This is a genomic window from Parabacteroides sp. AF48-14, assembly GCF_003477465.1.
Classification (GTDB): domain Bacteria; phylum Bacteroidota; class Bacteroidia; order Bacteroidales; family Tannerellaceae; genus Parabacteroides; species Parabacteroides acidifaciens.
Map to the genome: position 1 here is coordinate 173014 of NZ_QUDI01000002.1, position 44167 is coordinate 217180.

31 protein-coding genes and 3 pseudogenes (1 of these 34 cut by a window edge) are annotated in these 44167 nt (G+C 46.9%); 11 read left to right on the forward strand and 23 right to left on the reverse strand.

Annotated elements, in window-relative coordinates; all coding sequences use genetic code 11:
• Together DW083_RS01965 and DW083_RS01970 are read right to left on the reverse strand one after the other, a co-directional pair.
• Positions 1-357, reverse strand: partial view of a DUF6377 domain-containing protein gene (locus tag DW083_RS01965; protein ID WP_122331249.1) — the 5' portion only. The gene continues 1287 nt to the left of window position 1, outside the view; the window shows 357 of its 1644 coding nt (coding positions 1-357); it begins with the start codon at positions 355-357; its stop codon lies beyond the left edge, outside the window.
• A gap of 59 nt (positions 358-416) precedes the next feature.
• A pseudogene (locus DW083_RS01970) lies at positions 417-2002 on the reverse strand (carboxylase).
• A gap of 209 nt (positions 2003-2211) precedes the next feature.
• On the opposite strand from DW083_RS01970, the gene DW083_RS01975 reads away from it, so the two are divergent.
• Genes DW083_RS01975 through DW083_RS01985 form a run of 3 tightly spaced genes read left to right on the forward strand, consistent with a single transcriptional unit; the run spans position 2212 to position 4419 of the window.
• Positions 2212-3282: a GNAT family N-acetyltransferase gene (locus tag DW083_RS01975; protein ID WP_122331250.1), complete on the forward strand. Its 1071-nt coding sequence runs from the start codon at positions 2212-2214 to the stop codon at positions 3280-3282.
• A 4-nt stretch (positions 3283-3286) separates the two neighbouring features.
• The gene (locus DW083_RS01980; RefSeq protein WP_122331251.1) at positions 3287-3952 is read left to right on the forward strand and encodes a DUF4919 domain-containing protein; all 666 of its coding nucleotides are present in this window, start codon (positions 3287-3289) and stop codon (positions 3950-3952) included.
• A gap of 2 nt (positions 3953-3954) precedes the next feature.
• Complete coding sequence (locus tag DW083_RS01985; RefSeq protein WP_122331252.1) at positions 3955-4419, forward strand: hypothetical protein; 465 nt, start codon at positions 3955-3957, stop codon at positions 4417-4419.
• A 77-nt stretch (positions 4420-4496) separates the two neighbouring features.
• On the opposite strand, the pseudogene DW083_RS01990 reads toward DW083_RS01985, so the two are convergent.
• The 9 genes and pseudogenes from DW083_RS01990 to DW083_RS02035 form a co-directional block, all read right to left on the reverse strand.
• Positions 4497-5452, reverse strand: a pseudogene (locus DW083_RS01990) (ABC transporter permease).
• Positions 5445-6185, reverse strand: a complete 741-nt coding sequence (locus DW083_RS01995) for an ABC transporter ATP-binding protein (protein WP_122331253.1) — start codon at positions 6183-6185, stop codon at positions 5445-5447. Before DW083_RS01995 ends, DW083_RS01990 begins: the two are co-directional and overlap by 8 nt.
• Before the next feature lie 3 nt (positions 6186-6188).
• Positions 6189-7334: an NEW3 domain-containing protein gene (locus DW083_RS02000; RefSeq protein WP_122331254.1), complete on the reverse strand. Its 1146-nt coding sequence runs from the start codon at positions 7332-7334 to the stop codon at positions 6189-6191.
• 970 nt (positions 7335-8304) lie between these two features.
• Positions 8305-8538, reverse strand: a complete 234-nt coding sequence (locus tag DW083_RS02010; protein WP_122331256.1) for a hypothetical protein — start codon at positions 8536-8538, stop codon at positions 8305-8307.
• A 1296-nt stretch (positions 8539-9834) separates the two neighbouring features.
• A complete protein-coding gene (locus DW083_RS02015) occupies positions 9835-10707 on the reverse strand; it encodes a PepSY-like domain-containing protein (RefSeq protein ID WP_122331257.1) in 873 nt (290 codons plus the stop codon).
• Between the two features lie 105 nt (positions 10708-10812).
• On the reverse strand, positions 10813-11811 hold the full coding sequence (locus DW083_RS02020; protein WP_122331278.1) for a DUF4249 domain-containing protein: 999 nt from the start codon (positions 11809-11811) through the stop codon (positions 10813-10815).
• Positions 11812-12226: 415 nt separating this feature from the next.
• Complete coding sequence (locus DW083_RS02025) at positions 12227-14527, reverse strand: carboxypeptidase-like regulatory domain-containing protein (RefSeq protein WP_370038569.1); 2301 nt, start codon at positions 14525-14527, stop codon at positions 12227-12229.
• A gap of 3 nt (positions 14528-14530) precedes the next feature.
• Positions 14531-15409, reverse strand: a complete 879-nt coding sequence (locus tag DW083_RS02030) for a FecR family protein (protein WP_122331258.1) — start codon at positions 15407-15409, stop codon at positions 14531-14533.
• A 102-nt stretch (positions 15410-15511) separates the two neighbouring features.
• On the reverse strand, positions 15512-16681 hold the full coding sequence (locus tag DW083_RS02035; RefSeq protein WP_115500108.1) for an ATP-binding protein: 1170 nt from the start codon (positions 16679-16681) through the stop codon (positions 15512-15514).
• Positions 16682-17122: 441 nt separating this feature from the next.
• Here DW083_RS02035 and trpB point away from each other — a divergent pair.
• The 7 genes and pseudogenes from trpB to trpA all read left to right on the forward strand — a co-directional run bounded on the left by trpB (position 17123) and on the right by trpA (position 23573).
• Positions 17123-18309 (forward strand): annotated as a pseudogene (trpB, locus tag DW083_RS02045) (tryptophan synthase subunit beta).
• Between the two features lie 8 nt (positions 18310-18317).
• Positions 18318-19721, forward strand: a complete 1404-nt coding sequence (locus DW083_RS02050) for an anthranilate synthase component I family protein (RefSeq protein ID WP_122331259.1) — start codon at positions 18318-18320, stop codon at positions 19719-19721.
• Positions 19722-19724: 3 nt separating this feature from the next.
• Complete coding sequence (locus DW083_RS02055) at positions 19725-20300, forward strand: aminodeoxychorismate/anthranilate synthase component II (protein ID WP_115500105.1); 576 nt, start codon at positions 19725-19727, stop codon at positions 20298-20300.
• A gap of 31 nt (positions 20301-20331) precedes the next feature.
• Entirely contained in the window at positions 20332-21327 is a 996-nt protein-coding gene (trpD, locus tag DW083_RS02060) for an anthranilate phosphoribosyltransferase (RefSeq protein ID WP_122331260.1), read from the forward strand.
• A 2-nt stretch (positions 21328-21329) separates the two neighbouring features.
• Positions 21330-22139 (forward strand): indole-3-glycerol phosphate synthase TrpC, encoded by an 810-nt coding sequence (gene trpC, locus DW083_RS02065; protein ID WP_122331261.1) that lies wholly within the window; start codon positions 21330-21332, stop codon positions 22137-22139.
• Positions 22136-22795 (forward strand): phosphoribosylanthranilate isomerase, encoded by a 660-nt coding sequence (locus DW083_RS02070; protein WP_122331262.1) that lies wholly within the window; start codon positions 22136-22138, stop codon positions 22793-22795. The genes trpC and DW083_RS02070 overlap by 4 nt, the downstream gene beginning before the upstream one ends.
• 4 nt (positions 22796-22799) lie before the next feature.
• Positions 22800-23573, forward strand: coding sequence for a tryptophan synthase subunit alpha (trpA, locus tag DW083_RS02075; RefSeq protein ID WP_122331279.1), 774 nt, complete (start codon positions 22800-22802; stop codon positions 23571-23573).
• Positions 23574-23648: 75 nt separating this feature from the next.
• Here the strand turns inward: trpA and DW083_RS02080 are convergent, their stop codons facing one another.
• The 11 genes from DW083_RS02080 to DW083_RS22380 all read right to left on the reverse strand — a co-directional run bounded on the left by DW083_RS02080 (position 23649) and on the right by DW083_RS22380 (position 40740).
• A complete protein-coding gene (locus tag DW083_RS02080) occupies positions 23649-25979 on the reverse strand; it encodes an FtsX-like permease family protein (protein WP_122331263.1) in 2331 nt (776 codons plus the stop codon).
• Between the two features lie 25 nt (positions 25980-26004).
• A complete protein-coding gene (locus DW083_RS02085; protein WP_122331264.1) occupies positions 26005-28347 on the reverse strand; it encodes an ABC transporter permease in 2343 nt (780 codons plus the stop codon).
• Positions 28348-28446: 99 nt separating this feature from the next.
• The gene (locus DW083_RS02090; protein WP_115500098.1) at positions 28447-29127 is read right to left on the reverse strand and encodes an ABC transporter ATP-binding protein; all 681 of its coding nucleotides are present in this window, start codon (positions 29125-29127) and stop codon (positions 28447-28449) included.
• Between the two features lie 179 nt (positions 29128-29306).
• Complete coding sequence (locus DW083_RS02095; protein ID WP_122331265.1) at positions 29307-29777, reverse strand: DUF5024 domain-containing protein; 471 nt, start codon at positions 29775-29777, stop codon at positions 29307-29309.
• Positions 29778-29807: 30 nt separating this feature from the next.
• Positions 29808-30371 carry a hypothetical protein gene (locus DW083_RS02100; protein WP_122331266.1) on the reverse strand — a complete coding sequence of 188 codons (564 nt, stop codon included), beginning with the start codon at positions 30369-30371 and terminating at the stop codon, positions 29808-29810.
• Between the two features lie 4 nt (positions 30372-30375).
• Positions 30376-30867: an RNA polymerase sigma factor gene (locus DW083_RS02105; RefSeq protein WP_115500095.1), complete on the reverse strand. Its 492-nt coding sequence runs from the start codon at positions 30865-30867 to the stop codon at positions 30376-30378.
• 175 nt (positions 30868-31042) lie between these two features.
• Entirely contained in the window at positions 31043-33382 is a 2340-nt protein-coding gene (locus DW083_RS02110) for an ABC transporter permease (protein ID WP_158582076.1), read from the reverse strand.
• Between the two features lie 64 nt (positions 33383-33446).
• Positions 33447-35813 carry an ABC transporter permease gene (locus tag DW083_RS02115; protein ID WP_122331268.1) on the reverse strand — a complete coding sequence of 789 codons (2367 nt, stop codon included), beginning with the start codon at positions 35811-35813 and terminating at the stop codon, positions 33447-33449.
• Positions 35814-35955: 142 nt separating this feature from the next.
• A complete protein-coding gene (locus tag DW083_RS02120; protein ID WP_122331269.1) occupies positions 35956-38331 on the reverse strand; it encodes an FtsX-like permease family protein in 2376 nt (791 codons plus the stop codon).
• A 22-nt stretch (positions 38332-38353) separates the two neighbouring features.
• Positions 38354-39676, reverse strand: a complete 1323-nt coding sequence (locus tag DW083_RS22375) for an ABC transporter permease (RefSeq protein WP_233551692.1) — start codon at positions 39674-39676, stop codon at positions 38354-38356.
• Positions 39658-40740 (reverse strand): ABC transporter permease, encoded by a 1083-nt coding sequence (locus DW083_RS22380; protein ID WP_233551693.1) that lies wholly within the window; start codon positions 40738-40740, stop codon positions 39658-39660. The genes DW083_RS22375 and DW083_RS22380 overlap by 19 nt, the downstream gene beginning before the upstream one ends.
• A gap of 859 nt (positions 40741-41599) precedes the next feature.
• On the opposite strand from DW083_RS22380, the gene DW083_RS02135 reads away from it, so the two are divergent.
• Positions 41600-42763, forward strand: a complete 1164-nt coding sequence (locus tag DW083_RS02135; protein WP_122331271.1) for an MFS transporter — start codon at positions 41600-41602, stop codon at positions 42761-42763.
• Between the two features lie 4 nt (positions 42764-42767).
• Here the strand turns inward: DW083_RS02135 and DW083_RS02140 are convergent, their stop codons facing one another.
• The gene (locus DW083_RS02140; RefSeq protein WP_122331272.1) at positions 42768-43883 is read right to left on the reverse strand and encodes a glycoside hydrolase family 105 protein; all 1116 of its coding nucleotides are present in this window, start codon (positions 43881-43883) and stop codon (positions 42768-42770) included.
• Between the last annotated feature and the right edge of the window lie 284 nt (positions 43884-44167).

Consider the following 44167-nt stretch of genomic DNA (forward strand, 5'->3'; position numbering starts at 1 on the left):
GGCAGTAGCAAGCAATGAAGATAAAAGAAATATACTTTTATATTCTCGTTCACGGTCATGAAGCTTACGGGCAATCTCGACGTTTTTATTCAGATAATGAACCGCAGAATCACACATATAGGATTTATACTCCCGGAAAATACTATCATTCAACTGATAAGCGGCAGGAGAGACAGGCGCGGCATTTACTGTTTTTTCCTTCAGGACACGGATACGGGCTTCCCTTGCGTTCTTATATATCTCATGCCGGAGGATTGTCTGATCCAGACGGATCAATATTGAGTCGAGGTTATTGTCCGCAAAAGCTATATTTGCAGTAAAAAGTAAAAACAAAATTATCCTCCACCTCTCTCTCATATCCTATCGGGCTTACATCCGGCAGACAAATGTAAGACAAAAAAAGTTTTCCCCGGTCATCAGACCGGAGGAAAAGTAGTATGCGCCCGTTTCTGTTTCTTTTTTGCCAGAAAGTGATGTGCCATCATCGGGAAAAGTTCCAAAAGCAAAACCTCTTTTTCATTTTCCGCCAACTGAACACCGATTTCTTCTATCACAGGATTCTCCTGCATCTCATAATCCGAAGGATCATAAGGAACCTCGTCTCTCGACCCTGTAATCATCAACCGGAACTCCGGATCGACAGGAACAGGCGTCTTTCCATATTCCCCTTTGACTAAGGCAATAAACTGATTGGAAGGGTGGCTATACAACGGACGTCCATTCAACAAGTCCTGTGCACATGAAACAGCTTGTGCCGCGATAATTTGGCTGGTCGGTGTCACCAAAGGCGGCAAACCGGCATCCATACGCACCTGGGGGATCAATGACATTGCTTTTTCCAATAAATCCAACTGACCCAGCTGTTTCAATTGGGCGATCATATTCGTGTACATCCCTCCCGGTATCTGGGCTTTCTTCACCAATTCATTCGGCTCGGGGAAACCGAAATATTCTTCTATCGCATGGCAGAATATAAGCAAATCGTCCTCTTTATCCTTCCGCGCCGCCTCGATCGCATCATTAAAGAAACGGTCTACTTCCGTCGGAATTTTATCCGTCAACGGATTAAACGGTTTCGGCAATTGTTTTGCCATATCGAAAGAAGACAGTTCCTTGCGGATATCCAGCAAATGGGCGTTAATTTTCGTAATCACTTCCATATTAATATCCAGTTCAATCCCCATTTTCTTACAGAACACATATACCAGTTCAACAGCCGGAGCTGCCGTCCCGCCGGCAAAATACCAGATATTGGTATCAACAATATCCACCCCATTGACGATAGCCGCCAGAACAGAGGCCAGGCCATAACCGGGCGTACAGTGAGTATGGAAATCAACCGGAACTTTCAGGTGTTTTTTAAATAGCCGCACAATCTCCGCACTTCTCTCAGGAGGAAGCAGACCGCTCATATCCTTGATCGTAATCATATCTGCCCCTAAAGCCTCCATCTGAAGTGCCTTGTCGAGGAAATATTCATTCGTGAAAACTGGCTTGTGCAGAGCATGTCCATGCAAAGCAGCTTGATCCTTTCTACAGCCGAATGATGCGGATCGATCGTGTAGCAGACAGCACAATCGGCTATCCCTCCAAAACGCTTTACATATTTTACTGTCGACTTGATGTTTTCCACATCATTCAGAGCATCAAATATACGCATAATATCCAATCCGGACTCAATGGAATTACGGCAAAATCCTTTGATTATCTTATCCGGATAAGGATCATAACCGAACAAGTTACGCCCACGTGAAAGAGCTGCCAACTTAGAGGCATTACCGACGGCCGCTTTTATTTTCTCCAACCGTTCCCAAGGATCTTCTCCCAAATAACGCATAACAGAATCAGGCACTGCGCCTCCCCACACTTCCATCGCATAAAAACCGGCTTTCCGATAAAAAGGAAGCACTCTGTCTATTTGCTCCTGTGACATCCGCGTCGCAAAAGCAGATTGCTGACCATCCCGAAGAGTCAGATCCCGAATCAATAGTTTTCGTATCATACCTAATAAATTGTTTAGACCGTTTCAGACTTAAATTTATCTTTATAACAAAAATTAAACTGTTTTGATTCCGATTACTGGGTTAAGAATAGCAAATGTTTATAAAAACTGAATTCTATTTCTCATTTTAACATATTGACAAAAGGTATTGAGAAAAAGAAAAATAAGAGTATCTTTGATGTTCATAAAGAACAAAAATCAGAGACTTAATGGAATATTCAGACAACCCCAACATCTTTCGTAAAGCAGAAGAAACAGATACAGAACGGATATGGCAAATCATCGAACAGGCGAAAGCGCAAATGCGCCGGCTCGGCAGCCAGCAATGGGATGAAAATTACCCGTCCATCGAAAATATCCGGCAAGATATCCGGGACGGAAACGGATATGTGATCTGCCGGGAAAACCGGGTTGTAGCTTATGGTGTCGTATCTTTTGACGGCGAACCTGTGTACGAGCAGATAAAAGATAAATGGTCGAACGATTTGCCGTATCTCATCGTTCACCGGCTTGCCATCGCCGACGAGATGAAACGGCAAGGCATGGCGAAACAGTTCATGTTGCAGGCCGAAGAAGTCAGCCGTCGGAAAGGGATCTACAATTTCCGTGTCGATACAAAATATGACAATGCTTATATGCTCCGGTTGATCGATTCACTGGGCTTCAACTATTGTGGCGAAGTGTATTACCGGAACAACAGTGCCCGAAAAGCTTTCGAGAAAACACTCCGTCCCCATTCCAATCCGATCGGAGTTCCCGGCTACACAATCCGGGAAGCGACTTATGAAGATGCCGGCATCATTTTCGAGGCGATCGACAAGAATCGGGATGATCTTCGCACTTGGCTCCCGTTTGTGGACAGTCTTCAGAGCGTAGCCGATGAACAGCAATTTCTGCATCCTATACTGGCGACCCCTTATGAAAAACGTGATCCGGTATTTATCTTGGAACATGATACAGATATCTGCGGATTAGCAGGTTTCCATTTCTCCGATCCATCTAATCACCGCACCGAAATCGGTTATTGGCTGCTCCCCGCCTATCGTGGTAAAGGAATTGTGACAAACGCAGTCCATTTCCTCTGCCAGTGGGCTTTTCATGAGCGAAATATTAATCGCATCCAAATCCGCTGTGCTGTCGACAACCATCCCAGCAACGCCATCCCCAAACGCTTAGGATTTACCCTTGAAGGAACGGAACGGGAAGGGGAATTGTTGCTGTCGGGAGAATATACGGATATCAATATATACAGTTTACTGAAAAACGATTTTAAACAATAAGGTCATGGCAAGAATTTTAACGGGAGTAATACTATTCTTTATTACCAACACTTTTACTGCTTTTGCTCAAAATGAATTTATGCAAATCGATTATGCTGAAATGGAGCGATTTGTCAAAGATGAACGTATCGAATACGATCTTTTACTCACACGCTTTGAACAAGGAGATCCCACTCTTTCCAAGGAAGAAGTAGCCCAAATCTATTATGGATTTCCTTTTACTAATGAATATAACAGTTTCGCACTTTACATGAATATAGATAAAGCCTACTCAAAAAATGATTTTGCAACGGCACTTCCTTTGATTAAGCAAGAACTCAAAAAGAATCCGCTTTCTTTAAGCCTGCTTATTAAAGCAATGACATGTAGCATAGCACTGAAAGATCCCGATTTGCAATCATATCTCGAGAACACTTCTCTGCGTTATCAACAAATCATCCAAGCGATTTTAGCAACAGGTAATGGCGCCAGTACAGAAACAGCATATAAAGTGATATGCGTATCGGATGAATATGAAATCATTTTTAAACCGCTTCAAGCAAAATCCATTCAACAACAAGCCATCCTCGAAAATAAATATGACGTATTCAACGTCAAACTTCCAACCGGAAAAACAAAAATATTTTTCGACATAAGCATATCTTTTCGTCATTTACAACAACTACAATAAATATGGAACCAGAAATCCAATTAAACGAACACAACAAAGCGGAGTATCCACCTATGCACACAGCCGAGCATATCTTGAATCAGACAATGGTGCGTATGTTTGGTTGTCCGCGCTCGAAGAATAGTCATATCGAGAGGAAAAAGAGTAAATGTGATTATGAGTTGGCGGAAGAACCGACTGCTGAAATGATGGCAGAGGTGGAACGCCGTATTAATGAAGTGATCGACCGGCATCTGCCTGTTACCATAGAGTTTATGCCCAAAGCAGAGGCAGGAGCCCTTGTCGATCTAAGTAAATTGCCGGAAGATGCAAGCGAAACATTGCGTATCGTCCGGATCGGCGATTACGACGTTTGTGCCTGTATCGGTACACATGTCGGCAACACATCCGAAATCGGGCATTTCAAGATGCTCACCTACGATTATGCTGACGGACGGTTACGCATGCGTTTCAAATTGACAGAATGAAATAATATGCCAATATGTTAATGTGCAATATGCCAATTGAGGGAAATTTCCTGTTCATTGGCATATTGGCACATTATTTACCTGGATCGTACCTCCTTTCTCATAAATGAGACATACGACAAGCCGAAGCAGACAACCGTTGCAGCAATCAGCCCCGTCAACTGAGGCCAGACAACCAAAAGGCTCTGTCCTAAAGGCAGCGGGCTGGGGATTGCACCATGTACCTGCTCCATCGTCAGCGGACCAAGGCTGCGCACCGAAGGCATCAGCAACGTCATGGTCGCCTCATTGAACAATTCGCTCGGGGCAAAACGCAGCAGATTCAGCATAAACCGCTGGTAGGCAATCACCTGATAGTCGGAAGCCCAAGCCGAAGGCTCAACGCCTTCCCTACCAGATTCACGATCATATTATAGAATACGCTGAAAAACAGCCATATCGCCACACATGCCAGCGCCGAGGTAGCCGCCTGCTTGAAACGGATTGAAAAGAAGATTGACAGGTTCAACCAGAACGCCACATAAAAAAGACTCACGATCAGGAAGAAGACAACCCGCATAAACTCTTCAGCCGTAGGCGGAATCCCGATCGCAATCAATCCGAAACCCATCACTAAAAAACCCAGTACAAACAGCATAATACCAATCACGATCAGAGCTGCCACAAACTTGGCGTTAATCAGGTAATCCCGGTGGATCGGCTGGGACAGGATACGGCTCAACGTCCCCTTGTTCTGTTCCGAGTTGATAGCATCGAATCCTAACGAGATTCCCAACAAAGGCCCTAAGAAGCTGATAAACACGACAAACGAAGGTAGCGTCCCATCCGATACCGTGAACAGTTTCAGGAACAGGAAAGCCCCGTCCGGATCATTCGGCTTTATCGCTTCGCGGATATTTGTAAGAGCCGTATATAAAGACCCCATGCAAGTCAGCGCAATGATAACAATCAGGATGATAAAGCGCCAACTTCTCACATAATCGGTTATTTCCTTATTGACAATAACCCAAAAAGGATGATTCGTATTACTCATGGCCGTGCCCTCCTCCGAAATACTGGTTATAGATATCGTCAAGCCCATGCTCGGTCTTGTGCAAATCGGTCAACTCGACTTCCGCCAATAACCGGCCACCACCAAACAACCCGACGCGGTCGCACACCTGCTGTACCTGGTTCAGATGATGGGAAGAAAACAGTACGGTCAATCCCTCTTCCCGGCTCAGTTGCAGGATCAGATCCATAAACTCCTGTACACCCGCCGGATCGATACCCGAAGTCGGTTCGTCCAAGATGATTACTTCCGGACTCTTGATCAGCACATCGGCCAGCCCGAGGCGTTGCCGCATCCCTTTGGAATATTTACCCGCCTTCTTGTCCGCCTCTTTTGCCAGACCAACCCGTTCGAGCAGTTGTTCCGCTTTGGCACGTCCCTCCTTCTTACCGATCCCGTTCAAAGCTGCGGTATAAAGAAGGTTCTCGATGCCTGTCATATCCTCATAAAAGCCAACGTCTTCAGGCAGGTAGCCGACTTTCCGCTTGACATCGACCGGATGAGTTGTCGAGCTGATGCCACACACATTGACCGAACCCGAAGTCGGCTCCGTCAGTCCTAACATCATCAGGATAGTCGTCGACTTTCCCGCCCCGTTAGGTCCCAGCAGCCCGAATATTTCACCTTTGCGGATATTCAGGTTCAAGTCGTTCACAGCAGTAAAGTTCCCGTATTTCTTCGTCAAACCGGTAAGTTCGATCACATACTGGCACATCGCTTACCTCCTTCCATATTTACGGAACAGATAATAAACGCCACCCAGTACGATCACAATAATCAGAACTCCTAACCATCCGTAAATCATCGGCGTACGGACAGAGATTCGGAATTCGGCAGTCGTATTCACTTCCGGCGTCTTCGCGGTCATCTTGGTTACATAATCGCCCGGGAGGGCTTTTTTAGAGGCTTTTATTGTCGCCGTCACATTAGTTGTACTGCCGGCAGTCATTTTCTCTATTTTAGAAGGTTCGAAAGTCACTTCCCAATCGACCGGCTTGCTGGCAGACAACTGTACATCCTTCAACTCGGCAGATCCGTTATTACGCACCACCAGATCGATGCGCTTCGTATCCCCCGCCGTAATATCCGTACTCAACAGGCCACGCGAAGTGGTCAGTTCTATATCATAGGAACCGGTGACAACGACCTCCAGCTCTATATCGGCTGAAGTCGAACTGGTTGTCGCATGAATCGGTATTTTATAACTGCCGGCCTGTACGGTCGCAGACGGAGTTATATCGATACTGATATTTTCCGTCGCATTGGCTTCCACCTGCGCAGAAGTGGCCTGCTTGCCACCTACCCGGAACGTCACGTTCCATCCTCGCGGAGCTTCCGCCATCAGCGCATAAAGTTGTTGGTCGGCTGTCTGGTTCTTCAGCGTGGCGCTGAAATTAAAGGTTGATTTTGAATTGCCCTGCATATTGGGCTGCTTTGTCGTAAAGTCCGTCTGGTAAGTACCCTGCTCGGAAACGGTCACCGTCAACGGAAGTTCGACCACTCCGGGAGCAGTCACGGTAAAATGATATGTTCCCTTATTGACCTTAAACGGAACATCGACTTTCAACGAGAAATTCTTTTTTTCACCTGGCAGAACAGATATCTGGCTCACCGTCCAGCCGCCGGCCTTCATCTCATATTTCCACCCTCGCGGCATTCCTTCCACAAGGATAGAAGCATTCTTCACTTCGTCACTGTTATTAATGACGTCAACACTGTAATTGATAGACTCTCCCGGCGGAACCGCAATCTGAGTGTAGGGAGTGTACAACATCACGTTTTTCTCTGCGCCATTTGCGCGTGTACTCATCACAAATAATACAAGTACGAGTACAAGTAGTAAATTAAGATGATTAGTTCGCATTTTTATAATAATTTTCTCACAAAATAATTATCAATAGGCGGTGACAAATATATAAGTCTTCCGTATTACTGACTATTAAAAGTTACAAAAAAAAATTATCACAATATCAAACAGAGAGGTATCAACTCTAAACTTTCAACTCCCCCCAAAGGGAAGCTTATTGTATAAAACGCATTTTTCAGGCTCGAAAGACATCCGAAACAAAACAAATGTTAATCCACTTTTTCAACCTCAAAAAGGGACTTTTTCCTCTTTTTTGAGCGTTTTTAGTCATTACGACCGTCCTCTTTGCCACCGCGACCGTGCTAATGTGTAGTGCACTCGGCACCTCGCGAAGATTAGGACGGTCGTAATGGCGATTTGGACGGTCGTAATTGAAAAGAGGACCGTCGTAAGGGCAAAAAAGCACCTGAATTTCCTTGGGATATTTGGGACGCCGTCCGTTTTATTTTCAAATATTCGATTCTCCGGGAGTTAAGGTTTATCACTTTGTCGGCATTTATGCTTCCGGCAATCAAAAAGAATGCATTTCAGAACGGGCTGCGCACCTCACCCCACCTATTGTCAGACAGGAAGGGATAAACAATGAAAAGAGTCAATCCAAAATCGATCAAGATTTCAGACGAAATAGAAAAACAGTCGAAAATGGGGGTTATTGTAATCTATCAGGTTTACAGGAGGTCCAAAACTTGACAAAAGTGAGCTATAAATGATGATTTATCGGTGCGTTTGCTCGTATTTACCGGACGCAGACGGGCGCAGATTACGCAGAGGAACGCAGACTTATTTTCTTTTAAAACAATAAATGATCTGCGTTCGTCTGCGTCGTCTGCGAAATCTGCGTCCGGTAATACAAACATAGCGACACCCCATTAAATCATCATTTACAGGTTCACAATTTCTTAGTTTTGGACCTCCTGCAAATCTAATGAATATTACAATAACCCCCTATTGGGGCGTTTTTTCTATTTCATCCGAAATCTTGATCGATTTTGGATTGACTCTTTTTGCGGTTTAAGCTCCTCTTTCTGACAATAGGAAAAACGAGGTGCGCAGCCTGTTCCGGAAAGCGTACAATTTGATTATCGAAAAGCGGAAACGCCGTCAAAGTGATAAACCTTAACTCTCGGAGAATCGCCTGTAGCAAAATAAAACGGACGGCGTTCCAAATATCCCAAGGAAATTCAGGTGCTTTTTTGCTCATAAGACGGTCCTCTTTCCAATTACGACCGTCCTAATCTCCATTGCGACCGTCCTAATCTTCGCGAGGTGCCGAGTGCACTACACATTAGCACGGTCGTGGTGGCAAAGAGGACGGTCGTAATTGCTGGAAATGCTCAAAAAAGGCGAAAAGGTACCTTTTTGAGGTCAAAAAAGTGGATTAACATTTGTTTGGTTTCGGATGTCTTTTGGAACTAAAAAATCCGTTTTATACAATAAGCCCCCCCTGCCGCAGGCTCTCTTTTGCCATTGATTTCAATCAACGGGTTGACAAATTCCCGGCTTTGCCGGATTCCTCTGTGGGTTTGAACCCCCTTTCAAATACCTACAAGTAATCCTATTAAAGGGACTCAAGTCCACAGAGGAAGAGGCTTCGCCTCTAAGCTCTAAAACCGTTCGTTGAAACGAAACGGCAAAAGAGAGCCTACGGCAGGGGGCTTATTGTATAAAACGTGTTTTTCAGGGTAAAAAGACATCCGAAATCGAACAAATGTCAACCCACTTTTCAACTGTCAAAAAGGAGCTTTTTTCTATGATCAGGCACCTTATCGCCATGAAGAGGGACTTTATCGCTCTAATCCGGAACTTTGTTGCTCTGAAATCGGACTTCATATAGCACGAAGTCAACCTTCAGAGCGATGAAGCGTTACTTCAAGGCAATTTTCTGCGCACCTCACAGCAATAAGCCTCCAAAATTTCCTTGGGATATTTGGAACGCTGTCCACCTTCGTTCGCAAATATTCGATTCTCCGGGAGTTAAGGTTTATCACTTTGACGGTATTTCCGGTTCTCGATAATCAAATTGTACGCTTTTTAGAATAGTCTGTGCACCTTGTTTCAGCTAATGTCAGCCGGAGAGAGCAAAACCGTGAAAAGAGTCAATCCAAAATCGATCAGGATTTCGGACGAAATAGAAAAACAGTCGAAACAGGGGGTTATTGTATATTTCTCAATTCGCAGAAGGTCCAAATATAAGAATATTTGAATCAAAAGAGCAGGCTTCGTAGGGGCAGTTCGCGAACTGCCCAGATAGCGACAGGATATATTTGTTGACACAAAGGGGGTGTGTCAAAAGTAAGTTCTAACGCTTTAGCGTGTCATTGCGGGCTTGACCCGCAACCTCATACTAAACTGATTTACAATGATTAGGATGAGATGGCGGGTCAAGCCCGCCAGGACACAGACGCTATAAATAGGACTTTTGACACACCTCCCTACGAGGCCTGTTTGTTATATATGCCAAGATGAAACGGCCAGAAAAACAGGAAGAAATATAAAACTAAGGCTTTATATCTTCACTAATCGTGTAGCCTAAGTCGCTGTCACTATTTTTATCCTGGAAAAAATAAGCATTTCCCCCGGGTGTTTCTACATAATAGAGATTTGTATAGACAAAACCCGGATCGTCACGTTTCAGAACTTCAGCTACATTATCCGGAATTTCCGTGTCCAAGCTGATTTCATATCTTGTTTCACTCCAGAAACCTCCATCCGTCATGGTTCCCCCTCTAAAGGAGACACATTTAAGAGTATCATTATGAAGTATATAATATTTATAAATACTGGCATCGTTTGCATATCCCCTAACTTCAGAACCGTTATATTTCCCGGCAATAAAATCAAAATGATCTTGAGGCAGGTTTACAAAGCAACGCGGATCATTCGGTGTCGACATAAACAGATCCAAATACATTCCATCATCATTGATAAATACATTATGTTCCATATCTTCGACCATCTTCCAGCGATACTTGAAGTGTAATGTGTAAAGGCTTTTACTCACTCCAGCACGTTCCGTTTTGTAAATATCCTCGATCTTAGCATCAGAATATCCGGCATTAAAAAAAGATTCCAACACTTCCAACGGGAGTTGTTGGATACCGGCAACTTTCGTATGAGTCATTTTCCAGACCTCACCTGTGTACCAGATAGATGCTTCATTTTTATCTTTGTCTACAAAATCTATTTGGCTTACACCTTCCGAATAGTCCTTGTAAGCCGAGATTTCAGCAGAAGGACATCTTTCCGCAAAATCACTCTTGATTCCCGCCGGTATTTCTTCTTCAGTTACCTGATTGTCCTTTTCACATGCAGTAATAGACAGGAACAGGATGCATGCCAAAGCATAGTAAAGACAGTATATTTGTTTCATGCGTTGATATATAAAAGGTTCTTACTCTAAGAATTATTACAAATGTACAAAAAAGGGGTTGTTTATCATACGGTTTTTGAAGATAAAGTTATTACAAATGCTATTTTACCATAAAGGCGGACGGTCGAGTATCCGCAATGTCACCTGCTGTTCGGAAGAGGCTCCGACAAAGCCCAGGCCGCCCGAAACGTTTTGGGGGACGATGACCGGCTCCATGAACGTCTCGTTATAATCATCCGAGTCCAGACAGTTCATGGCACGCATATAGCGATACTGCGCTTCGGTTATGCATTGGATACGGACAACGACATCAAACCGGATATGCTTTTTATAGTCTTCACTGCCCCAATCGTGAAAATAAGGATAAGAGGTATAAACATTTAATGTGTAGGGACCATTCGTAAAGCGGCTATCGGTAAATATATTCCGGACATTCCGTATCGTCATATCGAGAATGCCGAACTCATCGTCATCCGCTGTCGTAAGATGACCGTCGGTGAGTACGATATCTTCCTGGTTGATAATGCCCGGTTCGGAAACAGACGGGCCATACGTCACTCCATCTTCCAAAGAAGTCCGATAGGTATTCTCCTGGATAATCAGGCGATAATAATTCTTCTCCCCCGGGCGGTCGTGAATGGCAATCCGGTATCGCATACAATCCTGCATGCCGTACAAACCTTTAAGTTGCGTATGCAAAGTATCTACCCGGATCATTTCTTCGATCGGCAGAGGGAACTCCACTTCGGCATTAGCCTGATATTCCCCGTCTTCGGCTGTCGCTTCGAGACGCACACGGTCACCCGGGCGGAACTGACTTTTCAGCGTACAAAGACCCCAATTCGAATAGGAGGTTACTTCGACCGTTTCCGTCTTTTCACCGTTGACATATACAATGACAGAACCATTCGTGACAGATGTAGTCGCATCTATATTGGGTTTTATCATAAACAATTTAACTTCATTTTCTTCTTTTCCGACTTCCAGAAAGGCGTTCATCAACAGTTGCGGTTCTTGCGGCCGTTCCTGATAGGGTAGCTCGTTCTCACAGGCGGAGAATAAAACCGACAGTACAATGAATAATATAGATAGATATTTTCCCATAATATATTCTTTACTCAAAATCTGAATGTATAGGTAACCGAAGGAACGCAAGGTAACAAAGTTTGCTTAATCAACCTCGTTTTCCGCTTCCAGATTGTCTCGGGATTTCCGTCCGGCCCGATATGCTGTTGTCCGATATATTCTTCTTCCTTATAGACAAGATTCGGGGTCATGGCATTATAGGCGTTATAGATCGAGATGTTCCAGGTTTGCGTACCCCGGCGTAGTTTCTTATGAAAATTGATGCTCAGGTTCAGCCTGTGGCTGACGGGAAGGCGATAGTTGTTGCGATGGGAAATGTAATCGATCAAATTGCCCCACTCCGTCCCGGTCTGCTTTTCGGCTACCGTAGCCGTCCCGCCGGTATTGAAGATCCAAGTGATACCGACATCAGTCTTCTTGCTGAACGCATGATTCAGACAGAAATTGATATTATGGCGGCGGTCGTATTTATACGGAAAGCGTTCACCGTTGTTGACCGTCCCGTCCTTGAACAGGCGGTCACTTTTAGCGATCGTGTATCCCAGCCACCCGGTCGTTTTGCCGATGGTTTTCTGTGCCAGTATTTCCAGTCCGAAAGAGCGGCCGCGTCCCATCTCGACCTTTTCCTGCCATCCGCCGGATGTCCCGAAAAAGGAGGCGCCATCCTGGTATTCCAATACGTTGTGCATATCCTTATAATAACCTCGAGCGAGAACTCCCAGCCTTTCAAACCGGTATAATATCCGCCGGCGGCATACTGGTAAGAGCGCATCGGACGGATATTCTTGGTGACAGGCACCCACAGGTCGGTCGGCAGGGCAATAGGCGAAGATGACAGCAAATGCACATATTGTTCCATCTGCGTAAAAGAGGCCTTTGCCGCAAAACCATGTTCAAAACGATAACGGGCCGAGAAGCGGGGCTGTGCCGAAAGATAACCTTTTCCCTCCGTATAGAACAGCGAAAGATGAACGCCGGCGTTCAGGCTCAGACGGTCGGAGACGTCGATATTGTCTTCGGCATAAAGCGCACATTCATGGCCGTGCAGGAAACTGTTCGACGAGTCGTTGTAGACCGTATCCTGTGCCGCCTGTCCGTTTTCATTCTCCCGTACACGGGAAGTCGTGATTTCGGGACGGAACGTATGAAAGAGGTAAGAGCCTCCGAACTTGATATGGTGGTTGGGGGCCGGCGTGTAATCGAAATCCGTCTGGAAACTCCAATCGTGTATGCCTGAACGGTAATCGGAGTTATAGACATACGACTCATTATAGTCTGACGTCACGTTGCCGTCTTCGTCCGCACCGGTAATCTCTTTCCGGTAGCTGTCGGCCATCACCATTTGGTAATGGTTGTAGGCTACAGTGGTATTGCTGAACAGTTTATTATTAAACACATAATTCCAACGTCCGGCTGCAATCGTATTTCCCCAGTTGAAATCGATCCGGCTGTTGTAGAAATACATGCGCGGGGCGCCGTCGTAGCCGTCGTATTCCTTGTCTTGCTTGTAGTCGTAATGATCTTTCCCTTTATAGAAACTAAGGAACAGGCGGCTGCGGTCGGAGAATTTATGGTTCACCTTGGCATTGATATCATAGAAATAGTAATTGTACTTCTTATCATCCGGCAGGAAAGGCCTTGCCACCAGGTCAAGATAAGTGCGCCGTCCGGTCAGGCAGAACGAAGTTTTGTCTTTTATGATCGGTCCTTCCAGATGCAGTTTGCTGGTCAGCAGTCCGACACTGACCGTTCCGTGGTAATTCTGCATATCGCCGTCGTTCGTCCGGATATCCACGATAGAAGACAAGCGTCCGCCGTAACGCGCCGGGAAAGAGCCTTTGAAAAGCGTTACCTTTTTCATAGCTTCGGGCGTAAAGATAGAGAAAACACCCAGCATATGGTCGGCATTATAGATGGGAATGCCATCCAGCAGGATCAGGTTCTGGTCCGGCCCGCCTCCACGCACATACAGTCCGCTGAAACCTTCCGTCCCTGCCTGTACGCCAGGCATCAGCTGGATTGTTTTCAGAATATCGGCTTCTCCTAAGATTGCAGGTGTATTCCGGATCTGCGTCATCGGGATTTCCAGCGCACTCATGGCTGTAGCATGAATACCCGTCTCCTTCTTGTCGGACAAGACGACCACTTCTGCCAACTGGTTGTTTGTTGCCAGCCGTACATTCATCAATGTATCACTTCCGAGAAAGAAGTGTTCATGCCTCGTCTCATATCCCAAATAAGAGAAGAAAAGTTCCGTTTCCCCTTCCGGCAAGGTGATACTGTAATATCCGAACGGGTTGGTGGTCGTTCCCACGCGCCGGCTGGATTCCAGGATATTAGCCCCGATTAATGTCTCGGACGACACGGCATCGGTCACATATCCGCTGATCGTATATTTCCGGGATTCCGGACGTTCGTGGAGCAGAATATGAGTACCGGATATTTTAAAGGTGACCGGCTCGTGCTCGAATGCTTTCTGCAGGATTTCCCCGACTGTTTGCTGCCGGAGATCGAGCGTGACAGGCTGTTTCAGTTGTATCTTTTCGCCATAAATAAAAGAAAAACCGGTGGCTTTTTCCAATTGGCTGACAAAGGTTTCCAGCGTCGCTTGCCGGATATGGAAGTCCAGACGCGCCGCCTTGTCCTGTGCGGCAAGCGGCGCGATCCGGAAGACTATCCATAATAGAAGAATAAACCGGGTAAACCGGCGGAGACAATATAGGTAATAATGCATAACTTAGTTAAGTTTAGAACGGATCAAGATCGTATCGTTTGTTTTTGTATAACTGAAATTACCGGCGGACTGAAGCAGATCGAGCATCTGGTCCAGACTTTCGCCTTCCGTAAAATGAGCCCTGATACGGAAATTCTTTATTGCTTCATCTGTAATCCTGATTTTTACTTGAAAGGCATTCGAAAGCTCCCGCACAATCTCCTGCAAAGGAAGGTAATCGAACCGGAAATGGCCGTCGCGCCAGTCGACCGAGATATCATTTTCTTCCGGTTTCATCTCCTGCAACGTCCGGCTTTCGCGGTTATAGACCGCACTTTCTCCCGGCGACAACACAATCCTGCTCCCTGTTTCCGGCACACTGACGGCAACGGAACCTTCCAGCAAAGTCGTTTTCACATCTGCATCCCCGGGATAGGCTTCCACATTAAAATGTGTCCCCAACACCTGCACATCGACAGGTTCCGCCTTTACTATAAACGGATGCCGGGCATCTTTCTCCACTTCAAAATAGGCTTCGCCTTGCAATCGGACTTCCCTCTTTTCCCCTTTAAAGCGGTCGGGATAGGTCAAAGATGAATAGCGGTTCAATGTCACTTTCGTCCGGTCCGGCAGCGTTACGACCGATATTCCCGCACCAGCCGAAGCGGTCTGCATAGACACCGGCCGCAGATGATCGTACCCGAACCAACCGCCCAGGCAAAGAAGCACCGAAGCCGCAACAGCCCCCGCCAACCGATAAAACCTGAACTTCCTTGCCGGAGGAGAAATACGTTTTTCCAACACCTTCCAGCTCTCCGAAGCGGAATAACGTCCCCGTGGCGAACGTGTCGAGGCGACAAGTTTATCCAGTGTCTTATCTATATGATCGTGTTCAGCTGCCATGCTTTCCCTTTTTATGATTGATTTCAAAGATAAAGACAGGGAAAGTGAGGATACTCACTATTGGGTTTGGCTAAAAGAATGTTAATAGTTTTTCAATCCAGACTAATAATTCAGTCCAAAACTCCAAAGAGGAATCGTATTACCATATCCTGCTTCAATATTATCTTTCACAATAAATCCTTCCTTCGCATCGGCTATTTGTTTTTGCCCCTTTCCTTTTCCTCCCACTTCAAAGGTCTTATCTCCGATCAAGAAATCAGCCAGCGGGGAAGAGATAACATCTTGTCTCACCCGCATTTGATTATAAAAGAAGGTTTCGCGGATATTTCCGATATTCGATTCACTCCTTCCCAATGCATAAATAAGGTTCGGGTTGTCCAAATAAATTTTTTCTACTTTGCCAAGGCTCCGGATTCCTCCCGTATCATCCCGCAATTGGGCAATCATACCTGCTCGTTCGATATAGAGTAGATAATCAGCTACATAATTACGGCTAATCCCTACCAAATCAGCCAGTTTCTGCATGACAGGCTTAAAAGGAACACTCCGTGCCACCACCACCAATAATTGCTTCAGTTTTCGTCCTGTAGATGTATTCATATTGGCATACTGCGGAATGTCTACTTCCATTGTCTGGTTAATCACCTGTTCCAGTTCCATATAAAAATCTACATCCCGGCTAAAAGGATAATAACCTTTCTGCAAATACTCGGCAAACAAAGGTAAAGGATGGTTCACTCCGGGAATCTCTGCTTTCAAATCCAATATTTCTTCAAGCGAATATACAGGCACCGATATGCCATGAAACAAATATAGATATTCACGGAACGAAAGTCCTTGCATCTCATAGATAGGTGCACGACGGCTCAGGTCAGCTATTCCCCGGTAAATATCCAAGATAGATGAACCTGTGAAAAGTATCTGCATATCCGGATAAGAGTCGTACAGCTGTTTCAACTCCCTCGACCAGTTCTCATATTTATGAATTTCATCGATAAAAAGATGTTTCCCTCCTTGTTTACTGAATTGATCAGCAAGGTCTATCAACGAGTGATCCGTGAAATATATATTATCGGCCGACACGTACAAGGTATCTTTCAATGACAAATTTCTTTTAATATACTGCAAAAACAAAGTTGTCTTTCCCACGCCGCGTGGTCCTACCAGCCCCAACATACGGTTCTGCCATTTGATCTCATCATACTTGTAACGGATAAAATCCGTTTGTACGCCCTTCAAAAGCTTATTAAAAGTCTCATATAATCTATCCATAACATTCCGTTTCCACAAAGATACAACAATTGCACTACAAAAGTGCAGAAAAGTCATAATTTATGCACTTTCATAGTGCAATCACCATATTGAGTCATCTTTGCACTCCATACAAAGCATATTCCGGGGTAAATATGCTTTGTATGGAGTGCAAGAATCGTACATATATCACTATTTTAATAAAAAATCTTCCAAATCATTTGCAGTTTGTCAGAGAATATCTATATTTGCTGCCGTAATAACAAAAAAAGAAATGAGAACTATTTTAGTAAATACATATTGGTGGTGGCACTCCGTACAACTCACAAGGTCGTAAGGAACCAGTCCTCATGTATATACTACCGAGATATAATAAAAGGTCTGTCGCACTTGCGGCAGGCCTTTTTTAGTTTAAGGCAATAAAGAAATCAAGAATAGAAAAATAATAAGTATAGAAGAACAATGAAGACGTATCAAGTTGATGAAAACGGTTATTATGGTGAGTTCGGCGGGGCATACATCCCCGAAATACTTCACCAATGTGTGGAAGACCTGCAAAAGAAGTATCTGGAAGTGCTGGAAAGCGACAGCTTCAAGCAGGAGTTTAACCAATTGCTCCGCGATTATGTGGGCCGCCCCTCTCCTCTTTACCTGGCCAAACGGCTAAGTGAGAAGTACGACTGCAAGATTTACCTGAAACGGGAAGACCTGAACCATACCGGCGCCCATAAGATCAATAACACGATCGGCCAGATCCTGCTGGCACGCCGGATGGGAAAAACACGCATCATCGCCGAGACCGGAGCCGGGCAGCACGGCGTTGCGACGGCTACCGTTTGTGCGCTGATGAACATGGAATGTATCGTTTACATGGGCAAGACGGATGTGGAACGCCAGCATGCTAACGTGCAGAAGATGGAGATGCTGGGGGCAACGGTTGTACCTGTCACTTCGGGTAATATGACGCTGAAAGACGCGACCAACGAGGCGATCCGCGACTGGTGCTGCCACCCTTCCGACACGTATTACATCATCGGTTCCACCGTCGGACCGCATCCTTATCCGGATATGGTGGCACGTCTGCAATCCGTGATCAGCGAAGAGATCAAAAAACAACTGCTGGAACAGGAAGGACGCGACTATCCCGATTATCTGATCGCCTGTGTCGGCGGGGGAAGCAATGCTGCCGGAACAATCTACCATTTTATCGACGACGAACGGGTAAAGATCGTCCTCGCCGAAGCCGGCGGCTTAGGAATCACGACCGGACAGAGTGCCGCCACGATCCAACTGGGTAAAAAGGGAATCATACACGGTGCCCGCACGCTGGTGATGCAGAGCGAAGACGGACAGATCGAAGAACCTTATTCCATTTCCGCCGGGCTGGATTATCCGGGTATCGGACCGATCCACGCAAACCTGTCGGAGACACACCGCGCAACGATCCTTGCCGTCAACGACGACGAAGCCTTGGAGGCAGCATTCGAACTGACAAGCATCGAAGGCATCATCCCGGCGTTGGAAAGCGCACATGCGCTGGGAGCACTCTCGAGGTCAACTTCAAACCGGAAGACGTCGTCGTACTGACCGTTTCGGGACGTGGGGACAAGGATATGGAAACATACATCAACTATAAGAACAAAAAGTAACTGGATATATGAATTATACATTCAAGACAATAAGCAAAAAGGTTCTCGGCGACCTTCACACGCCCGTCAGCATCTATCTGAAGGTGCGGGACATCTATCCGGAATCGGCCCTGCTGGAAAGCTCCGACTTCCACGGAAATGAAAACAGCCTTTCATACATCGCCCTCTGCCCGCTGGCAAGTATCGGTATCAATAATGGAGAATGCACGGCAACCTTCCCCGACGGAAAAAGCGAGGTCACACCGCTAACGGAACAGTTCAATGTGGCAGACGCCATGAACGCCTTCCTCGCCCGCTTCTCGATCAAAGGACAGGACAGGAAAGTATGCGGGCTGTTCGGATACACGGCTTTCGACGCGGTCCGCTACTTCGAGAACATCCCGGTGCTCGAAGCACACCACGAAGAGAACGACGCGCCCGATATGCTATACATACTATATAAGTATATCCTCGTGTTCAACCACTTCAAAAACGAACTGACGCTTGTCGAGCTGCTGCAACCGGGCGAAAACTCCAACCTGCAGGAGATCGAGACACTGATCGAAAACCGCAACTACGCTTCCTATAACTTCCAGGCTGCCGGTCCTGAAACATCGCCCATCACGGGAGAGGAATACAAGGCTATGGTTCGCGAAGGCATCCGCCACTGCCTCCGGGGAGACGTCTTTCAGATTGTCCTGAGCCGCCGCTTCGAACAACCGTTCAAGGGTGACGACTTCAAGGTTTACCGGGCGCTCCGCAGTGTGAATCCTTCCCCTTACCTCTTTTACTTCGACTTCGGAGGCTTCCGCATCTTCGGTTCCTCGCCCGAAACACACTGTAAAGTGGCAGACGGCCACGCCAGCATCGACCCGATCGCAGGGACTGCTTTCCGTACTGGCGACGTCGCATTAGACAAACAGCGCACCGAGGCCCTCCTTGCCGACCCGAAAGAGAATGCCGAGCACGTCATGCTGGTCGACTTGGCACGCAACGACCTGTCGCGCAACGCACATAACGTACAGGTGGACTTCTACAAAGAAGTACAGTACTACAGCCATGTGATTCACTTAGTCTCACGCGTCAGCGGGGAGATCGACCGAGACAGTAACCCGGTAAAGACCTATATCGACACCTTCCCCGCCGGCACACTGAGCGGAGCGCCGAAGGTACGCGCCATGCAGCTCATCACGGAGATAGAAAAGCACAACCGCGGAGCCTACGGCGGCTGCATCGGCTTTATCGGCTTCGACGGAGATTTGAACCAGGCGATCACGATCCGTACATTCGTCAGCCGCGGCAACGTCCTCTACTACCAGGCCGGAGCCGGCATTGTCGCCAAGAGCAACGACGAGAGGGAACTGCAAGAAGTGAACAACAAACTGGGCGCCTTGAAGAAGGCGATCGATCTGGCAACGAAATTAATTAATTGAAAGATGAAAGTATTACTATTTGATAATTATGATTCCTTTACCTACAACCTGTTACATATATTAAAGGAATTGGGAGCAGATGTAGAAGTACATCGCAACGATAAAATAACACTGGACGAAGTAGACCGTTTCGACAAGATCCTCCTGTCGCCCGGTCCGGGCATCCCGGAGGAGGCAGGCATCCTTCTGCCGCTTATCCGCCGCTACGCGCCGACCAAGAGTATATTAGGAGTATGTCTCGGAGAGCAAGCCATCGGCCAAGCCTTCGGAGCGACACTTATCAACCTGACGGATGTGCACCACGGGGTTTGTTCCGACATCCGTATCAAGGCGAAAGATCCGCTGTTTGCCGGACTGGAGCCCGGTTTCCGTGCCGGACGCTACCATTCGTGGGCTGTCTCCAAAGAGAACTTCCCCGACTGCTTGGAGATTACGGCGGAAGATATGGAGGAAGGGCAGATCATGGCACTCCGCCACCGCGAATACGATGTCCGCGGCATCCAGTTCCACCCGGAATCGGTGCTGACGCCGAAGGGGAAGACGATTATCCGGAACTGGGTCTTGGGAATTGAGAATTGAAAATTGAAAATTAAAAGTTAGACTATAAAAGATGAAAGATATATTATACAGGTTGTTCGAGCACCAGTATCTGGGACGGGACGAGGCGCGGACGATTCTTCAGAATATGGCGGAAGGCAAATATAACGACTCCCAGATTGCCAGCCTGATAACGGTCTATTTGATGCGTAACATCTCGGTGGAGGAACTGACGGGTTTCCGCGAAGCCCTGCTCGAGATGCGTGTCCCGGTCGACTTGTCGGAGTTCAAGCCGATCGATATCGTCGGGACGGGGGGCGACGGGAAGAATACGTTCAACATCAGTACGACCTCCTGCTTCGTCGTGGCCGGTGCCGGATACAATGTCGTGAAGCACGGAAACTACGGGGCGACTTCGGTCAGTGGCGCCAGCAATGTGATGGAACAGCATGGCGTGAAGTTCACCAACGACGTCGACCGGTTGCGCCGCTCGATGGAGGCCTGCCACATCGCCTACCTTCATGCGCCGCTGTTCAATCCGGCACTGAAGGCTGTTGCTCCTGTTCGGAAAAGCCTCGGCGTACGCAGTTTCTTCAATATGCTCGGTCCATTAGTCAATCCGGTGATGCCGGCCTACCAGTTGCTTGGGGTGTACAACTTGCCTTTGCTGAGGCTCTACAGCTACACCTATCAGGAAAGCGGAACACGTTTCGCTGTGGTGCACAGCCTCGACGGATACGATGAAATCTCGCTGACATCGGAGTTCAAGGTCGCTATGCCGGAAAAAGAAAAGCTCTACACACCGGAGATGTTAGGTTTCCAACGTGCCACGGAAGCCGAACTGGACGGCGGGGAAACAGTTGCCGATGCCGCCCGTATCTTCGATGACGTCCTGAATAACCGGGCAACTCCGGCACAAACCAACTGCGTGATCGCCAACTCGGCCTTCGCCATCCAAGTGATCTGCCCGGAGAAGAGAATCGCAGAATGCATTTCCGAAGCAAGGGAATCGCTGGAGAGCGGCAAGGCGTTGGATGTGTTCAACAGGTTTATCGAATTGAATAAATAATTATGAAAGATATATTACAAGATATCGTAGCCAATAAGCGTATCGAAGTAGAGCGGCAAAAACAGGCCGTCAAGCTGCAAACTCTGTTGGGACTGGGCGGCGAACGCCTTGAACGTCCTACCCGCTCCATGCGGGCAGCCCTTGCCGCTTCGCCGTCCGGTATTATTGCCGAGTTTAAGCGCAAAAGCCCTTCCAAAGGCTGGTTGCACCCCGATGCTGCTGTTGCCAGTGTGCTGCCCGCCTACGAAAAGGGAGGCGCCTCGGCCTGCTCCGTCCTGACCGATTCGAACTTCTTCGGAGGTTCGCTTGGTGACCTTTGTAAGGCTCGCAGCCTGGTAAACCTGCCTTTGCTCAGGAAAGACTTCATCATAGATGAATACCAGCTGTACCAGGCACGTGTGATGGGTGCCGACGCTGTCCTGCTGATCGCCGCCTGCCTCAGTCCGGAGCAATGCCTTGCTTTTGCGGAACTGGCCCATACCCTCAATATGGAGGTGCTGCTCGAGATACACAGCGAAGCGGAACTGGAGCACCTCAACGCCTCTGTCGATATGTTAGGAGTCAACAATCGTAACCTCGGGACTTTCCATACCGATGTCGAAAACTCCTTTCGCCTGGCAGAAGCGATGCAGACGGTTACGCGGGAGAAAAACCTCTCACCTCTGCTGGTTTCGGAAAGCGGCATTTCTGCGACAGACACCGTCGCAAATCTTCGCAAAGCCGGATTCCGGGGCTTCCTGATCGGCGAAACGTTTATGAAGACAGAACAACCGGGCGAAACCCTCGCCCAATTCATAGGAGGGCTGTCATGATCATCAAAGTATGCGGTATGCGCAATCCGGAAAACATCCGGGAGGTCGAAGGGCTGGGGATTGACTGGATGGGACTGATATTTTTCGCGGGAAGCCCGCGAAAAATAATGGACAATGGACAATGGATAATGGACAATTGCGACAAGCGGTATTCTAATTGTCAATTGTCAATTGTCAATTGTCAATTAAAAAGGGTCGGTGTTTTTGTCAACGCTTCTTTTGAAGAGTTGACAGAAACAGCGGCACTTTTCAAGCTCGATTATCTGCAATTGCATGGGAACGAGACGCCGGAGGACTGCCATACCCTCCAAAAGCGCGGCTATTCGCTGATCAAAGCGTTCTCCGTTGCTACGGCGGACGACTTGGAACGGACTTCAGCCTACGAAAGGCGTGTCGATTATTTCCTCTTCGATACCAAATGCGACAACTATGGCGGTTCCGGTAAACAGTTCGACTGGTCTGTCCTCGAAGCCTACCACGGAGAAACGCCTTTTCTGCTGAGCGGCGGGCTCCGTCCGGAAAGCGCCGAAACGATCCGCCATTTTCATCATCCCCGCCTGGCCGGAATCGACCTGAACAGCGGATTCGAGATCGAACCGGGGCTGAAGGACGTAGAAAAATTAAAACGATTTATCCATGATATTAAACAAGCATAAAGATATGAACCGTATCACAAACTTATTCAACACAAAAAAGGACGGAATCCTTTCCGTCTACTTCACGGCCGGTTATCCTGCACTGGACGACACGACGAAGATATTAAAAGAGTTACAAGCAAAAGGTATCGATATGGTTGAAGTAGGCATCCCCTTCTCCGACCCGATGGCGGACGGACCTGTCATCCAGGAGGCTGCTACGCAAGCGCTCCATAACGGGATGTCGCTGCGCCTTTTGTTCGACCAGCTAAAAGATATCCGCAGGGATGTACATATTCCGATCATCCTGATGGGTTATCTGAATCCGATCATGCAATTCGGTTTCGAAGCATTTTGCCGGAAATGTGTGGAAACCGGCGTAGACGGGATGATTATCCCCGATCTGCCTTTCGCAGATTATATGGCGGACTACAAAGCCATCGCAGAACGTTATGAACTAAAAATGATCATGCTGATCACCCCGGAAACTTCCGAAGAACGCATCCGTCTGATCGACGAACATACCGATGGTTTCATCTATATGGTATCGAGTGCCGCCACCACCGGAGCACAACAGAGCTTCAACGAACAGAAGCAGGCCTATTTCCGCCGTATCAATGGAATGGACTTGCAAAACCCGCGCCTCGTCGGTTTCGGTATTTCGAACAAAGCTACCTTCGATGCAGCCGCTGCAAACTCATCCGGTGCCATTATCGGCAGCAAATTCATCCAATTATTAAAGAGTGAACCGACACCTGCCGAAGCAGTCGACAAATTGTTGGAGGCATTAAAAAAATAACAAGACGACAATCGGGAAGCAAACGTCGCATATCGGGAATTATCCCCTACAGACGTTTGCTTCCTTCTATCTATATCAATTATCCTTCACACTCTCGATCGGATTCGCATTTGCCGCACGCCAACTCTGGAAAAAGACCGAGAAGAAAGAAATCAGCAGACAGAACAGACCTGCCGCAATGAATATAAGCGGGTTCAGAGAGATGCGGTAGGAATAGTCTGCCAACCAATGATTCATAAAGTACCAACTGACCGGTGTGGCAATCACAAACGCAATCCCGACATACATCAGGAACGTACCCACCAGGCGGTTTAAAATCGACCGGTTGTCCGAACCGAACACCTTGCGTATTGCCACCTCTTGTGCACGCTGCTGAATAAAATAGGTCGACATCGCCAACAACCCCAACAACGAAATCAGGATCGCGATACAGGCAAAGATCACCACGATCTTAGTCAGACGAATCTGCGTCTCAAAATGGCTCTGTATGTCCTGGTCGATGAACTCGCCCTCGAAGCTGACACCCGAAACCTCCTCGAAGACCTTGCGGACCTCGGCAAAAGCCTTCACCGGATCGCCCTGCACTTCGATCACGTAGCTCCACGGCCACCAATCGGAATGATGCCGGTTGAAGCGCAACATCAACGGAGAGTTCTCCCGCGAGATGTCCCACAAATGGAAGTCCTTGATTACACCCAGGATCGGTGTCTCCCGATCATACATCTTGAACGTGGCGGCATCTTCCGGCAGGTCCATCTGTTTAAACGCCAGTTCGTTCAGGAACCAGCCCCCGTCGGAATTTGCCACATGGTTGTCTGTTTTAATCTCCAAACCGAAGATCCGGAAAGCGGCGCTGTCGACTTGCATCTGCTGGAAACTAAGCGATTTACCCTCGTAATCGCCGCTCATGTTGTTCGTCCCGCCGGAAGGCGTCCCGTTCGTGTAGCCGACGGCCTTGACGTAGGGGATCTGGCTGAGCATGTCTTCCGCCTTCTCCATCTCGCTTCTCGAGCGGAAAACGTTATTCGTCTGGATAATATTCTCCGTGTTATACCCCAACGGTGCATGAATCAAATGGTTGATCTGAAGATACATTGTCAGCGATGCAGCAATCATAACGATAGTGATAATATTCTGGAATGTAATGAAAAACTTACTGAATACCATCTTCGTCTGCCGACGGAACGTGCCGCGAACCACATCGATCGGCTTAGCTGACGAGACCAGAATGGCAGGTAGCAACCCGGACAGGAAACCAGTCAGCAGGATGAAGCCCACAATCGCCCCACCCCAAAGCGGCGTCCACAGCACGTCGAGCGTCAGGCGCACCTGCAACAGATCGTTCGCAAACGGCAAAGCCGCAATCGCCAACAGCAGACCGATCACAAACGAGACGACCGTCAGAAGTGTCGCCTCCATCATCAGCCGAGTAAAAAGATCGCTCCGTAGCGATCCCAGCAGGCGGCGCGTAGCCATCTCACGGGCACGCTGGCTGGCCTGCGCAACCGTCAGGTTGATATAGTTGATAATGGCAAAGATCAGGATCAGGATACCGACAGACATAAGGACGAGCGAGAAACTGCGGTCGCCACTGTTCATATTCGAGTATTTCCACTTGCCGAAATAGATCTCGGGAATCGAAACGATATAGAGGTCTTTTGCAAATCCTCTCTCATAGAGCCAGAAACGTTCCTTCAGGAACTCCAGGATGTCATCGGTCTGCGCCTTCAGGTCGGCACCGGGTTTAAGCTGGATGAAACCGACAGCCGAGCCGGCGTTATTGGCACTGGTCTTCGTCAATCCGCTGTTGAACTCGGCTATACGCTCGATACGTAACAAAACATCGGCATAGGGAATGACGGAACGGTTGATATCCTCCATGACACCGGTCACAGTGACGCTGGTCGAATCGCTGATCCGAAGGCTTTTACCGACAGGATTCTCGCCTGGGAAAGCTTTGTTGGCAAAACTCTCGGAGACAACCGCATCGTAGGCGCTTTTCATAACTTCCTCGCGATTGCCGTCCAGGACCTTAAAGGAAAACATACTGAAAAAGGTGGAGTCGGCATAGACCACATCCGCCTTATATTTCTTTTCACCGTAAAAGACCTGCATCCCTTTTCCCTGATCGGTGATGACGGGGCATACCTGTTCAATTTCGGGGTAGCGCTCCTCCAGCCAGTAAGGAACAGGAACACCCGTACCCAGGAAGTTCTCGTTTCCGATCGCATAGATGCGGTCATAATTAACTTGTTGTTTGTCTATATTCAGCTCCCGTTCCACATACACGGCAATCAGGATCACAAACATCAACGATACCGAGAGTCCGAAGACGTCGATCGCCGTATATGCTTTATTCTTACTTAGAAACTTCAGAAAAGACTTGATATTTACTATATTATTCATGTCTTAGAATTATGGATCATAATACTCAACTAACCTTCACACTCTCTACCGGATTCGCATTCGCCGCCTGCCAGCTTTGGTAGAAGACCGCGAAGAAAGATATCAGCAGGCAAAACAAACCGGCCACAAGGAAGATAAGCGGACTAAGCGTGATACGGTAAGAATAGTCCGCAATCCATTTATCCATGATATACCAGCTTATCGGCGCAGCAATCACAAACGCAATCACCACATACATCAGGAACGTTCCTACCAGACGGTTCAAGATCGCCCGGTTATCAGACCCGAAGACCTTGCGGACAGCAACCTCCTGCGAACGCTGCTGGATGAAATAGGTCGACATCGCCAACAATCCCAACATCGAAATCAGAATTGCAACGCAGGCGAAGAGCAACACAATCTTGACTAAACGTATCTGCGAATCGAACGAACCCTCGATCTTCTGTTCGAGATAATTCCCCTCGAAATCAACTTTCGTCACATCTTCAAAAATCTCGCGCACGGCAGAATAAGTCGTCATGGGCTCTCCGTCCACCTCGATCAGAACATTCCAGGGATGGCTGTCCGGCTTGCTGAAATCACGAAAGCGCAGCATGACTGGCGCACTTTCCATATTGATATTCCGCAGGTGGAAATCTTTCAACACACCTAATATCTGAGCCGGTTCGTCATCCTTCAGCCCGAAATATTCCGCATTTTCCGGCAACTCCATATCCCGGAAAGCGCGTTCCGTCAGATACCAACTCCAAGGCTTGGACGAAGCGACCTGATTATCATGTTTAATCTGGAGCCCCAATATCTTAAAAGCCGCACTATCGAGTGTCATTTGCTGAAAACTAAGCGATTTCCCTTCAAACACCCCAGTCAGGTTGTTCGTCCCGCTGAACGGAGTCCCATTAGAAAAACCCACAGCCTTAACATGAGGCAATTCCCGGATACGGTCGATCGCTGCGGCCTTTTCGCTATCCGAACGTAAAGTATTCGCCACGACCAATATATTGGAAGTATTATAGCCTAACGGCGCGACGATCATATGATAAATCTGCAATCCCATCACCAAGGCTGCGGACAGCGTAGCGATCGTAATCGTATTCTGGAAAGTGATGAAGACTTTACTGAACACCATCTTCGTCTGCCTGCGGAATGTACCGCGTACCACGTCGATCGGCTTCGAAGCCGAAATCAGCATAGCAGGCAAGAACCCCGACAACACTCCGATCAGCAGGATAAGCCCTGCCGCCATACCGATCCAGGCAGGCGTACAAGCATCAACCAGATAGATCTTCGTATCCAGCAATTCATTCACATAAGGCACCGCTGCCACAGCTAACAGCAACCCGATGATAAACGAAAACAACGTCAGCATCGTCGACTCGATCATCAGCCGTATGAACAGTTCCGTGCGCGATGACCCCAGCAGGCGGCGGGTAGCCATCTCACGGGCACGCTGCCCGGCCTGCGCCACAGTCAGGTTGATATAATTGAATACGGCAAAGATCAAGATCAGGATGCCGACAGACATCAACACTAACACGAAATTGCGGTCGCCGGTCTGGAGCACCGACCATTCGTATGAAGAAAAATAGATATCGTTGAAAGGAATAACCCTCACCTCTTTCCACACATCGATCGTATAAGGCCAGAAAGATTCTTTCAGGAAATCATAGATATCGGAAGTCCTCGAAGCCAAATCCGCCCCCTTATGAAGCATTAAGAAACCGGCTGTAGAACCGGCATTGCCTTCATTCGTCAGCGATAAACCTCCGTTAAATTCTTTCGCACGTTCCAAACGCGCCAGTATGTCGCAAGAAGGGAGCACCGATCTGCGTATGTCTTCCATTACTCCGCTCACGATTACCGTTGTCGAGTCGCTGATCCGGAAACTTTTACCTACCGGTTCTTCACCACCGAACATCTTCCGGGCAAAAGTCTCGGAGAGAACCACGCTATAGGGATCTTCCAATGCCAGTTCACGATTTCCTTTCAAGAGTTTGAAAGAGAAGAAATCAAAGAAGGTGGAGTCGGTACACATCATATCCACTTGCAACATATTATCGCCATACAGGGCTAATATATTGCTGAAGTTACCCGGAACAACAACCGGGCAAACCTTCTCGATCTCCGGAAACTGTTCCTTCAAGCGGTAAGGGACAGGGATAGCCGTTCCCAAGCCTTTCTCATTCCCAATCACGCAAATCCGGTCACCATTCTCCTGGAAACGGTCCGTCGCCAATTCTTGATACGTATATACCGTAATCAGGATCACAAACATCAGCGACACCGAAAGCCCGAAGACATCGATTGCCGTATATCCCATATTCCGACTCAGGAACTTCAGAAAAGACTTAAAATTCAGTATATTATTCATGCGTACTCCTCCTTTTTAAAAATATATCCGACTTTCACAAGCCGGATATATCTGCAACAAAACAATTTGAATGTGTCTATGTGTTATTCTTGCAAAACATTAAATGAATTCACTTACCGACGAAACGATGCTACCGTCGAAGAGGTTAACCACACGGTGTGCAAAGCTCGCGTCGTGTTTGGAGTGCGTTACCATAACAATGGTAGTGCCTTCCTTGTTCAATTCGGTCAGGAGTTGCATCACTTCTGCACCGTTCTTGGAATCCAGATTACCGGTCGGCTCATCGGCGAGGATGATCTTCGGATTGGAAACGACGGCACGTGCGATAGCTACACGTTGTTGCTGACCTCCGGAGAGCTGCTGCGGGAAGTGGCTGGCACGATGGCTGATGTTCATCCTTTTCAGGATATCGTTTACCATTTGCTTGCGCTCACTGGCTTTGACCTTCAGATAGGTCAGCGGCAACTCTACGTTTTCAAATACATTCAGCTCATCGATCAGGTTAAAACTCTGGAACACGAAACCGATATTCCCTTTACGCACTTGGGTACGTTCTTTTTCCTTCAGGTGCCCGACTTCTTTATCTGCCAGGTAATAATCACCCGATGTCGGGTTATCCAACAACCCTAAGATATTCAGCAACGTTGACTTACCGCAACCGGAAGGTCCCATGATTGCGACAAACTCACCATCTTTCACTTCCATCGACACGCCGTTCAATGCGATTGTTTCTACTTCCTCAGTGCGGAAAAACTTACTTAATCCTTCAATTTTAATCATGACTGTATCTGTTTTTATTGTTATTACATCTTCTTGCCTAATTATAGGCAAACAGCGTGCCAAAGTACATAAATTATTTATTTACAGCGCTATAAAGAATTTGATATTTTTCGAAAGTGTCTAATTTTTTGACAGTAGTGTAAAGATATTAGACACTTTGAACAAAAATGGCTCGAGGTTTATCCCCATTCGCTTTCTTCCTTGAACTCGAAACGTTCGATCTTTGTGACCCGGATATTCCCGTTCCTGAGCAGATACTCATTATCCTTATATCCGGGTTTGAGATTAAGATCATCCAACGAATAGGATATGTCGCTGGTTCCGGAAGAAAAACGGTAAAAAGAGGGCAGCACTCTTCCGTTCTGTTTCGATTCGATCACCTTGTAAGCCGCTTCTTTATCCTTCTGGAAAGCGTTTATAAATTCATCCAGCAACTTCGGGTTATCTTTTGTCGAAAAAGTGATCGTGATCACTTCCTTCACGGGTTTCTTTGTCTTCCGATCTTTGTCGTAGATCACTTCCACGTTCACTTTATCCTTCGACTCGCACTTCTTCATCAGCGCATTCAAATTCGTCTGTGCCAATAAATCGCCGGCCCAGCTCCCCGCCATCAGCAGGACAACTGTTAAAATAAGATTTCTTGTTTTCATACTTTCTATTATTATATGGTTATTAAATGCTCATTTATCTTTATATCTCTCTTCCAACATCTCTATGTCGGATTCGATTTGTTTCGCCTCTTGTTCTTTCATTTTTATATCATACAGGGTTTGCCGGTGCTGTTGTACGGGTTGCAATGCCATCCGTTCCTTCTCATAATGTGATTTCTCGGCTTGCCGGATCATCTTGTCCAAATCCTTGGCTACATTCTCCGGTATTTCCGTTTTTACACCGTTGCGGATGATGTAGCTTCCGGCGTACGGATTAAAATCATCTTCCTGCTTACGATCCTCTTTGTTCAAAAATAAGAACAACAACAAAGAAGCGGCCACAGCGGTACCTATCCATAACCACTTTTTGTAAAAAGGGACTTTACGAACCTGTTTCGGGGAGTTCTCCTCCTCCACTTCACGAGCGATTCCGGTTTCAAAATAACCGAACACAGGTTTGTAGGGCTTCAAATGTTCCGGCAAATCCGGACGTGCGAAGAAGGCATATAGCTCCTGCTCTTCGACATTGGACGTTTCCCCTTCGAAGAAACGCTCCAACAGATTTTCAATATATGTATATTCGTCTGATTTCATCCTGCTACATTTTTAAGAATAGTTCCTTGACTCTTTTACGTGCCCGCGAGAGGTTCACGCGGACAGCTTCCGGTGTACTGCCTGTCAACTCGGCAATCTCCTTCACCTCGAAACCATCGACATGTTTCATCCGGAGTATCGTCTGTTGCAATCCGGGCAGTTGTTCCATAATGCTCATGACATGGCTCACACTGTCTTTCTGTTCCAACGAAACGTATGGATTATCGTCTGCGGTGATAATTGCCGAATCGGACAACTTCTCCTGCCTGTACTGGAAGGAACGGAGGCGGTTCAGACAAAGGTGCTTGGTGATCTGCACGGCAAGCGCTTCCACGCTATCATAACGCTCCAGTTCCTCACGGATATACCACAGCTTGAGAAAAACCTCCTGCACGATATCTTCCACATCTTCGGGATCGTCCAGCAAGCGACGGGCACATCCCGACAACTTCCCCCTGAGTGGTACGACTTCTATTTTAAACTGTTCTTGTTCCATTCTATTAATAAGACACGCGACTTAGACAAACATAACATGGATAATGTGCCAATTTATTAATATGCCAATGTGCCAATGAAATAAAAGACCTCATCTCTGTAAATTGTCTCTTATCCCATTGGCACATTTAGCGAAGCGCCACATTGGCAAATTAGCAAATTATTCCATTGGCAAATTATTCTGACTTAATACTCTTCACCGGGTTTTCGTTCGCCACATACCAGGAGCGAAGGACGACGCAGAACCCGATCACAATCAGCAAGGCAAGGCCTCCCAATATAAAGATAAAGACATTCAACGAAATCTTTTCCGGGAAATTCTCCAGCCATTTATCACCTGCCAGATACGTTCCGATCAGGCCGATAATAACCGCCGGCGTACCGATCACAATGATATTATGCAACAACAATTTCAGCACATCGACCGCCGTCGCCCCGTTGACCTTGCGAATAGCAATCTCCTTGCTCCGCCGGCGTATCTCATCGGATACATATCCGACAAGCCCCATCAGCGTAATCAGCAACATGAATACGGCCGCCACCGCTACGGAATTACGGAACCGCTCGGTGTCGCGATAGGACTCGTGTATCTTGTCGCGATAAGTGGTCAAGACGATATCCTGCTCCGGAAGTAATTCCCGAAGACGGTTTTCAAGCATCGAGAAAGACTCGGGCGACATCTCACGAAGACGTACGTTTATGGATAAAGAGTTCCAGTCACTTCCGATACCGACAATGATCACCGGTGTCTGCGGAACGAATATGGAACCGACTATGAAATCATCGAGCACGCCGGCAATCACAATATCGAACAATCCCTTGCATTTATAGACTTTCCCGATCGCATTGTCATCCCATCGTAGAAGCTCGAGGAATTTCCGGTTAACCAGAGCCGGAGTCGGTTCGGCCATAAAAGAGGGAATATTAGAACCCTGCACGAGGTTCAACCCTAATGTGCTCACATAGCTGGAATCTGCAAATTGGAAGCGCAGTGTAGCCAACGCCTCCTGTGTTTCCGGATCGATCAAGGGTGTACCGCTGAAAAAATTGCAGATCAGATAACTGGCAAACGTAATATTCTCTATTTCCGGAGAACGCATCAGCTCCGTTCTTACCATCTGCTGACGCTCGGACGGGATGCTGTCAAGATCACAATAGACAATATTATCCGGATGATAGCCGAGGTCCTTATTCAATATTTTGTTATATTGGAACAGGATGATCGCCAGAAAAGTCAGCATAAAGGCCGCACAAGCAATCTGCACGCCTAACAATCCCTGTTTCCATCCGCGCTTGCTGTAGTTATAAAAACGGAACGCCTGTGTCACAGGAATAGCCGAAAAGATACGCGCCGGCACAACACCTGAAAGCAAGACTACCAGGAAAACCAATCCTAACGATACCAGCAATTGCCGTCCGGAAAAAAGCGAACCCAGCGTCACTCCTGTCAGTTCCGTTATCAAATCTCCCGAAACCAAAACCAGCAGAGCCGTACAAACCAACGAGAGCAGGATCAGGATTACCGTTTCGGACAGATTCATCATAAAGATATTCCCGGTGCTGGCTCCGTTACTTTTATAGATCGCCATCGTACGGGCGCGGGTAGCCAATGACGAGATAGACATCATCACATAGTTCAGCGAGACAGCCACCAGTATCAGCGTTGCTAAAAGCGAAAGGACGAGCAAAGTCAGCTTCGTTTCCTTATTGTCCGTATGCAAAGTCGTGATAGGCTTCAGATAGCAATCAAAAGCATAGCCGCCTTTTTTCATTGACTCGCGGTCCATATGGCGTGCCAACATCTCAGGTATGGCTTCTTCATTGATCGCATTTATATCGACACCTGCCTGCATGCGGACATATCCTCTATAACCGTCTCCCCCGTCCCAACTATTCCGGCTGTTCCGGGCTATCGAATAAATCAGGTTGAAATCGAGGTGCGAGTTTTCCGGCACATTTTCAAATGTCCCGACCACAGTCAGAGTTTCCTTATGGGCTTTATCATTGAATAACGTCTTCCCTATCGGGTCCTCTCCTTTAAAGATTCGTTTGGCAAGCGATTCCGAAAGGAATACATTCCCGCCCGTCTTCAATCCCATCTCGCTACCGGAAAGAATCTTATAAGGAAGCGTTTTGAAAAACATCGTATCAGCATAGATTGTCTTGACGGAGTAACGGTCCTCCCCATTAAAAATGACCCGCTCGCCGCTCTCGAGAAGAGAAGTCCCTGCAATAGCTCCCGGTATCTCGAGCGGCATTGTCGGGGCTACAGGCTGGAAAGTAAAGGAGTAATCGTTCGATTTAGCCTCGGCCGACCCTACACCTGTCGTATAAACCGTTTGTACCTGATAAATATTCTCCGCCTCCGGCAAGAATTTATCATAACTCAAATCGAATGCGATACGGGCAAACAGAACCAAACCGATCGTTAAGCCTAACGTCAAGGTGAAAATCTTAATCAGGTTATTACCCCAGGCGTTTTTCAAATAGCTGACTGTATAAAATAATTGTTTCATGATATAATATATTTCTATAAACAAGACACCCGTACCGGGCAAACGTAACATCTCTTTTCTCTAATTATTCCGATTTAAGACTGTCCACCGGATTCGAATTTGCGACAAGCCATGCACGGCAAAGGACACTGACGACGATCAACAGATAGACAAACATCGCCCCCGCCAGGAACATGAAGAATCCGAGAGATGCCTTTCCGGAAAATTGTTTCAGCCAGCCGGTTCCGGAAAAATAAGCGATCGTTATACCGATTACGATAGCAGGTATCGCAATATAAGAAATATCTTTGGATATCATTTTCAAGATGCTCCATGCCGAAGCCCCATTCACCTTACGGATTGCGATCTCGCGTCCGCGGCGGTTCGTTTCATCGCTGGTATATCCCAATAAGCCGATCAATGCGATGATCAAGGTCACGATACCTCCGATCAAAACAGAATCGCGGAACGTACGGGAATCTTTGTACAGGTCTATCATATCCATATAATAGGCAGTCACATTGACACTGCGGTCCGGCATGATGCTTTCCAGCACGCCCTGCGCTTTCTTTATGTTTTCGGGTGACATTTCATGGAATTTAATCAGGATTTTCGGTGCATACTTGTCATAAAATAACACTGTCGGGCGTAAATCCGGATTGCCGGTACTACCGATGCATACATCTTCAAACACACCGCAAATTGTAAGCGGTTCTCCGTTCTGGCTGTGCTCCGTTACGACGATGTTTTTTCCGACAGCGCTACCCGTCCAACCTGCCACCGTCTCCATTTTCTTTACAAAAGAGCGGCTGACCATCACTTTGTCTTTAGCCGAGCCATCCGAGCGGAACACTTCGCCATCGACGATCGGAATCTCCATCAAAGAGAAGTAATCATCCTTAACCCAATACATATCGGCAATGTTGAACAACTCGCGATCATCACCGGGGAGCAAGACATTATTTCCGGACATAACCGAAATCGGCAAATCGTAGCATGCTGAAACTTTATCTACTTCAGGCATCTTGCGCAGCTCTTCAATCGCTGTGTTGCGAACCGATTCTTCCGCACCCTGCGTATCGCAATAGACCAACTTGTCGTAAGCATATCCGGGGCTGACGTTCACCATATAATCGTATTGCTTATTGATGACAGACAACAACGCTACCAGATAAGCAGTCGCCACAAACTGTATAAACAACAGGCAGAGCTTCCAATAGCGACGCGACTCTTTAAAATTACGGAATGCGGCGGCAACCGGAATACGCAGGAATATATATGTCGGAATCAACGCGGTAATAAAGAAGATCATCACACAGATGCCTACTAAAACCAAGATCGTTTGCGAAGAAAATAAAGCCCCTAAAGAAGCTCCCAACAATTCTTCAACCTTTCCTCTGAACAGAATAACAAGGAAAGCCGCGAGCAGAAGGGATATCAGCATATGCAGGCAGGTCTCCGACATAATCATACCGAACAGATTTTTGTCGGAGGCGCCATAACATTTATGGACAGCCACCTCCTTCGTCCGGTTAATCAGCGTAGAGATCACAATCAGAACATAATTCATGGCAGACGTCAGGATAAGAACGAAAGCAAGCAGGATCAACAGGGAATTCATACTCTTTACTTCACTGCTGTTGCTATGCATATCCATCAACGGAACCAGCGTGTAAGTCAAGTCGACTCCGGCCTTTTTCACCTCTTCCAGGTCACAGTGCCGCCCCTGCATCTCACGGATAGCGGTCGTCAGGCTTTCCGGGTCCGTCCCGGGATAGAGCTTCACATATCCCAAATAGCGGTCATTCCCCAGCCAGTTTTCCCGGCTCCACTTATTCATGCCTTCCAGGGAAGCGACAATCTCAAAACGTAAGTGGGAGTTTTCAGGAACATCCTCAAACACGCCGCCGATCGTATAGGTCTGTCCCGGACTGGATTCAAACTCGAACTTCTGTCCCATCGACTTCTCTACACCACCAAGCAAATCGGCTATACGGCGTGAAATCATCACATATCCCGGACGCGCCAACGTCATTTTCGGATCACCGATCAGGATCGGACGGGGAAGCAAATCGAAGACGTTCGTATCGCCCATTACGACGTAACGCGCCGAATAACGGTTCTTGTCTTCTGTCCTGAATATCTCCTTGTCGCCTCCGATATATGTCAGGCGGGTAGCCTTCTCGACTTCCGGAATCTCGGCCTGCATACCGGGAGCGACACCGCCGCTTACCTGCGGATAGGTCTTATATTCATTCTCCCGGATGACATTCTCATGCAACCGGTAAATACGGTCACTGCCGGGATAGAACTTATCGTAAGAACTTTCAAAACAGACTTTGGATATAAGGACAAGCCCCATTGCCAACCCGACACCTAATGACAAAATCTTAATCCCATTACTCCGCCCTTTCTTAAAAAGCGAACGTATTGCTATGTTCCAGTTTCTCATATCTTGTATTTTATTATTTTCTGAACATACAGGTTCAAAAAACGCGCCAAAACAGGCAATATGCTAAAATACAAACATATACAAATAAGTTAATCCCCAAATAGTGTCCAATTATTTGACAATGGTGTATAAATATTTGACACTATTCCGACTTCAGGCTATTCACCGGATCATCGTTCGCCGCACTCCAGGTTCGATAGACAATACATACGACAACAACCAGGCAGACAAACAACCCGCCGGCAACAAACATCCAGAGACTGAGCGGTATCTTTTCTATAAACTGCTCTTGCCAGCGTTCCGCGACATAATAGGTAATGATACATCCTAACACGATAGCAGGCAGGGCGAGCCATAAAATATCGGTCAGGAACATAGTCAGTATATCTTTCAATGTAGCCCCGTTCACCTTCCGGATAGCCAACTCTTTACGGCGACGGTTCACCTCGTCGTTCGTATAACCGATCAATCCGATCATGGAGATAAGCAACGTGATAATGCCGCCGATCAGGACCTGATCCCTGAACTTCCGGGAACTGCTGTACTGCTCTACCATCGAGACCGAACAAACCGAAAGCTTCATATCCTTATCCGGGATAAGTTCCTCTAACTTGTCATTTACTTTTGCAACGGCATCCGGGGTTATCTGATGGAATTTTACCAGCAGGTAATCCAGGGGCCGCTGCCGGTAGAACAATACGGAAGGCCGATCGTCCTGGCTGATAAGTGAGCCGATACGGTAATTTTCATACACCCCGCAAATCGTATAAAACTTAGAATCATAATTGGCATGTTCCGAAATATAAATGGATTTGCCGACCGGGCCGTCAGACCAGTCCGTAAACTCTTTCATCTTTTCGACAAAAGCGCGGTTAACCATCACTTCATCCGATTTCGGGATATTCTCCGTAAACGAACGTCCTTCGATGACAGGAATCTCCATCAGTTTCAGAAAACCATTGCCGGACCAATACTGGTCTGCGATATTAAAGAGCTCTTTATCAGATTCGGGCAAAGCAATATTATTACCGGCCAGACTATCCCAAAAAGGCAATATGGTCGATGTCGTCACCGCCTCCACTTCCGGGATGCGCATCAATTCGTCCAACACCTTGTAACGGGTCGTCGAGTCGATCGCCGATATGCTGCAATAGGCCAGGCGGTCATAAGAATAGCCGGGATTACTGTTCACCATAAATATGTGCTGCCTCCCCACAATGATAAGCAGCGTGACCAAAAAACCGGCTGCAATAAACTGTAGGAACAACAGGCCGAGTTTCCAGACACGGCGGCTTTCACGGAAATTACGGAAAGCGGCTGCCACCGGAATACGTGCAAACAAAGCTCCCGGCACAAAACCCGTCACCAGAAAAACAACCACACATACCGCCAGCAGGATCAACGCTCCTTTCGAGAACAACAATCCTTCGACAGAAACATCCAGCAATTCGTGTATCATATCCCTGCCCAGAAAAATCAAAAAGACAGCCAACACGATCGAACAAACCATGTGCACCAGTGTTTCAGACATCATCATATTGTGGATATTCCCTTCCGAAACCCCATACGATTTATGTACGGCAATCTCTTTCGTCCGGTTCACAATCGAAGAAATAGCAATCAGTATATAATTCATCACAGCCGTAAACAACAAAGCTAAGGCCAGGATAGCCAGCATCATGACCATGCTTTTCACCTCGCCTGATTTCTTATGCAAATCGAGAATCGGCTTCAATGTATAGGTCAGTTCCATTCCCCATCTCTTCATATCCTCCGCATTCTGATGGCGAAGCGCCATATCATGTATGGCCGGCGTAAGACTTTCGGCAGTGACGCCCGGCACCAGGCGTACATACCCTTTATAGCGGTCGTTACCCAACCAGTTCTCCAAACTCTCCTTATCCATTCCAGTCATGGAAACCAACATATCGTAACGCAGGTTGGCGTTCTCCGGTATATCCTCGAACACGCCTCCGATCGTCACTTTCGTTCCCGGATTATTATCGGGAATAATCGTCAGCCCCTCGACCTTCTCGATTCCGCCCATCTTTTCCGCCAAAGAGCGGGAAATCATCGCATACCAGGGTTTAGCCAATATTTTTTTCGGATTCCCGGACAGGATAGGACGCGGAAACAGATCAAACACATTACTATCCGCCATCATGATAAAACGAGCTGAATAACGTTCTTTATCAGAGGTTGAAAACAAAGATTCATCCCCTCCGATATAAGTAAGGCGGGTAGCAGCCTCCACACCGGGTACCTCATATAGCATACCGGGGGCTACAGCGCCGCTTACATTATAATAATCCGACTCTTTGCCATCTTGGCTATAATTTTCATAAATCTGATAAGTCCGGTCTGCATCCGGGTAGAAAGTATCGTACGACTGTTCAAAATAGATTTTGGCAATTAAGACCAAAGCCACCGACAAGCCTACGCTCAGCGAAACAATCTTCATCATGTTGTGCCTTCCTCCCTTGAAAAGCGAGCGAATGGCTATATTCAAATTTCTCATATCTATTATCCTTTTATATATACTATTCCGACTTCAAACTCTTCACCGGGTCCTCGTTCGCAATACTCCAGGTACGCGCTACGACCATAACCAGGACAACCAGCCAAATTGCCAATGCAGAACCCGCAAAGATAAAGACGCTTAACGGTATCTTTTCGGAGAACTGTTGCAACCAGTTTTCCCCCATCCAGTAAGAACTCATGACTCCTAAAAGCACGGCCGGAACAGCCATATAGAGTATATCTTTTGATATAATCTCCATGATGTTAGCTACTGTCGCACCATTCACCTTGCGGATCGCTATCTCTTTACGGCGACGGGTCGTTTCGTCCGCAATATATCCGATCAGGCCGACAAGAGTGATCAGGAAAGTAACCAAGCCGCCCAGCATAACGGAATTACGGAACAAACGGGAAGCCGAATACATATTGATGATACTCGCTTCGTAAGAGTTTACCGAAATATCTTTATCCGGGAGAAGCTTCTGAATGGTATTCTCAATGAGTTTCATATTCTCGACCGTAACATTCCCGTGCAATTTCATTGAAACTACATGACCCGGCTTGCTTGAATAAAACCAGACCGTCGGCGGCATAAGGTAAGAGTCGATCGCTCCGGCCCGCACTTCATCATAGACACCGATAACCTCAAAACCATTCGGATCATTCGGGTCACTATGTTCACTTATACGAAGTTTTTTTCCGATTACACCATCCTTCCACCCCTGGACCAACACCAATTTTTCCGCTGTTGCCCGGCTGATCATTACGATACGTGCCGAATCGGAGTATGAGCGGTCGAAGGCTTTTCCCTCTATCACTTTTATACCCATCAACGGGATATAGTTGGCATCCATATATCTCAGATCTCTAATATGCAAAGCGATCTCATCAGATCCGTCCCGGTAAATCATATTTCCGGCCCCTCCCCAAACCGGCAAGCCGTCTGAAGCCGCTACCGCCTCCACTTCCGGCAGTTTCTCCAATTCATCCATAACCATCCGGACCGCAGAACTCTCTACTCCGGAAAGAGACGCATATATAACCCGATCGTATGAATATCCGGGATCATCCGTCACCATCCTCTGATACTGCAAACCGATAATTGCCAGCAATGTAACCAAAAAACCGACGGCAACAAACTGGACAAACAGCAATCCTTTTTTCCAAAGCCGGCGCGATTCGGTATAGGACCGGAAAGCAACCGCCACCGGTACGCGGGAAAACAAATAAGAAGGAAACAGGCCGGCAAAGAGAAAGACCAACAGGCATACACCCACCAGTAACAAAATCGTCTGCCAGGTAAACAAAGCACCCAAAGAAGCCTTCAACAATTCCTCCACCATTCGCGAAGGGCAAGTATCAATAAGGCAGAGAGTAATACGGAGGCAAACAGGTTCACAAACGTTTCGGAAAAGATCATCCCCGATATGTTTTTACCGGAAGCACCGTAGCATTTATGAATGGCAACCTCTTTAGAGCGGACAACTAATGAAGAGACCATCAGTAGGATATAATTCATCAAAGCCGCAAACAAAATGGCAAAAGCAATCAATGACAACATAACCGCCATCCCCTTTACAGCCGAAGAGGTTGCATAGACCTCTTTAAGGGGTTTTAAGGATAAACGATAAGTCATTCCCATCTCTTTCAACTTCGCGGAAGGAACGTGGCGTTCCAACATCTTGGCCATTTCAGCCTCCAATGCCTCCTGATCGGCTCCCGGCTGAACTTTAACATACCCATGATAGCTATCTCCACCCCACCAGCCATTCTCATTACTCCAACCCATCACTTCCTTAAACGAACATAACGACAAAAGCACATCATATTTTAAATGCGAATTTTCAGGAACATCTTCAAACACACCGCCAATCGTGATTACTCGACCGGGGTAAGAGGCCAACTCAAACGACATACCGGTTACGTCTTTTCCCTCCCCTATCCTTTCGGCCAAACTTTTGGATACAAGCACATACAAGGGTCTCGAAAGAATCTGCTTCGCATCTCCCGATAGCACTTTTTGCGGCAGGACATCGAAAAAGCATTCATCTACCAGCAGGAAATCGGCTTTATACTTATTCTTATCAGGCATGAAAAACACTGAATTGCCCAATGAAAAACCACGAGTGGCAGCGACCACTCCCGGAATCTCAAGTTTCATCCCCGGCGCAATGCCTCCACTGACATAGTCCAGATCGTCCATAACCCTTTCACCTATCGAGACATTCTCCCGTATCTGATAGATGCACTCGCTATCCGGATAAAAATCATCATAGGAAAGCTCGAAACAGACTTTGGCGATCAGCACCAAGCCCATTGCTAACCCTACCCCCAATGATAAAATCTTGATCCCGTTACTCCTGCCTTTTTTGAAAAGGGAACGCAATGCGATATTCAGGTTTTTCATATCAGTTTGTTTTTTATCGATTTGACATTAATTCCATATCCATTGAAAAACAATCAAAAAACATGCCAAAAGACATAAACAACTAACACGCAAACACTTATATATAAACCTTAATTTCCATTCTGTCTAATATTTGTACACCACTGTCTAATTATTTGACAGTGGCAGTGTGTCAAAACACCCTTGTCCCCGCGCTTGACGCGGAGCCGAAAAAGAACAGGCCTTATCAATCAGTTGTTTATACGGTCAGTTTTAATGCGATCCCGCGTCAAGCGCGGGAACAGGGCAGTTTTGACACATCCCCACCTGTGCAGGGGGGGGTTATTGTACAAAACGTATTTTTCAGGATCAAAAGGCATCCGAAACAAAATAAATGTTAATCCGCTTTTTGGACCTCAAAAAGGGACTTTTTCGCCTTTTTTGAGCGTTTTCAACAATTATGACCGTCCTCTTTGCCATTGTGACCGTGCTAATGTGTAGTGCACTCGGCACCTCGCGAAGATTAGCACGGTCGTAATGGCGATTTGGACGGTCGTAATGGAAAAGAGGACCGTCTTTAGGGCAAAAAAGCACCTGAATTTCCTTGAGATATTTGGGACGCCGTCCGTTTTATTTTCAAATATTCGATTCTCCGGGAGTTAAGCTTTATCACTTTGACGGCCTTTCCAGTTTCCGGCAATCAAATTGCATGCTTTTCGGAACAACCTCGGCACCTCCTTTCATCTGTTGTCAGACAAAAAGGGCAAAACCATGAAAAAAGTCAATCCAAAACCGATCAGAATTTCGGACGAAATAGAAAAACTGCCGAAATGGGGGTTATTGTATTTTGTTTTAATTTGCATTTCGTACCTTTGCAGGCATGAAACGGAATATACTGGCGCTCTATCTGATTAAACTCTCCAAATGGTTTACATTGGTCATGCCTATCATCGTGCTTTTCTATGAAAAACATGGATTAGGGTTGCAGGATGTGTTTATTCTGAAAAGTGTCTATTCGGTAGCGGCTGTGGCGTTAGAGATTCCTTCCGGTTACCTGGCTGACGTATGGGGACGGCGCAAATGTTTGATATTGGGGTGTATCCTTTTCTTTTTCGGGTATTTATGCTATTCCTTTACCTCCACTTTCACTGCATTTCTTTTTGCCGAATTACTGTTGGGAACCGGACAAACATTGGTGAACGGTGCCGATTCGGCTTTGTTGTACGATACGACCGCCCAATATAAAAAAGAGAACTTATATCTCCGGTATGAAGGACGCATCACGATGATCGGCAATTTTGCAGAGGCCGTTGCCGGCATATTCGGCGGGCTGTTAGCTGCTTATTCGCTTCGTTTTCCTTTTTACGCACAGGCCGTTATTGCCTTTACGGGTATTCCGGCTGCATTTGCACTGAGGGAGGTCAACCGTTCGAACAAGATTCAAAATCCGGTCAATGAGATTATGCGAATCATTAAATATTCGTTGGTCACAAATAAAAAACTTTGCTACAACATCATGTTTTCCGGAATCATCGGGGCGGCAACACTGACAATGGCCTGGTTCGTACAGCCGGTATTGATGTTCCTGAAAACCCCTATATCCTGGTATGGCATCATCTGGACGGTCCTGAACCTGACAGTCGGTCTGGCTGCCCTCTGGTCGGACCGGGTAGACCGCTATTTCGGGCCGCACAAGATGGGAATCCTGATCCTTGTCGTGATCGTAGGCGGTTATGTTTCGCTGGCTTTCAACCTGACTTACGCCGGACTTGCCATCCTGCTCGTCTTCTATATTTTCCGCGGTTTCGCCACTCCGATCCTGAAAGGCTACATCAACCAAATGACCTTTTCCGACATGAGAGCGACAGTGCTTTCCATCCGTAACTTCATTATCCGCCTGATGTTCGCAGCTATCGCCCCCTTCATCGGTTGGCTCAATGATATGTACTCGCTCCGGATTGCCCTGCTGGTTTCAGCCGGAATTATCCTGGTACCGGGCGCGCTCTTCCTCGGGTTGCAGTTCGGAAAAACGGAAGAGGGATAATTTTTTACTCACATAACAAAGCATATGTACACCACAACATCGGAGCCTGTCCGTGAAAATCACCTGCAACGCGGGGACGATCGTAATAATATTGGAGATCATTCTGCTTGTTCGTTCCTACGCAAACCTCTTCCACATCGCCATCCTTATTGATATAGGGGACTAAAGCAATCCAGGCTTTCCGGGCCACCGGTCCATATTCCGCAGCATCCAGCCAACCTTTTTTCACGCCCATAATCATAGCGTATGTAAACATGGCCGAACCGGATGTTTCCGGCCAACAATCTGCTTTATCAACCAATTGGTTCCACATGCCACTTTCACTCTGGTAATCTTTCAGATTTTTCATCATCAACCGGTATCCTTCCAGAATCCGGGCACGATCCGGATTGTCTTTCGGAGTAGACAGCAACAACTCTGCCATGCCGGCAGCCATCCATCCATTGCCTCTGGCCCAAAAATAAGGGACATCGGGAGCATGGTAAAACAGTCCGTTCGGACGCTGTAATTCATTCAGATAAACAACCATTTCTTTTGCTGCACGATCTATATATTCATGTTTACCGGTTGCATGGTAGGCTTGTGCCTGAACGATCGTAATCATAAACATATCATCGATCCAGAGGCGGGTTTGCCAGGATAAACCTTTGTCGGCCCAAGCTTTTTCTTCCGGTGTAGCACCGGCCGGCAAAGTCCACTGCGTATCGGCATACGGCATACCGAGTTCCAGATACTTTTTATCGTTCGTCACTTTATAAAATTCAAGAGGCAGACATCCGAACATATTCAAATCCACATGGTTCATAATAGGCTGATATGATTTTTCTGTCGTAAAAAGCAGATCAAAACGATCCTGAAGTTGCTTCACCAGCTTTTTATCTCCAGCCGCCTCTGCATATCTTAACGCTCCGTACCAGGTGCAAACCTCGGCATAATGAATCCATTTGCCTCCATGCAACATATGTTTGGAAGGAATAAAACGCTGGCTTAAAATCGTTCCGACTTTTTGAGGAGAACACTCCGCAGGCAAGTCCTTAAAATAATCTTTCTGCGCACTCACAGATTGTGCTGAAAACATAAACAGGCATATAGCCGCAAAAAACTGAATAATGTACTTCATGGTCTAAATTTAAAATAATCAGTTAATAATCAAAGAATCGGTTACAAATATAGGACATTACCGACAAAAGATCAAAAAATATTGATTACTCTTTTATGATTATAATCTTATATTAAAAAGAATCATGAGACCTATAAAAATCCATATCTTCTCAAAAAGTTATCCGTCAATTTCCGGATTTTATAATAATCATCCGTAAGCGGTTTTCTATATAAGAAGATCGGATGTCCGGCACCTTCAAAGAGATGAAGTTCACAATCTACTCCATTTTGCAAAAGCTTATC

Excerpts from the sequence above, each read along its gene's own strand:
- DW083_RS02080 (WP_122331263.1), bottom strand. The coding sequence starts at position 25,979 with ATGAATAATATAGTAAATATCAAGTCTTTTCTGAAGTTTCTAAGTAAG.
- DW083_RS02140 (WP_122331272.1), bottom strand. The coding sequence starts at position 43,883 with ATGAAGTACATTATTCAGTTTTTTGCGGCTATATGCCTGTTTATGTTT.
- DW083_RS01985 (WP_122331252.1), top strand. The coding sequence starts at position 3,955 with ATGGAACCAGAAATCCAATTAAACGAACACAACAAAGCGGAGTATCCA.
- DW083_RS02020 (WP_122331278.1), bottom strand. The coding sequence starts at position 11,811 with ATGGGAAAATATCTATCTATATTATTCATTGTACTGTCGGTTTTATTC.
- DW083_RS01980 (WP_122331251.1), top strand. The coding sequence starts at position 3,287 with ATGGCAAGAATTTTAACGGGAGTAATACTATTCTTTATTACCAACACT.
- DW083_RS02070 (WP_122331262.1), top strand. The coding sequence starts at position 22,136 with ATGATCATCAAAGTATGCGGTATGCGCAATCCGGAAAACATCCGGGAG.
- trpA (WP_122331279.1), top strand. The coding sequence starts at position 22,800 with ATGAACCGTATCACAAACTTATTCAACACAAAAAAGGACGGAATCCTT.
- DW083_RS02055 (WP_115500105.1), top strand. The coding sequence starts at position 19,725 with ATGAAAGTATTACTATTTGATAATTATGATTCCTTTACCTACAACCTG.
- DW083_RS02015 (WP_122331257.1), bottom strand. The coding sequence starts at position 10,707 with ATGAAACAAATATACTGTCTTTACTATGCTTTGGCATGCATCCTGTTC.
- trpC (WP_122331261.1), top strand. The coding sequence starts at position 21,330 with ATGAAAGATATATTACAAGATATCGTAGCCAATAAGCGTATCGAAGTA.
- DW083_RS02135 (WP_122331271.1), top strand. The coding sequence starts at position 41,600 with ATGAAACGGAATATACTGGCGCTCTATCTGATTAAACTCTCCAAATGG.
- DW083_RS01975 (WP_122331250.1), top strand. The coding sequence starts at position 2,212 with ATGGAATATTCAGACAACCCCAACATCTTTCGTAAAGCAGAAGAAACA.
- DW083_RS22375 (WP_233551692.1), bottom strand. The coding sequence starts at position 39,676 with ATGGTGGAGGAATTGTTGAAGGCTTCTTTGGGTGCTTTGTTTACCTGG.
- DW083_RS02105 (WP_115500095.1), bottom strand. The coding sequence starts at position 30,867 with ATGGAACAAGAACAGTTTAAAATAGAAGTCGTACCACTCAGGGGGAAG.
- DW083_RS02025 (WP_370038569.1), bottom strand. The coding sequence starts at position 14,527 with ATGCATTATTACCTATATTGTCTCCGCCGGTTTACCCGGTTTATTCTT.
- DW083_RS02090 (WP_115500098.1), bottom strand. The coding sequence starts at position 29,127 with ATGATTAAAATTGAAGGATTAAGTAAGTTTTTCCGCACTGAGGAAGTA.
- DW083_RS02120 (WP_122331269.1), bottom strand. The coding sequence starts at position 38,331 with ATGAGAAATTTGAATATAGCCATTCGCTCGCTTTTCAAGGGAGGAAGG.
- DW083_RS02115 (WP_122331268.1), bottom strand. The coding sequence starts at position 35,813 with ATGAGAAACTGGAACATAGCAATACGTTCGCTTTTTAAGAAAGGGCGG.
- DW083_RS02035 (WP_115500108.1), bottom strand. The coding sequence starts at position 16,681 with ATGGATAGATTATATGAGACTTTTAATAAGCTTTTGAAGGGCGTACAA.
- DW083_RS02110 (WP_158582076.1), bottom strand. The coding sequence starts at position 33,382 with ATGAAACAATTATTTTATACAGTCAGCTATTTGAAAAACGCCTGGGGT.
- DW083_RS02030 (WP_122331258.1), bottom strand. The coding sequence starts at position 15,409 with ATGGCAGCTGAACACGATCATATAGATAAGACACTGGATAAACTTGTC.
- DW083_RS02100 (WP_122331266.1), bottom strand. The coding sequence starts at position 30,371 with ATGAAATCAGACGAATATACATATATTGAAAATCTGTTGGAGCGTTTC.
- DW083_RS02000 (WP_122331254.1), bottom strand. The coding sequence starts at position 7,334 with ATGCGAACTAATCATCTTAATTTACTACTTGTACTCGTACTTGTATTA.
- DW083_RS02010 (WP_122331256.1), bottom strand. The coding sequence starts at position 8,538 with ATGAGCAAAAAAGCACCTGAATTTCCTTGGGATATTTGGAACGCCGTC.
- DW083_RS02050 (WP_122331259.1), top strand. The coding sequence starts at position 18,318 with ATGAATTATACATTCAAGACAATAAGCAAAAAGGTTCTCGGCGACCTT.
- DW083_RS01995 (WP_122331253.1), bottom strand. The coding sequence starts at position 6,185 with ATGTGCCAGTATGTGATCGAACTTACCGGTTTGACGAAGAAATACGGG.
- DW083_RS22380 (WP_233551693.1), bottom strand. The coding sequence starts at position 40,740 with ATGAAAAACCTGAATATCGCATTGCGTTCCCTTTTCAAAAAAGGCAGG.
- trpD (WP_122331260.1), top strand. The coding sequence starts at position 20,332 with ATGAAAGATATATTATACAGGTTGTTCGAGCACCAGTATCTGGGACGG.
- DW083_RS02095 (WP_122331265.1), bottom strand. The coding sequence starts at position 29,777 with ATGAAAACAAGAAATCTTATTTTAACAGTTGTCCTGCTGATGGCGGGG.
- DW083_RS02085 (WP_122331264.1), bottom strand. The coding sequence starts at position 28,347 with ATGAATAATATACTGAATTTTAAGTCTTTTCTGAAGTTCCTGAGTCGG.